Origin of the sequence: Mycobacterium sp. H4Y, from assembly GCF_000364405.1 — a bacterium.
GTDB lineage: Bacteria > Actinomycetota > Actinomycetes > Mycobacteriales > Mycobacteriaceae > Mycobacterium > Mycobacterium intracellulare.
This window is the reverse complement of the sequence record NZ_AKIG01000001.1, coordinates 692,060-749,730: the sequence shown is the minus strand read 5'-3', so window position 1 is coordinate 749,730 and position 57,671 is coordinate 692,060. Positions and strand designations below refer to the sequence as shown.

Annotated in this window: 49 protein-coding genes, 1 tRNA gene and 3 rRNA genes (2 of these 53 running past the window's edge); 19 read left to right on the top strand and 34 right to left on the bottom strand. The window is 67.0% G+C overall.

The features are described 5' to 3' along the window. The 4 genes from W7U_RS03465 to fabG form a co-directional block, all read right to left on the bottom strand. A protein-coding gene (locus W7U_RS03465) for an acyl-CoA dehydrogenase family protein (protein ID WP_008254925.1) crosses the window boundary here: on the bottom strand, positions 1-919 show its 5' portion. The gene continues 275 nt to the left of window position 1, outside the view; the window shows 919 of its 1,194 coding nt (coding positions 1-919); the start codon lies at positions 917-919; its stop codon lies off the left edge, out of view. Positions 920-942: 23 nt separating this feature from the next. Continuing rightward, the gene (locus W7U_RS03460) at positions 943-2,145 is read right to left on the bottom strand and encodes a CoA transferase (RefSeq protein ID WP_008254922.1); all 1,203 of its coding nucleotides are present in this window, start codon (positions 2,143-2,145) and stop codon (positions 943-945) included. Continuing rightward, the gene (locus tag W7U_RS03455; RefSeq protein ID WP_008254920.1) at positions 2,142-3,359 is read right to left on the bottom strand and encodes an acetyl-CoA C-acetyltransferase; all 1,218 of its coding nucleotides are present in this window, start codon (positions 3,357-3,359) and stop codon (positions 2,142-2,144) included. The genes W7U_RS03460 and W7U_RS03455 overlap by 4 nt, the downstream gene beginning before the upstream one ends. Positions 3,360-3,446: 87 nt before the next feature. Beyond that, the gene (fabG, locus tag W7U_RS03450; protein WP_008254916.1) at positions 3,447-4,196 is read right to left on the bottom strand and encodes a 3-oxoacyl-ACP reductase FabG; all 750 of its coding nucleotides are present in this window, start codon (positions 4,194-4,196) and stop codon (positions 3,447-3,449) included. Positions 4,197-4,309: 113 nt separating this feature from the next. Between fabG and W7U_RS03445 the strand changes: the two genes are divergently transcribed. From W7U_RS03445 to W7U_RS03435, 3 genes are read left to right on the top strand one after another with little or no spacing between them, the layout of a single operon-like run. Continuing rightward, positions 4,310-5,503, top strand: coding sequence for an acyl-CoA dehydrogenase family protein (locus W7U_RS03445; RefSeq protein ID WP_008254915.1), 1,194 nt, complete (start codon positions 4,310-4,312; stop codon positions 5,501-5,503). Then, positions 5,503-6,324, top strand: a complete 822-nt coding sequence (locus tag W7U_RS03440) for a mycofactocin-coupled SDR family oxidoreductase (protein ID WP_008254912.1) — start codon at positions 5,503-5,505, stop codon at positions 6,322-6,324. Before W7U_RS03445 ends, W7U_RS03440 begins: the two co-directional genes overlap by 1 nt. 48 nt (positions 6,325-6,372) lie before the next feature. Continuing rightward, positions 6,373-6,801 carry a pyridoxamine 5'-phosphate oxidase family protein gene (locus W7U_RS03435; protein ID WP_008254910.1) on the top strand — a complete coding sequence of 143 codons (429 nt, stop codon included), beginning with the start codon at positions 6,373-6,375 and terminating at the stop codon, positions 6,799-6,801. 4 nt (positions 6,802-6,805) lie between these two features. Here the strand turns inward: W7U_RS03435 and W7U_RS03430 are convergent, their stop codons facing one another. The 3 genes from W7U_RS03430 to W7U_RS03420 all read right to left on the bottom strand — a co-directional run bounded on the left by W7U_RS03430 (position 6,806) and on the right by W7U_RS03420 (position 12,321). Further along, positions 6,806-7,885 carry a phosphotransferase gene (locus W7U_RS03430; RefSeq protein WP_036428650.1) on the bottom strand — a complete coding sequence of 360 codons (1,080 nt, stop codon included), beginning with the start codon at positions 7,883-7,885 and terminating at the stop codon, positions 6,806-6,808. A gap of 87 nt (positions 7,886-7,972) precedes the next feature. After that, on the bottom strand, positions 7,973-9,709 hold the full coding sequence (locus W7U_RS03425; protein WP_008254905.1) for an ABC transporter ATP-binding protein: 1,737 nt from the start codon (positions 9,707-9,709) through the stop codon (positions 7,973-7,975). Continuing rightward, positions 9,706-12,321, bottom strand: coding sequence for an ABC transporter ATP-binding protein/permease (locus tag W7U_RS03420; RefSeq protein ID WP_008254903.1), 2,616 nt, complete (start codon positions 12,319-12,321; stop codon positions 9,706-9,708). The genes W7U_RS03425 and W7U_RS03420 overlap by 4 nt, the downstream gene beginning before the upstream one ends. 271 nt (positions 12,322-12,592) lie before the next feature. Between W7U_RS03420 and W7U_RS03415 the strand changes: the two genes are divergently transcribed. Beyond that, on the top strand, positions 12,593-13,018 hold the full coding sequence (locus W7U_RS03415; RefSeq protein ID WP_008254901.1) for a DCC1-like thiol-disulfide oxidoreductase family protein: 426 nt from the start codon (positions 12,593-12,595) through the stop codon (positions 13,016-13,018). A gap of 7 nt (positions 13,019-13,025) precedes the next feature. On the opposite strand, the gene W7U_RS03410 is transcribed toward W7U_RS03415, so the two are convergent. Together W7U_RS03410 and W7U_RS03405 are read right to left on the bottom strand one after the other, a co-directional pair. Then, positions 13,026-13,355 (bottom strand): hypothetical protein, encoded by a 330-nt coding sequence (locus tag W7U_RS03410; protein ID WP_008254899.1) that lies wholly within the window; start codon positions 13,353-13,355, stop codon positions 13,026-13,028. A gap of 92 nt (positions 13,356-13,447) precedes the next feature. Continuing rightward, positions 13,448-13,531: transfer RNA gene (locus W7U_RS03405), tRNA-Leu, on the bottom strand. Between the two features lie 79 nt (positions 13,532-13,610). On the opposite strand from W7U_RS03405, the gene W7U_RS03400 reads away from it, so the two are divergent. Both W7U_RS03400 and W7U_RS03395 read left to right on the top strand, forming a co-directional pair. Beyond that, the gene (locus W7U_RS03400; RefSeq protein ID WP_008254896.1) at positions 13,611-13,991 is read left to right on the top strand and encodes a hypothetical protein; all 381 of its coding nucleotides are present in this window, start codon (positions 13,611-13,613) and stop codon (positions 13,989-13,991) included. Then, the gene (locus W7U_RS03395; RefSeq protein ID WP_008254894.1) at positions 13,988-14,338 is read left to right on the top strand and encodes a DUF3817 domain-containing protein; all 351 of its coding nucleotides are present in this window, start codon (positions 13,988-13,990) and stop codon (positions 14,336-14,338) included. The genes W7U_RS03400 and W7U_RS03395 overlap by 4 nt, the downstream gene beginning before the upstream one ends. Positions 14,339-14,505: 167 nt before the next feature. Here the strand turns inward: W7U_RS03395 and rdgB are convergent, their stop codons facing one another. The 8 genes from rdgB to clpS all read right to left on the bottom strand — a co-directional run bounded on the left by rdgB (position 14,506) and on the right by clpS (position 20,305). Then, positions 14,506-15,117 (bottom strand): RdgB/HAM1 family non-canonical purine NTP pyrophosphatase, encoded by a 612-nt coding sequence (gene rdgB / locus W7U_RS03390; RefSeq protein ID WP_008254893.1) that lies wholly within the window; start codon positions 15,115-15,117, stop codon positions 14,506-14,508. A gap of 2 nt (positions 15,118-15,119) precedes the next feature. Continuing rightward, positions 15,120-15,899 carry a ribonuclease PH gene (gene rph / locus W7U_RS03385; RefSeq protein WP_008254891.1) on the bottom strand — a complete coding sequence of 260 codons (780 nt, stop codon included), beginning with the start codon at positions 15,897-15,899 and terminating at the stop codon, positions 15,120-15,122. A 22-nt stretch (positions 15,900-15,921) separates the two neighbouring features. Beyond that, positions 15,922-16,704, bottom strand: a complete 783-nt coding sequence (locus W7U_RS03380; RefSeq protein WP_008254889.1) for a cyclic nucleotide-degrading phosphodiesterase — start codon at positions 16,702-16,704, stop codon at positions 15,922-15,924. A gap of 72 nt (positions 16,705-16,776) precedes the next feature. Next, entirely contained in the window at positions 16,777-17,592 is an 816-nt protein-coding gene (gene murI, locus W7U_RS03375) for a glutamate racemase (RefSeq protein WP_008254887.1), read from the bottom strand. After that, complete coding sequence (locus tag W7U_RS03370) at positions 17,589-18,260, bottom strand: rhomboid family intramembrane serine protease (RefSeq protein WP_036428645.1); 672 nt, start codon at positions 18,258-18,260, stop codon at positions 17,589-17,591. Before W7U_RS03370 ends, murI begins: the two co-directional genes overlap by 4 nt. A 60-nt stretch (positions 18,261-18,320) precedes the next feature. Beyond that, complete coding sequence (locus W7U_RS03365; protein WP_008254883.1) at positions 18,321-19,376, bottom strand: P1 family peptidase; 1,056 nt, start codon at positions 19,374-19,376, stop codon at positions 18,321-18,323. A gap of 5 nt (positions 19,377-19,381) precedes the next feature. Continuing rightward, positions 19,382-19,963, bottom strand: coding sequence for a DUF2017 domain-containing protein (locus tag W7U_RS03360; protein ID WP_008254882.1), 582 nt, complete (start codon positions 19,961-19,963; stop codon positions 19,382-19,384). A gap of 24 nt (positions 19,964-19,987) precedes the next feature. Next, complete coding sequence (gene clpS, locus W7U_RS03355) at positions 19,988-20,305, bottom strand: ATP-dependent Clp protease adapter ClpS (RefSeq protein WP_036428642.1); 318 nt, start codon at positions 20,303-20,305, stop codon at positions 19,988-19,990. 66 nt (positions 20,306-20,371) lie between these two features. On the opposite strand from clpS, the gene W7U_RS03350 reads away from it, so the two are divergent. Both W7U_RS03350 and W7U_RS03345 read left to right on the top strand, forming a co-directional pair. Then, positions 20,372-21,679, top strand: coding sequence for a nicotinate phosphoribosyltransferase (locus W7U_RS03350; protein WP_008254879.1), 1,308 nt, complete (start codon positions 20,372-20,374; stop codon positions 21,677-21,679). Next, positions 21,676-23,715, top strand: a complete 2,040-nt coding sequence (locus tag W7U_RS03345; RefSeq protein ID WP_085976843.1) for an ATP-dependent DNA helicase — start codon at positions 21,676-21,678, stop codon at positions 23,713-23,715. The genes W7U_RS03350 and W7U_RS03345 overlap by 4 nt, the downstream gene beginning before the upstream one ends. Before the next feature lie 9 nt (positions 23,716-23,724). Here the strand turns inward: W7U_RS03345 and glgP are convergent, their stop codons facing one another. Next, the gene (gene glgP, locus W7U_RS03340; protein ID WP_008254875.1) at positions 23,725-26,367 is read right to left on the bottom strand and encodes an alpha-glucan family phosphorylase; all 2,643 of its coding nucleotides are present in this window, start codon (positions 26,365-26,367) and stop codon (positions 23,725-23,727) included. A gap of 295 nt (positions 26,368-26,662) precedes the next feature. Here glgP and W7U_RS03335 point away from each other — a divergent pair, with 295 nt between their 5' ends. Together W7U_RS03335 and glgB are read left to right on the top strand one after the other, a co-directional pair. Then, entirely contained in the window at positions 26,663-28,756 is a 2,094-nt protein-coding gene (locus W7U_RS03335; RefSeq protein WP_198763772.1) for an alpha-1,4-glucan--maltose-1-phosphate maltosyltransferase, read from the top strand. Between the two features lie 35 nt (positions 28,757-28,791). Continuing rightward, entirely contained in the window at positions 28,792-30,987 is a 2,196-nt protein-coding gene (gene glgB, locus W7U_RS03330) for a 1,4-alpha-glucan branching protein GlgB (protein WP_008254871.1), read from the top strand. Between the two features lie 89 nt (positions 30,988-31,076). Here glgB and W7U_RS03325 read toward each other — a convergent pair whose 3' ends face one another. Beyond that, positions 31,077-31,991, bottom strand: a complete 915-nt coding sequence (locus W7U_RS03325) for a tetratricopeptide repeat protein (protein WP_008254864.1) — start codon at positions 31,989-31,991, stop codon at positions 31,077-31,079. 181 nt (positions 31,992-32,172) lie between these two features. Continuing rightward, the gene (locus W7U_RS03320; protein ID WP_008254863.1) at positions 32,173-33,366 is read right to left on the bottom strand and encodes an acetyl-CoA C-acetyltransferase; all 1,194 of its coding nucleotides are present in this window, start codon (positions 33,364-33,366) and stop codon (positions 32,173-32,175) included. 89 nt (positions 33,367-33,455) lie between these two features. On the opposite strand from W7U_RS03320, the gene mce reads away from it, so the two are divergent. Beyond that, positions 33,456-33,923 carry a methylmalonyl-CoA epimerase gene (gene mce, locus W7U_RS03315; RefSeq protein WP_008254861.1) on the top strand — a complete coding sequence of 156 codons (468 nt, stop codon included), beginning with the start codon at positions 33,456-33,458 and terminating at the stop codon, positions 33,921-33,923. A 10-nt stretch (positions 33,924-33,933) separates the two neighbouring features. On the opposite strand, the gene W7U_RS25205 is transcribed toward mce, so the two are convergent. Beyond that, complete coding sequence (locus W7U_RS25205; RefSeq protein ID WP_080552542.1) at positions 33,934-34,236, bottom strand: hypothetical protein; 303 nt, start codon at positions 34,234-34,236, stop codon at positions 33,934-33,936. A gap of 22 nt (positions 34,237-34,258) precedes the next feature. Then, positions 34,259-34,927: an endonuclease NucS gene (gene nucS, locus W7U_RS03310; RefSeq protein WP_008254859.1), complete on the bottom strand. Its 669-nt coding sequence runs from the start codon at positions 34,925-34,927 to the stop codon at positions 34,259-34,261. Positions 34,928-34,972: 45 nt separating this feature from the next. Here nucS and W7U_RS03305 point away from each other — a divergent pair, with 45 nt between their 5' ends. Beyond that, positions 34,973-36,598 carry an adenylate/guanylate cyclase domain-containing protein gene (locus tag W7U_RS03305; protein ID WP_036428635.1) on the top strand — a complete coding sequence of 542 codons (1,626 nt, stop codon included), beginning with the start codon at positions 34,973-34,975 and terminating at the stop codon, positions 36,596-36,598. Positions 36,599-36,611: 13 nt separating this feature from the next. On the opposite strand, the gene W7U_RS03300 is transcribed toward W7U_RS03305, so the two are convergent. Next, complete coding sequence (locus tag W7U_RS03300; protein WP_008254855.1) at positions 36,612-37,685, bottom strand: GGDEF domain-containing protein; 1,074 nt, start codon at positions 37,683-37,685, stop codon at positions 36,612-36,614. Positions 37,686-37,887: 202 nt separating this feature from the next. Here W7U_RS03300 and W7U_RS03295 point away from each other — a divergent pair, with 202 nt between their 5' ends. From W7U_RS03295 to W7U_RS03280, 4 genes are all read left to right on the top strand, one after another. Continuing rightward, positions 37,888-39,375, top strand: coding sequence for a DNA-3-methyladenine glycosylase 2 family protein (locus W7U_RS03295; protein ID WP_008254852.1), 1,488 nt, complete (start codon positions 37,888-37,890; stop codon positions 39,373-39,375). Between the two features lie 49 nt (positions 39,376-39,424). After that, a complete protein-coding gene (locus tag W7U_RS03290; RefSeq protein WP_008254850.1) occupies positions 39,425-39,916 on the top strand; it encodes a methylated-DNA--[protein]-cysteine S-methyltransferase in 492 nt (163 codons plus the stop codon). A 61-nt stretch (positions 39,917-39,977) separates the two neighbouring features. Beyond that, a complete protein-coding gene (locus W7U_RS03285; RefSeq protein ID WP_008254847.1) occupies positions 39,978-40,286 on the top strand; it encodes a hypothetical protein in 309 nt (102 codons plus the stop codon). Between the two features lie 22 nt (positions 40,287-40,308). Further along, positions 40,309-41,022: a hypothetical protein gene (locus W7U_RS03280; RefSeq protein ID WP_008254846.1), complete on the top strand. Its 714-nt coding sequence runs from the start codon at positions 40,309-40,311 to the stop codon at positions 41,020-41,022. A gap of 30 nt (positions 41,023-41,052) precedes the next feature. Here the strand turns inward: W7U_RS03280 and W7U_RS03275 are convergent, their stop codons facing one another. Next, on the bottom strand, positions 41,053-42,207 hold the full coding sequence (locus tag W7U_RS03275; protein ID WP_008254843.1) for a PPE family protein: 1,155 nt from the start codon (positions 42,205-42,207) through the stop codon (positions 41,053-41,055). A 366-nt stretch (positions 42,208-42,573) separates the two neighbouring features. Between W7U_RS03275 and W7U_RS03270 the strand changes: the two genes are divergently transcribed. After that, entirely contained in the window at positions 42,574-42,873 is a 300-nt protein-coding gene (locus tag W7U_RS03270) for a PE family protein (RefSeq protein WP_008254840.1), read from the top strand. Positions 42,874-42,885: 12 nt separating this feature from the next. Next, a complete protein-coding gene (locus tag W7U_RS03265; protein WP_008254834.1) occupies positions 42,886-44,061 on the top strand; it encodes a PPE family protein in 1,176 nt (391 codons plus the stop codon). Positions 44,062-44,296: 235 nt separating this feature from the next. Here W7U_RS03265 and rrf read toward each other — a convergent pair. The 4 genes from rrf to murA all read right to left on the bottom strand — a co-directional run bounded on the left by rrf (position 44,297) and on the right by murA (position 51,034). After that, positions 44,297-44,409: ribosomal RNA gene (gene rrf, locus W7U_RS03260) — 5S ribosomal RNA — on the bottom strand. Positions 44,410-44,498: 89 nt separating this feature from the next. Further along, positions 44,499-47,607: ribosomal RNA gene (locus tag W7U_RS03255) — 23S ribosomal RNA — on the bottom strand. Between the two features lie 282 nt (positions 47,608-47,889). Beyond that, positions 47,890-49,420, bottom strand: a 16S ribosomal RNA gene (locus W7U_RS03250). The 16S, 23S and 5S rRNA genes sit together here, the layout of an rRNA operon. 360 nt (positions 49,421-49,780) lie before the next feature. Continuing rightward, positions 49,781-51,034, bottom strand: coding sequence for a UDP-N-acetylglucosamine 1-carboxyvinyltransferase (gene murA / locus W7U_RS03245; protein WP_008254832.1), 1,254 nt, complete (start codon positions 51,032-51,034; stop codon positions 49,781-49,783). Between the two features lie 94 nt (positions 51,035-51,128). Between murA and W7U_RS03240 the strand changes: the two genes are divergently transcribed. Continuing rightward, a complete protein-coding gene (locus W7U_RS03240) occupies positions 51,129-51,713 on the top strand; it encodes a cob(I)yrinic acid a,c-diamide adenosyltransferase (RefSeq protein ID WP_008254830.1) in 585 nt (194 codons plus the stop codon). A 27-nt stretch (positions 51,714-51,740) separates the two neighbouring features. On the opposite strand, the gene W7U_RS03235 is transcribed toward W7U_RS03240, so the two are convergent. The 6 genes from W7U_RS03235 to W7U_RS03210 form a co-directional block, all read right to left on the bottom strand. Beyond that, entirely contained in the window at positions 51,741-52,184 is a 444-nt protein-coding gene (locus W7U_RS03235; RefSeq protein WP_009955321.1) for a DUF2550 domain-containing protein, read from the bottom strand. Positions 52,185-52,190: 6 nt separating this feature from the next. Continuing rightward, complete coding sequence (locus tag W7U_RS03230; protein ID WP_008254826.1) at positions 52,191-52,556, bottom strand: F0F1 ATP synthase subunit epsilon; 366 nt, start codon at positions 52,554-52,556, stop codon at positions 52,191-52,193. A 50-nt stretch (positions 52,557-52,606) separates the two neighbouring features. Then, positions 52,607-54,067 (bottom strand): F0F1 ATP synthase subunit beta, encoded by a 1,461-nt coding sequence (atpD, locus tag W7U_RS03225; protein WP_008254823.1) that lies wholly within the window; start codon positions 54,065-54,067, stop codon positions 52,607-52,609. A 28-nt stretch (positions 54,068-54,095) separates the two neighbouring features. Beyond that, complete coding sequence (locus W7U_RS03220; RefSeq protein WP_008254818.1) at positions 54,096-55,010, bottom strand: F0F1 ATP synthase subunit gamma; 915 nt, start codon at positions 55,008-55,010, stop codon at positions 54,096-54,098. Positions 55,011-55,016: 6 nt separating this feature from the next. Then, positions 55,017-56,672 (bottom strand): F0F1 ATP synthase subunit alpha, encoded by a 1,656-nt coding sequence (gene atpA, locus W7U_RS03215; protein WP_008254816.1) that lies wholly within the window; start codon positions 56,670-56,672, stop codon positions 55,017-55,019. 70 nt (positions 56,673-56,742) lie between these two features. Next, a protein-coding gene (locus tag W7U_RS03210) for a F0F1 ATP synthase subunit B/delta (protein WP_008254814.1) crosses the window boundary here: on the bottom strand, positions 56,743-57,671 show its 3' portion. 412 nt of this gene lie beyond the right edge of the window; 929 of the gene's 1,341 nt are visible here — the last part of the coding sequence; its start codon lies beyond the right edge, outside the window; the stop codon is at positions 56,743-56,745.

Here is a 57,671-nt window from a genome sequence, read left to right as displayed (position 1 = left end):
CGACTTTGGTCGCCATCTCGGCCAGCTGGAACGCGATGGCCTGGTGCTCGGCGATCGGCTTGCCGAAGGTCTCGCGTTGTTGTGCGTAGCGCACCGCGAGTTCGAAAGCGCGAAGCCCGACGCCGCAGGCGCGGGCCGACACGTTGACCCGGCCGACCTCGATGCCGTCCATCATCTGGAAAAAGCCCTGCCCCGTGACCCCGCCGAGGACGTCGTCGGCGCCGGCCTGGTAGCCGTCGAAGATCATCTCGGTGGTTTCGATGCCCTTGTAGCCCAGCTTGTCGATCTTGCCCGGAATGCGCAGGCCCGGAACGACTTCGCCGAAGCCGACCGGCTTCTCGACCAGGAAGGCGGTCAGGTTGCGGTGCGCCTTGTCCGAGCCCTCGTCGGTGCGCACCAGCGTCGCCACCAGTGTCGCGGTGGCGCCGTTGGTCAGCCACATTTTCTGGCCGTCGATCGTGTAGGTGCCGTCGTCGTTGCGTCGGGCCCGGGTCCGGATCGCCGCGACGTCCGAGCCCAGCTCGGGTTCCGACATCGAGAAGGCGCCGCGCGTCTCGCCGGTCGCCATGCGCGACAGGAAGCGTTGCTTCTGCTCGTCGGTGCCGTGCTGGCGCAGCATGTACGCCACGATGAAATGGGTGTTGAGCACCCCGGACACGCTCATCCACCCGCGCGCAAGCTCTTCGACGCACAGGGCGTAGGTCAGCAGCGATTCGCCCAGGCCGCCATATTCCTCGGGGATCATCAGCCCGAACAGACCCATGTCGCGCAGCTGGTCGACGATGGCCTGCGGGTAGGTGTCGGCGCGTTCGAGTTCAACCGCGTTGGGGATGACTTCCTTTTCGACGAATTGCCGGACGGTGGCGATGATTTCGGTCTGGACTTCGGTCAGCCCGAGCGTCTGGGCGAGTTTGGTCATGTGCTGTGTTTCCTTCCGGCTGCTCAGCCCGCGATGGTCTTGGCGTCCGTCAGGCGCTCGACGTCAGCGGTGGTCAGCCCCAGCAACCGCTGAAGGATCTCGGCGGTGTCTTGTCCCAAGGCGGGCGCCGGCGCGCTGGCGGGATGGACCCCGTCGAACGCGGCCGGTAGGCCCGGCGCGAAGTAGTCGCCGAGGCCCGGTTGCCGCAACCGCGAAAACAGCGGATTGTCAGTGACTTTCGGTCCCGCCGCGACCTCGGCGAAGGTGCGGTAGCGTTCGAACAGCACCGTGGTATTCGACAGCGCGGCGGTGACCTCGTCAGCGCTGTGATCGTTGAACCAGGTGGCGAACAACCCGGACAGCACGTCCTGGTACCGGTACCGGTCGCCTTCGGACCCGAAGTCCACCCCGAGCGCCTCCGCGAGTGCCGACACAGCGTCCTGGGTGCCGGTGACCTCGACCAGATCGCGGAAGTGCCGCTTGGTCAGGGCGACGACCATGAACCGGCCGCCGTCGCGACTGGTGAAGTCCTGCCCGTACTGGCCGTAGATGGCGTTGCCCAGCCGTTCGCGTTGCGTCCCGTTGACCTGAGGTTCGGTGAGCAACCCCAGGTTGGCGGCGGTGGCCAGCGCGACGTCCTCCAACGCCAAGCTGATCCGCGTCCCCGCCCCGGACTTGTCGCGGCGATGGACGGCGGTGACGACGGACAGCGCGGCGTACAGTCCGCAGCACACGTCCCAGGCCGGCAGGACGTGATTGATCGGACCGGCATGATCGGCCGGGCCCGTGACAAGTGGATAGCCCAGGCCGGCATTGACCGTGTAATCCACGCCGGTGGAACCGTCACCGCGCCCGAGTAACTGGACGTGGATGACGTCGGCGCGCTTGGCCGCCAGGACGTCGTGACTCAGCCAGGACAGCCCGGCGGCGTTGGTCACGACGATGCCGTCACCCTCGACGATCAGGCGCTGGACCAGTGCCTGGCCGTCTTCGGAGCGCAGATCGATGGTGGCCGAACGCTTTCCCTTGTTCAGGCCCGTCCAATAGATCGACGTACCGTCCGCCGACAGCGGCCAGCGTTGCACGTCGGACGCACCACCGATCGGGTCGACCCGGATCACCTCTGCGCCAAGCTGATTCAGGGTCATGCCGCACAGCGGCGCGGCGACGAAGCTGGACACCTCGACAACGGTGAGGCCGTCCAGAGGCAGCCCGGGGTCGGTCATCTCGATGCGACCCGTTCGAAGACGGCGGCAAGCCCCTGCCCGCCGCCGATGCACATGGTCTCCAGCCCGTAGCGCGCCTGCCGCCGATTGAGCTCGCGCGCCAGCGTGGCCAGCATCCGTCCGCCCGTCGCCCCCACCGGGTGGCCCAGCGAGATTCCCGAACCGTGCACATTGGTCCGCTCATGGTCGGCCGCACCGAAATTCCATTCCCGCATCACCGCAAGCGCTTGCGCGGCAAAGGCTTCGTTGAGCTCGATGAGGTCGATGTCGGACAGCTGCAGGCCCGCCTTGGACAGCGCCACCTGCGTCGCGGGGACCGGCCCGATGCCCATGACGTTGGGCGCCACCCCCGCCACCCCCCAGGACACCAGGCGCACCAACGGCTTCAGGCCGTACGCGTCGGCCCTTTCCGGCGTGGTCACCACGCACATGGACGCAGCGTCGTTCTGCCCGCTGGAGTTGCCGGCCGTGACCGTGGCCCCCGGGTCGTCTTTCAGCAGAACGGGTTTGAGCTTGCCCAGCGACTCCACCGACGTGTCCGCGCGCGGGTGTTCGTCGGTGTCGATGACTTCCTCGCCGCTGCGCGTGGGGACGGCAACCGGAACGATCTCCTCGGCGAGGACGCCGTCTTTCTGCGCGGCCACCGCGCGCTGATGCGACCGCACCGCCAGCTCGTCTTGTTCCTCGCGTGAAATCCCGTACTGGCGGCGCAGATTCTCGGCCGTCTCCAGCATTCCACCCGGCACCGGGTAGTGCCGTCCGCCGGCGGTCGTGCGTCCCCGCGCCAGCCCGTCGTGCACCCGCACGCCGCCGCGAGCCCCGCCCCAGCGCATATCGGTGGAATAGAAGGCGACGTTGCTCATGCTTTCGCAACCCCCGGCGACGACGAGATCGTGGTCGCCATGGCCGACCTGCAGGCACGCCTGGATCACCGCCTGCAGGCCCGACCCGCAACGCCGGTCGACCTGCATGCCCGGAACCGTCACCGGCAGCCCGGAATCCAGCGCCACCACGCGCCCGATCGCCGGCGCATCGCTGTTGGGATAGCAGTGGCCGAGGATGACGTCTTGTACGGCGTCGGCCGCCAGCCCGGTTCGCCCGAGCAGACCCTTCAGGGCGGTGACACCGAGGTCGACGGCGCTGAGCGCCTTGAACATTCCGCCGTAGCGGCCGATCGGCGTCCGCACCGGCTCACAGATGACGGTTTCACGCATTGTGACTCCTGTCTTGATGCCGAGCAGACGCAGAATCGCATTGATGCCGTGCGGATTGTGAGATTCTGCGTCTGCTCGCGCGAGTTCTCACAGGTGTCGGCCGCCGGTGATTTCCATGACGGTGCCGGTCATATACGACGACAGGTCGGAAGCCAGGAACAGTGCCACGCTGGCGACTTCGCTGGGCTCGCCGGCCCGGCCCATCGGCACCTCGGCCACCTTCGAATCCCAAATGCGCTGCGGCATGGCCTCCGTCATCGCCGACCGGATCAAACCGGGCGCGATCGCGTTGACCCGGACGCCCAGATACGCCAGCTCTTTGGCGGCCGCCTTGGTCATGCCGACGATGCCGGCCTTGGCCGCCGAGTAGTTGGTCTGGCCGACCATGCCGACCTTCCCCGACACCGAGGACATGTTGATGATGGCGCCGCGCTTGTTTTCCCGCATGATGGCGGCGGCCAGCCGGGTGCCGTTCCAGGTTCCCTTCAGGTGGACGTTGATGACCTGATCGAACTGCTCCTCGGTCATCTTGCGCATCGTCGCGTCCCGGGTGATCCCGGCGTTGTTGACCATGATGTCCAGGCCGCCGAACCGCTCGACCGCGGTCTGGATCAGCGTCTCGACGTCGGATGACTGCGTGACATCGCAACGGACCGCGATCGCGACGTCGTCACCGCCCAGCTGCTTGGCCACCACCTGGGTTTCCTCGAGATTGACGTCACCGAGCACGACCCGCGCACCCTCGGCGACGAAGCGCTCCGCGATGGCCAGACCGAGTCCTTGCGCTCCGCCGGTGATTACTGCGGTCTGACCTGCCAACAACGCCACCTGGATCACACATCCTTCTCTGTTATCGCCGCCATCGGGCACCCATCAGCCAAATATCATATTTGATATAGGATCCTCCCCTGAACCGGGGTGCCCCGGATCGGGAGAGGAGCGTGGAGCCGATGGCCACCGCCGAAATCGCCGAAGTCTCCGACGAGGACTTCCGCGAGATCCTGGCTCAGACAAGGCAATTCGTGCGCAGCGCGGTGGTCCCCCGCGAGCAGGAGATCCTCGACGACGATCGCGTCCCCGACGACCTGCGCGACGAGGCCAAGCGGATGGGCCTGTTCGGCTACGCGATCCCCCAGGAGTGGGGCGGCCTCGGCCTCAACCTGATGCAAGACGTCGAGTTGGCGATGGAGCTGGGCTACACGTCGCTGGCACTGCGGTCGATGTTCGGCACCAACAACGGCATCGCCGGACAGGTTCTGGTCGGGTTCGGCACCGACGAACAGAAATCGCGCTGGTTGGAGTCCATCGCGTCCGGCGACGTCGTCGCCTCCTTCGCGTTGACCGAACCCGGCGCCGGATCCAACCCCGCCGGCCTGCGCACCAAAGCCGTTCGCGATGGCGACAATTGGGTGATCTCCGGGCAGAAGCGGTTCATCACCAACGCGCCCGTCGCCAACCTTTTCGTGGTGTTCGCCCGCACCCGGCCGGCCGACGACAAGGGACCCGGGATCGCGGTCTTTTTGGTTCCGGCCGATGCCGCCGGCGTGCAGGTGGGCGCCAAGGACGCCAAGATGGGCCAGGAAGGCGCGTGGACCGCCGACGTCGCCTTCGACGACGTCCGGGTGGACGACGCCGCACTGATCGGCGGCAGCGAAGACATCGGGTACCGCGCGGCCATGACCTCGCTGGCCCGCGGCCGGGTGCACATCGCCGCACTCGCCGTGGGTGCCGCCCAACGCGCGCTCGACGAATCCGTCGCGTATGCCGCCACGGCGACGCAGGGCGGGGCGGAGATCGGAAGCTTCCAGTTGGTGCAGGCGATGCTCGCCGACCAGCAGGCCGGTGTGATGGCCGGCCGCGCGCTGGTGCGGGACGCCGCGCGGCTGTGGGTCACCGATCAGGACCGCAGGATCGCGCCGTCGGCGGCCAAGCTGTTCTGCACCGAAATGGCGGGCAATGTCGCGGATCTCGCGGTGCAGATCCACGGCGGCAGCGGCTACATGCGAGGCGTTGCGGTCGAACGCATTTACCGTGACGTGCGCCTGCTGCGGCTCTACGAGGGCACCAGCGAGATTCAGCGTCTGATCATCGGTTCGAATCTGGTCAAGGCGGCCGGGCGGGCCACCACAACGAAGGAGCGTTAATGGCAGGCAAGCTTGCCGGAAAAGTGGCATTGATTACCGGGGCGGCGCGCGGCCAGGGCCGGGCGCACGCGGTACGGATGGCCTCCGAAGGCGCGGACATTATCGCCGTCGACATCGCCGGCAAGCTTCCGTCGTGCGTTCCCTACGACCCGGCGAGCCCGGACGACCTGAGCGAAACCGTGCGCCTGGTCGAAGAGGCGAATAGCCGCATCATCGCCTCGGTGGTGGACACGCGTGACTTCGACGGACTGCGAAGGGTCGTCGCGGACGGTGTCGCCGCGCTGGGGCGCCTGGACATCATCGTCGCCAACGCCGGGGTCGCGGCGCCGCAGGCCTGGGACACCATCACGCCGGAAGACTTCCGCGACGTCATGGACATCAACGTCACGGGCACGTGGAACACCGTGATGGCCGGGGCGGACAAGATCATCGAGGGCGGCCGCGGCGGCTCCATCATCCTGATCAGTTCCGCGGCCGGTATGAAGATGCAGCCGTTCATGATTCACTACACCGCCAGCAAGCACGCCGTCACCGGTCTGGCGCGGGCCTTCGCCGCCGAGTTGGGTAAGCATTCGATCCGGGTCAACAGCGTCCACCCGGGTCCGGTGAACACCCCGATGGGTTCGGGCGACATGGTCACGGCGGTGGGCAAGACGATGGAAACCAACCCGCAGTTGTCGCACGTCCTCACGCCGTTCCTGCCCGACTGGATTGCCGAACCCGAGGAGATCGCCGACACCGTGTGCTGGCTGGCCAGCGACGAGTCCCGCAAGGTCACCGCCGCGCAGATCCCGGTCGATCAGGGCTCGACGCAGTATTGACCTCAGCGCGGCGGGAATAGATCGCCGACGTCCGCGCTTTCAGGCCACATGAAAGCCTTCACCGAGACCGAACGCCAAGAGTTCCTGGCCGCCAAGCACGTCGGCGTCCTGTCCGTCGCGGCCACCGACGGCCGCCCGCCGGCCAGCGTCCCGATCTGGTACGACTACACGCCGGGCGGCAACGTCCGGATCATGACCGGCGCGTCCAGCCGCAAGGCGCGGCTCATCGAGCGGGCCGGGGTGGTGACGCTCGTCGTCCAGCGCGAGGAGCCGCCGTACCAGTACGTGGTGGTCGAGGGCAGGGTCGTCGAAGCCACGAAGCCGGCCCCGGCCGACTTGCAGGAAGCCATCGCCATTCGCTACCTCGGCGAGGAAGGCGGGCGCGCGTTCGTCCGCAGCATGGAGGGCGTCGAGGAGGTGCTGTTCACCATCCGGCCCGACCGCTGGCTGAGCGCCGACTTCACCGGCGATCTATAAGGTCTCAGCCGACTAGCTCCAGCGTGCCCAGCTCGCGGATCGCCTGGCAGCCGCGGCTGAGCATAGCCAGCACCATGTCGTCGCCGCGTTCGGTCGCGGCGGCGAACGCGAACCCCAGCGCCGAGATCAGCGGCGCCTGCAGCACCCCGAGCCGGTAATCGCGCCAACATGTTTCGCGATCGTAGTCGCTGACACCGCCGGCCTGCAGCGCCCGATGGTAGTCGGCGACCAGCGCCTCCTCGATGCCGGCGCGCAGCTGCGAATTGAGGCTGGTTGCTGTGAAGTACGCGAGATCCCGGGTCGGCAGGCCCACCCCGAGCGTCTGCCAGTCGACCACGCTGACCCTCGTCCGGTCCGGGTCGAACAGCAGGTTGTCCAGCCGGTAATCGCCGTGCAGCAGGGCGAACCGGTCGTACTCGGACAACAGCCACGGTGTGATCACACCCATTGCCGCGCTGAAGGTGTCGCGGTCTTCTGCGCTCATCCGATCGCCCAGCTTCTCCAGCGTGATATCGGCGCTCATCTTCGCCACTTCGCCCATGCCGGCCGCGCCGGCCTCATCCGGGCGCCCGAACGCGATGCCGGGGAAATCGAGCCAGGCGGGGTCGCACCAGGTCGGCGCGTGCAGGCCGGCCAGGGCGTTAACCGCCAGGCGCGCTTCGGCTTCACCGCAACCGATGAGCTGATCGCCCTGCACCGCCGGCGCCTGATCCGCGAGCAGCAGGGCGAAATCCATTGCGTCATCGGTGATCTCGGAGTAGAAGCACCGCGGGGTCGGCACCTGCACCCGGTCCACCACCGAGGAGTAGAACGCGCATTCGCTGCGGTAGCCGATCACCACCCGGTCGCGCACGGTGTCGTCCTGGGCGGGCAGCTTGATCACGAAGGTCTGCGGAAGGTCACCGGGATCCGTCGCGTAGCGGGCGCTCACCCGGTAGGTCGCCCCGGTCTGTCCCGTGCCGATCGCGACCACGTCCACCTCGGCGACCTCGACGGGCGCGCCGCGGCCACTGAGCGCGGCCGACAGCCATGCCGGGGTCACGTCGCCGGGGTAACGCGGTATCGACGACAGCACAGCACTCATTCCCAGCACGCCTCCTGCCCGCGGACAGCTCGATCCGACTGACCAACTGTAAGGCATACCGCAAGAGTTGCGGTCAACAGTGGTGATCTAATCGGCCAGAATGCGCCATTCGGCGGCCTCGTGCTGCTGGCGCCAGAATTCGTCGAAACGACCCCCGGCAGCGAGTAATTCGTCGACCGTGCCATCCTCGACCACCTGGCCGCTGTCGAGAAACAGGACGCGGTCGGCGTGGCTGATGCTCGCCAACCGGTGCGCGACGATCACCTGGGTGCGCGATTGCGGGTCGGCGGTCAGCGCGTCGACCACGGCGGCCTCGTTCTCGGTGTCCAGAGCGCTGGTCGCCTCGTCTACCAGCAGTATCGGCGCGGGTTTGAGCAACGCGCGGGCGATGCTGACCCGCTGGCGTTCACCGCCCGAGAGCGCCGAACCGGCCTCGCCGACGACGCTGTCGGCGCCGTCGGGCAGCCGTGCGACGAGCTCGTCGACGCGGGCGAGCGCCACCGCGCGCGCGAACCGGTCGTCGTCGGCGCCGGGGTCCCCGGCGAAAACGTTGTCGCGGATGGACCCGTGGAACAGGTAGGGATGCTGGAACACGACGCTGCTCGCCGCCCGCCGGTCTTCCGCGTCCAGCGTCGCCGCGTCGACACCATCGATCAGCACCCGGCCGCGCGTGGGCTCGTGCAACCCCGCGATCAGCGCCAGGATGGTGCTCTTGCCCGACCCGGACGGTCCGACGATCGCCGTCGTGCTTCCCGGCTCCAATGAGAAACTCACCCCGTCGAGCACCGGCGCGCCGGCACTGTCGTACCCGAACGTCACGTCGTCGAACTCGATACGCGGGGCCGTGGCGCCCGGCAGCGTCGCGGCGCCCGCGTTCATCAGCGGCGCGGTGAGCACCGAGCGAATGTTGTCGAGCGTGGCGCGGGTGCTCTCCAGCGCCGGCGCCAACTCGCTGATCGTGGTGAACGGCTCGAGGTAGCGCACGATGACGACGATCAGTGCGATGGCCTCGGCCACCGACAGCGTTCCGTTCACCGTCAGCGCGGTGGTCGCCCCGGCCAGCAGGATCAGGGCCAGCTGGCTGGCCAGGCTGAACAGCAGCTGACCCGGCACCTGCATGGAGAGCAGCCGCATGGTCGCGCCGTGTTGGGCGGCCAGCGCGTCGCCGACCATGCTCCGGGCCGGTTCGACGCGCCGCGCGGCGCGCAATGCCTGCTGGGTCCGGGCGAACTCGATGATCCGCTCGGTGAGCGCGCTATTGGCCTCCGCCGCAGTGGAATCGGCGCGACGCGCCAGGCGCGCCGACGCCCACAGCGCGCCCAGCATCAGCGGCAGCCCGCCCAGCGCGGCCAGGCCGAGTTGCCAGGAGACCGGCAGCAGGACGACCGCGATGGCGGCCGGCAGCAGCACGGCCGAGATCAACGGTGTGAGCAGGTTGACGACGAGGCCGACGAGTTCGGGGCCCGTCGCCGCGATCGCCTGCCGGGCCGTCGCGGTGTGCTCGGCGGTGAACCAATCCAGCCGCACACCGGGCAGTCGGTCGGCCACGTCATGCTGGCTGTGGTCCAGCACCGCGAAGCCCAGGTTGAAGCCGATGCGCGCCGTCGCGGTGTCGATCACCCAGCCGAGCGCGGTGGCGGCGGTCAGCCACCCCAGCCACATCATCGCGCGGTGTGGGGCCTCACTGAACAACGCGCCCACCAGGGGAACCAGCAGCACGGTGGCCACCGCCCGCACCACCACGGAGATCAACGCCAGCACCGTGTAGGCGACGACCCGGGTGCGCCGATCCGCCGGCACCAGGCTCAACCACGTGCGGATCATCGGGCACCCTCCCCGGCCACGCCGGCGGCCACCTCATCGCGCCGGCCGCCCTCCCACAGGCTCCGATACCGGCCGTCGGCGGCCAGCAACTCGTCGTGGGTGCCGCGCTCGACGACACGGCCGTGGTCGAGCACGACGATCTGGTGGGCCCGGGTGATGGTGTGCAGCCGGTGCGCGATCACGAGCACGGTGCGGTCCTGTGTCAACCGGTTGAGCGCTTGCTGCACAAGGTATTCCGACTCCGGATCGGCGAACGCGGTGGCCTCGTCGAGGATGAGAACGCCGGTGTCGGCCAGGATCGCGCGGGCGATGGTGAGGCGCTGGCGCTCCCCGCCGGACAGGCCGCTCCCGGCGCCCAGCATGGTGTCGTAGCCGTCCGACAGCCGCATGATCCGGTCGTGGATCTGCGCCTCGCGCGCCGCCTGTTCGATCTGCGCCGGGGTGGCATCGGGAGCGGCCAGCGCGATGTTTTCCGCCACGGTGCCGTGCACCAACTGCGTCTCCTGCAGCACGAATCCGACCTGGGCGTACAGCTCGTCGGCGGTCATCGACCGAATATCTTGTCCCCCAACGCGTATCGAGCCCTGATCGACATCGTGGAACCGTGCGAGCAACGCGGCCAGCGTCGACTTGCCGGATCCCGACGGCCCCACCAGCGCGGTGACCGTGCCGGGGCGCAGGGTCAGCGACACGTCGTGGATCACGGGAACGCCCGGACGGTAGCCGAAACTGACGTGGTCGAACACCACCGCCTTCGTCGGCTCCCCCTGGACTTGGCCGTGATCGCGCACGGCGAGTTCGGCTTCGTCGAGCGTGTTCTGCAGGCGCCGGGCGGCCAACATGCCGGCGCGGATGCCGCCGAGGCCGTAGGCGATCCCGAGCAGGCGTGCGCCGAAGGTGGTTCCCAGCAACAAGAATGGCAACAGGTTGACCGGATCCATCCGCCCCCCGACCACCAGCAGGGTGCCGGTGGTCGCGATGAGCCACAGGAACGTCGACGGCCGGGTGACCAGATCCATGAAGGTCTTCTTGCCGGCCAGTGGCCGCTGCCAGGCGACCAGGAAGCCGACGTATTCGTCCAGGCGGCGCCGGAAACTCGACGCGGCGGCACCACCGAAGACGCGGATCACCGGCTGGCCCTCCAGGTAGGCGCCGGCCTCGCCGCTCATCGTCTCCGCCCAGCGCTGCGACTGCGGAATGCGCGGGCCCGATTGAATCGTCAGGGACGAGGTCAGCACCAGGTAGACCAGGACGGGCGCGAACAACACCAGCGCCACCCGCCAGTCGACCACGAACAGATAGACGAGCACCGCCACCGGCGCGACGGCCGCGGCCACCGCGTCCGGGATGGCATGGGTGACCAGGTAGTGCAGGGACAGCGTGTCGTCCTGGAGCAGTTGCTTGATGGAACCCGATCCGCGTGCGGTGAACCAGCCCAGCGGCAGCCGAGACAGCTTGCGCAACAATCCCGTACGCAAATCGCGGGCGAATCGCGCGTCGACGACGTGGAGCCAGAGGGTGAGGGCGGCGCCCAGCAACGCCCCCAGGCCCAGCAGCGACACCGCGGCGATGCCGACGTTCCACAGCCGGGACGCGGGCGCCCCGGACACCAGCAGGCGGGCGAGTTCGACCAGCAGCACGAACGGCGCCAGCTGCACCAGCGTGATGACCGCCTGCAACAGGCCCGACAGGATCAGCGCCGAGCGCAGCGGCGCGAGCAATCGGCCCGCGGCCTGGGCGCGCCAGTTTCCGCGCGACACCGGGGCGGGCGCCGTCTCGGGAACCAGCTGAGCCGACTCCAGTTGCGCCGCAACCTCTTCCGGGGCGACGGTGGGCGCCACGCTTTCGGAGCCCTCGGGCTCGTCACCGCGGCGGGTGCCCATCGCCCGCCCGGCGCTCCAGTACGCCTGGGCGTGCACCTCGGATTTGGGAAAGCCGAACTCGTCGCGCAGGCGGGTCCGCACCTGCTTGAGCGTCGTGGCCTCCGGCGTCGCCCACGCATACCAGTCGGACCAATCTCGGCTCTCGATCGCCGCCGCAAGCGATTTCTCGTCGCGGCGGGCGACCCAGTGCAGCCGAAGCCGCGGATGCTGTGCGATCGGGATCAGCGTGTCGTTGTCGTCGTGCTGTTCGAGGTACATCTCGATCGGGACGTCGTCCGGGACGACGCCGATGATCCCGTTCATCCCCGGGATGGACGCCGAATCGCCGATGAGCAGATATCCGGCCGGCGGCTCGTCGGGCATGTCGAACCGCGACGAACCCATCAGCGCCATGACGGCGATGGTGGCGCCGGGCTGCACGGTACGCGCCCACTGCGACGCCGGACCGGCCGGATCGTGCAGCACGATGTCGACCGCGAAGCGCCCGGCCGCGACGTCGGCTTCCGAGATCGTGTACGCGCGCTGAAACTCTGTCTTCGATCCGTCCGGATCCGGGAACCAGAACCGCAACCATGCGGCCGGTTCGGCGTCCACGTCTTCGAACAGCGTCGGCGACGTCATGCGCACGCGCACGAAGTGCGGTGCGATCCGGACGGTTTCGATGACCGTCGCGGTGTGATCGCGCGCGCCGAAGCTGCGCAACATCACACCTTGGAATCCGCGTGCCATTAGCGGTCCTTTCTCGCGGCGCTCCGCGCCGGCACGGAGCTGACGATCGGGCGAGGTCACCGCCACGAGGCCACGGATCGGTGCGGCCGGCGAGGGCCGCACAAACTGTGAATTCGACACCTGCCACGATCCCGCGCGGGCGGCACCCCGCCGCGGATCACCGGCCACCCGGTCACGACTTGGTACGTTACCCCCACAAACTAAGGGTTGCCTTACCATAGGTCAACCTCGGTGCCGCTCACCTGCCGCGGCGGTCAGTAACCTGGGAGACATGAGCGGTGAGTCGGCGGCGCCCGTCCTGCTGTACGACGGTGTCTGCGGGGTGTGCAACCGGGCGGTGCGCACGATCCTTCGCTTCGACCCCGCAGGTCCGCTGCGCTTTGCGGCCCTGCAGAGCGTCTTCGCCAAGGCGATCATCGAGCGGCACCCGGAGATCGGGAACGTCGACTCGGTGGTGTTCGTCGACGACCCCGGACAGCCCTCGGAACGCGTGGCCGTCCGCTCAGCCGCCGCATTGCGCGTCGCGGATTATCTCGGCGGGCCGTGGAAGGCGCTCGCGGTCGCCCGTCTCGTTCCGACCCCCGTGCGCGACTGGCTCTACGACAGGTTCGCCGCCATCCGCTATCGGGTCTTCGGCAAGTACGACAGCTGTCCGCTGCCGTCTCCGGAGGTTCGCGCCCGCTTCGTAGAGGACTGAGAACGCGTCAGTCCGTGGCGGCGCCGGCCGCCAGGTCCGCCTCGGATTCCCTGCGCTTGAGCTCGGCCAGCTTGCGGTCCTCGGCCGCGGCTTCGCGGTGCTTGAGCGCGGATTCGCGGTGCACGTCGCGGTGTGGCACCCCTTGTCGGACGACCCAGTCTTGGCTTTTGGCGACTCGCTCATGCTGGATCGCGGATTCCTCGAAGCTTCGTGCCGCGGACAGCCCCGCGCGAGCCGCGCGCTCGCGCGCCATGGCCACTCTGCGTTCGGCGAGTTCGACATCTTGTGCGGTGAAAGCGTTTTCGCCGGGTGGTGCCGGCTCGCGTCCGGTGGGCATGGCGTCTCCCTTGTGTCCTGTGAGTTCGATGTACCCCGCCGGACGGGTTTGACGCTTAGCCCGCTGAAGATTTCATTTCGAATGTTGACCAGTGCGGGCGGAGGGACTCGAACCCTCAAGCTCTTTCGAGCAATGGCACCTAAAACCATCGCGTCTGCCAATTTCGCCACGCCCGCGCGCCCGGCAATCGTATCGCCTGCGATATGTCCAACTTGTCCGCGACGGGGGCGCATTGACGCGCGGTACGGTCAAGGGGTGTCCACTACACACCGTCGCAGACCCGCGCTGATCGCTTTGGTGATCATCGCGGCGTGCGGCTGCCTGGCCTTGGGCTGGTGGCAGTGGACCAGGTTCCAATCGGTCTCCGGCTCGTTTCAGAACCTCGGCTATGCGTTGCAGTGGCCGCTGTTCGCGTGGTTCTGCGTGTACGCCTACCGCAAATTCGTGCGCTACGAAGAGGAGCCACCCCCGCCGCGCAGCACCGAGGCCGTGACGGAGATCCCCGCCGGTCTGCTGCCCGACCGACCCGCTCCCCCGCCGCAGGCACCCGATGACCCGGCGCTGCGGGAGTACAACAAATACTTGGCCGAGCTGGCCGCGCAGGACGCCGAAAAACAAAAGAGGACAACCGCATGACCACACCGGAGACCCCGGGCGGTGCAGTGCCCGCCGTGCCCGTCGACAAGATCCGCACCGCCTTGCTCGGCTACCGGATCATGGCCTGGACGACGGGTCTGTGGCTCATCGCGCTGTGCTACGAGATCGTCTCGCACCTGGCGTTCGACCACGAGATCCGGTGGATCGAAGTGGTCCACGGCTGGGTGTATTTCGTCTACGTGTTGACCGCGTTCAACCTGGCGATCAAGGTGCGCTGGCCGATCGGCAAGACGGTCGGTGTGCTGTTGTCCGGGACGATCCCGCTGTTGGGGATCATCGTCGAGCACTTCCAAACCCGGGACGTCAAAGCCCGATTCAGCTTGTAGGTCACATAGGCCACACCCGTCCCTGCCGGGGAAGGGACCCGCAATGCCCACCTCCTAGCGACAACGCGCGCGCACGACGGGTTGTCGCTAGGAGGTGGGCATTTCACCTGTCACCCCGCGCCGCGACGGATGTGACCCCTGTTGCCAATGCCCCGCACGCCGGGGCTTCACCCCCCGGACCGGGCCAGCGTTTCAAGCGACGGCAACAGCAGTTGCAGCGCGCGACCGCGATGCGAGACCGCGTCTTTCTCGCTCGGGCTGAGCTCGGCCGCCGTGCGCTCGCACCCGTCGGGCACGAACACGGGGTCATACCCGAATCCACCATCGCCGCGCGGTTCCCGGGCGATGTTGCCGGGCCATTCGCCCCGGACGACGACCTCGCCCGCCCCCGACACCAGCGCGCAGGCGGACACGAACGCCGCGCCGCGCCGTTCGTCGGGCACGTCGCGCATTTGCGCCAGCAGCAGGGCGGTGTTGCCGGCGTCGTCGCCGTGGTTGCCCGACCAGCGCGCCGACAGCACCCCCGGCATGCCGTTGAGCGCGGCCACCTCCAGTCCGGAATCGTCTGCCACGCTTGGCAACCCGCTCGCGGTGAACGCGTCGCGCGCCTTGGCCAACGCGTTCTCCTCGAAGATCGCGCCAGTCTCCGGCGCTTCCTCGAACGGGGCGACGTCGTCGAGCGACACCAACGTCAAGCCCGTCAGACCGGCGGCGTCGAGCACTCGGCGCAGCTCGGCCAGCTTCTTGGGGTTGCGGCTGGCGACCAGCAGCCGGCGCACGGTCAGCTGCCGAACGCCTTCGGCGCCGGAGCCCCCTCGGGGAGCTCACCGGGGTATGGCTGCGCCAATGCCTCGCGCTGGGCGGCGAACAACTTGTCGCAGGCGGCCAGCGCCACGTCGAGCAGCTTGTCCAGCGTCGAACGCGGGAAGGTCGCGCCCTCACCGGTTCCCTGAACCTCGACGAGGGTGCCGGTGTCGGTGGCGACGACGTTCATGTCTACCTCGGCGCGGGCGTCCTCCTCATAGGGCAGGTCCACCCGGACCCTGCCGTCGACCACTCCGACGCTGACCGCCGCGATGGCGCACGACAACGGGCGCGGATCCGACAGCTTGCCCGCCGCCCCGAGATACGTCACCGCATCGGCGAGCGCCACGAATGCGCCCGTGATGGCCGCGGTGCGGGTTCCCCCATCGGCCTGCAAAACGTCACAATCGACGGCAATTGTGTTCTCCCCCAACGCCGCCAGGTCGATGCACGCCCGCAGCGAGCGTCCGATCAGCCGGCTGATCTCCTGGGTGCGCCCCGACAGCCGCCCCTTCACCGATTCGCGGTCGGAGCGCGTGTGGGTCGCCGACGGCAACATCGCGTACTCCGCCGTCAGCCACCCCAGACCCGAACCCTTGCGCCAGCGCGGCACACCCTCGGTCACGCTGGCGGTGCACATGACCTTGGTGTGGCCGAATTCGATCAGCACCGAACCGGCGGGGTGGTCAGTGAAACCGCGGGTGATGACGACGGGCCGGAGCTCGTCGTCAAGGCGGCCGTCTTCTCGTCTCGTCACGACGCAACCCTAACGTGGAGTGTCAGACCCTCTCGGAGCGGCGGATATCGAACGTCTCACCGCACACCACCGCATGCACGGGACCATCGAACTCGGCCTTGGCCTCACTGATCACGTCCTCCCGTGAGGTCCACGGCGGGATGTGCGTCAGCAGCAATTCGTGAACGCCGGCCTCGGCCGCGGCCCGGCCGGCCTCGGTCCCCGACAGATGCAGCGCGGGCGGCCGGTCCGCCGAATGCGTCCAGGACGCCTCGCAGAGAAAAACGTCGGCGCCGCGGGCCAGCTCGACGAGCTGATCGCAGACTCCGGTGTCACCGCTGTAGACAAACGACGCGCCGGAGGAATCGGTGATCCGCAAGCCGTAGGACTCGGTCGGGTGGGCCACCACCCGCGGCGTCACCGTCAGCTCGCCGATCGTCACCGGCTCGCCGTCGACCCAGTGACGAACGTCGAAGATGTCCGAGCAGTCGTCGATCTCGCCGCCGTAGGGTGAGGACGCCGCGCCCAGCCGCGACCAGGTGTCGCCGGGGCCGTACAGCAACGCCTTACCGAGCGGGCGCGTCGGGTGATAGCGCCGCCATACGAACAGTCCGGGCAAATCCAGACAGTGGTCGGCGTGTAAGTGCGACAACAGCACGTGCACGGAACCGGGGTCGGCATAGCGCTGCAGTGCGCCGAGAACACCCCCGCCGAAGTCGATGACCAATGGCGGAGTGTCCGGTGCCCGGAGCAGATAACCCGACGCAGGCGAATCCGGACCCACCACGCTGCCCGAGCAGCCGAGCACGGTTATTCGCACGGACACTACTGTGCCATGCCCGACAGGGCCATGACGAAAACATGGCCGCTTTGGTGTGACGAGAATCTCGCCCGGTCGTCAATCAACGCGCACCTGATGAACGGGCTGAACTCCGGACACGGCGGGACCGAGGAATCGCGCCGCCAATCTGGTGAATGCGTCGGGGTCGCCGGTGGCTTCGAAGACGCGAGTCGCGGGCGGCGCATCATGCGGGCGAAGCAGGTCTCGCTCGGTGAGCACCCGGAGCACCTCTTTGGCGGTCTCCTCCGCGCTGGACACCAGCGTCACGTGCTCACCCATGGCCAGTTGAATGAGTCCCGACAACAACGGGTAGTGCGTGCATCCGAGCACCAGCGTGTCCACCTGCGCGCGCTGCAGCGGCTCCAGGTAGCCCTCGGCCAGCCCGAGCACCTGACGCCCGCTCGTCACGCCGCGCTCGACGAAGTCGACGAACCGCGGGCAGGCCACCGCGGTGATCTCGGTGTCGCGGGCGGCCGCGAACGCGTCCTGGTAGGCGTGCGAGTTGATGGTCGCCTGGGTGCCGATGACGCCGATGCGTCCGTTGCGGGTGGTCGCGACCGCGCGGCGCACCGCGGGCAGGATCACCTCGACGACGGGCACGTCGTAGCGTTCGCGGGCGTCGCGCAGGCAGGCTGCGGATGCCGTGTTGCAGGCGATGACCAACGCCTTGACGCCGCGGCCCACGAGGTCGTCGGCGATGGCCAACGCGTGCGCCCGAACGTCGGGGATGGTCAGCGGGCCGTACGGCCCGTGGCCGGTGTCGCCGACGTAGATGATGTCCTCGTCGGGCAGCTGATCGATGATCGCCCGCGCGACGGTGAGCCCCCCGACGCCGGAGTCGAAGACCCCGACGGGCGCTAGTGGTCCGCTCATGTCTTCCGGCGCGGCGACGCGGTGCCGGCCGTCCTTTTCGTCCGGGCCTTGCGTTCCGGGGCTGACAACCGATAGGCGGCCACGACGCCGGCGATCGCCCCGCACAGATGCGCTTGCCAGGACACGCCCCCGCAGAGTCCGAGCACCGGCATGGCGCCGAGCAGGACGCCGCCGTAGGCGAACATCACGACCAGCCCGATGACGATGTTGGACACCCGGCGCACGAAGATCCCGAACACCAGCAAGAAGGCCAGCCAGCCGAAAATCAGGCCGGAAGCCCCGATGTGGTCGGTGGGGCCGCAGCTGCTGCCGACGTCGCCGATGAGCCAGGTGCCCAAACCACCGAGGATCCACACGATTGCGGTCGCCCACACGAACCGGGACAGCCCCGCCAGCGTCATGAGGAAACCCAGCACGAGCAGCGGCACCGTGTTGGCCATCAGGTGCTCCCAGCTCGCGTGCAAGAGCGGGGAGAAGACGATGCCCCACAGGCCGTCGAGCTCCAGCGGCCGGATGCCGTTGGCGTCCAGCGAGTGCCGGGTCATCTGGTCGATCAGCTCGACGAAGTAGAGCAACACGACGAAGGTGAGGATCGTGGCGGCGCCCACCATCGGCGTGGACCGCTTCTTCTCCTGGGCGGCGGGTGCCCTCGGAGCGGTCTTACCCATAGCTGCCCTTCCAGCGCGTTTCCGGCATCGTCCAGGCTACCGGCGCGGCGGGCGGATTCCTCATCGGCCGAGTGCGCCGGGCAGCACGTCGCGGTAGCTCGGTATCCCGGCGATCGTTTCGGCGGCCAGCACCCCGCCCAGCACCGCTCGCGCCAGGCAATCGGCCGCCGCGATGCCGACCTCGGTGACCAGGCGCGTCTCGGGGGAGAACGCGGCCGGCACCGGTTTTGAACTGGGCGACGGGGGGTCGACCTCGACCGCCCCGGTGGCCAGGACGAACACCGCGTCCCCGTCGACCGGCGTGTGGGCCGGCCGGATGCTGCGGGCCAGGCCGTCGTGGGCCGAGATGGCCACCCGACGGCACGCCGCCGGGCTCAGGGCGGCGTCGGTGGCCACCACCGCGATGACGGTGTTGAGGGGCTCCTCCAGCGGGTCCGACGGGGACGGCAGCCGGGCGAAGGCGTCGATCTGCTCGGGCGGCGGCGGAGAGAGTCCGAACTGGTGGGCCAAGTCGGCCATCCACGGCAACCCGGTCGCCCGGTCGGCGACCTCGCCCGCGGCGTTCACCACGGCCAGCGCGCCGACGGTCACACCGCTCGGCAGCCCCGTCGAGGCGGTCCCGACGCCGCCCTTGAGCGCCCCGGCCCGGGCCCCCACCCCGGCGCCGACGTTGCCCACGCCCATCGCCGCACCTTCTTGCACGGCGGCGGCGCAGGCCAGGTAGCCGAACTCGTCCGTCGGGCGGCACTGCCAGCCGCCGACCGGCAGATCGAAGATCACCGCTGCCGGCACGATGGGCACCACGCCCCCACCCATCGCCACGCCGCGTTCCTGTTCTTCCAGCCAGCGCATGACGCCGTCGGCGGCCGCCAGGCCGTAGGCGCTGCCCCCGGCGAGCAGCACCGCGTCCACGAACCGCACCGTGTTGGCGGGGTCGAGCAGATCGGTCTCGCGCGTCCCGGGGGCCCCGCCGCGGCAATCGACCGCGCCGACGGTCCCCGGGGGCGGGAGCACCACGGTGACGCCGCAGGCCCAGCCCGCGCCCAACGAGGCGTCGGGGTCCAATCGGTGGTAGTGGCCGACGCGGATCCCAGCGACGTCGGTGATCGCGCCCATCGCGGTCACCGGGACCCCATCAGCACCAACACCAGGTACTCCTGCAGGACCGTCAGCCACTGGTAGACGTCGAAGTGCACGGCCAGCGGATGATCGGCCGGCAGCCGCTCGGGGCCCTCGGGTCCGACCTCGAGCATGACTCCCAACGTCAGCCGGATGTCGTTGACCGCCCCGATCCAACAGTTCGCGTCTTCCTCGCTCAGCTCGAACCGGCCGCCGTCCTCGGGGACCGTGCTCAGCAACCGCTGTGCCGCAACGCGTTTGGCGTCGACGATGCCCGGCTCGTGCAGGCTGCGCAGCGCGGCGTTCAGGCTGTCCGCGGAATCTGCAGGCGCGGTGTCCTGGTCGTCGCTTCGGTAGAAGTCCGGCAGCAGCCGGCGCAGGGTGGGGTCTTTGGGCGGTTCGGCGTTGCCGGTCTTGATGCCGGTGATTTCTTCGAGTTCGTCTGCCGGCGAAGAGGATTCACGCTCGTCGAGTAAACCGATCATCGCGGTGGCCAGGTTCATCAGCAGTGCCGCCTCATGGGACGCCAGGGCCGACCGGAAACGGGGACCGTCCGCGGTCTCGACGCGCTTCCATTTGCGCACAGGGAATCGCCAGCGCCTCGATCGTCAGCGGTCCTGCTGCAGCGTCGCCCACAAACCGGCGGCGTGCAGCTTGGACACATCGGCTTCCATGGACTCCCGGCTACCGGCGGACACCACGGCCTTTCCTTCGTTGTGCACCTGCAGCATCAGTTTGGTGGCATGCGGCTCGCTGTAGCCGAACAACTTCTGGAACACGTATGTCACGTACGTCATCAAGTTGACCGGGTCATCCCAGACGATCGTGACCCAGGGACTCGCCGTGACCTCGACCGGCGCGGACTCGCGTTGTCCTGTAGTGCCCGGCCTCGATTTCGGCTCAGTGGGCGCTGACATAACAACCATGGCCTACACGATACCGAGGGATGCACGACGTTTCCGAGCCCGCGGGGCAGCCGATACCGTTATGGAATGAACGACTCGGTCGTCACCGGGCTGCTGACCGACAAGTACGAGTTGACGATGCTGGCGGCGGCGCTGCGGGACGGCAGCGCCAATCGCCGCACCACCTTCGAGCTTTTTGCACGCCGTCTTCCCGAGGGACGCCGTTACGGCGTGGTCGCCGGAACCGGCCGGCTGCTCGAGGCGCTGCCGCAGTTCACCTTCGATGACGAGGCCTGCCGGTCACTCGGGCAATTCCTCGATCCAGATACGTTGCGGTACTTGCGCGATTTTCGGTTCGGCGGCGATATCGACGGCTACGCCGAGGGCGAGCTGTACTTCCCCGGATCCCCGGTGCTGTCGGTGAGCGGGACGTTCGCCGAGTGTGTGGTGCTCGAAACGCTGGCGCTGTCGATTTTCAATCACGACACCGCGGTCGCGTCGGCCGCCGCGCGGATGGTGAGTGCGGCCAGGGGACGACCGCTGATCGAGATGGGGTCACGGCGAACCCACGAACAGGCGGCGGTCGCCGCGGCCCGCGCCGCCTACATCGCCGGCTTCGCCGCGTCCTCCAATCTGGAGGCTGAGCGCTGCTACGGAATACCGGCCGAGGGCACCTCCGCGCACGCGTTCACCATGCTGCACGCGCGCGCCGACACCCTCGCGGAGTCGACCGAATTGGCGGCCTTTCGGGCGCAGGTCGAGGCGCTCGGCGTCGACACCACCCTGCTGGTGGACACCTACGACGTGACGGCCGGCGTGGCCAACGCGGTGGCCGCCGCCGGCACCGGGCTCGGTGCCGTGCGCATCGACTCCGGCGAGCTGGGCGTGCTGGCCCGCCAGGTGCGCCAGCAGCTCGATGACCTGGGCGCCACGCGGACCCGCATCGTGGTCTCCGGTGACCTCGACGAGTTCTCCATCGCCGCATTGGCAGCCGAGCCGGTGGACAGTTACGGCGTCGGCACGTCGCTGGTGACCGGCTCGGGCGCACCCACCGCAAACATGGTGTACAAGCTCGTCGAAGTGGACGGCCTGCCGGTGCAGAAGCGCAGCAGCCACAAGGAATCCCACGGCGGACACAAAGAGGCACTGCGCACCGCGCGCAGCTCCGGCACCATCACCGAGGAGATCCTGTATCCGGCCGGCCGTCAGCCCGACGTCGATGAACCGGCCCGGGTGTTGACAGTCCCGCTGGTCCGCGGCGGGGAGCTGGTGTCCAAACCGAACCTCGCCGCGGCGCGCGAGCTGGTAGCTTCCGGGCTGCGCAGTCTGCCGTGGGAGGGGCTGAACCTGTCGCACGGCGAACCCGCGGTCACGACGACGCAGATCCGCGCCTGAGCAAGGGAGTGACCACGTCCGACGTGTCCGTGCACGAGCTGCTGGCCACCGCCGTGGCCGCGCTCGGCGGCAGTGAACGCAGCGGCCAACAGGAGATGGCCGCTGCGGTGGCGCGGGCCTTCGCCACCGACGAACACCTCGTCGTACAGGCCGGCACCGGCACCGGCAAGTCGCTCGCCTATCTGGTGCCCGCGATCGTGCACGCCCTGGACGACGACTCCCCCGTCGTCGTGTCGACGGCCACCATCGCGCTGCAACGCCAGCTCGTCGATCGCGATCTGCCCCGGCTCATCGATGCGCTGGCCGACGCGCTGCCGCGCCGCCCGCAGTTCGCGCTGCTCAAAGGCCGACGAAACTATCTGTGTCTCAACAAGATTCACAACGGCGGGGCGGCCGACGGTGACGACGTCGACGGGCGGCCGCAAGAGGAACTCTTCAACCCCATGGCGGTCAGCGCCCTGGGCCGCGACGTGCAACGGCTCACCGAGTGGGCGTCGACCACCGAATCCGGTGACCGCGACGATTTGAAGCCGGGCGTGCCCGACCGGTCCTGGTCTCAGGTCAGCGTTTCCGCGCGGGAATGCCTCGGGGTGGCCCGCTGCCCGTTCGGCACCGAGTGCTTCTCCGAGCGGGCCAGGGGCCTGGCCGGCCGTGCCGACGTCGTGGTCACCAACCACGCGCTGCTGGCCATCGACGCGGTCGCCGAATCCGCGGTGCTGCCCGAGCACGCGCTGCTGGTGGTCGACGAGGCGCACGAGTTGGTGGACCGGGTGACGTCCGTGGCCACCGCGGAGTTGACGTCGGCCGCGCTCGGGGTCGCCTCGCGGCGGATCAGCCGGTTGGTGAGCCCGGAACTGGTCCAGCGCCTCGACGCGACCACCGCCAACTTCGCGGCGGCGATCCACGACGGCACGCCGGGGCGCATCGACCGCCTCGACGAGGACCTGGCGACGTACCTGACCGCGCTGCGCGACGTCGCCACCGCGGCGCGCTCGGCGATCGACACCACGAACGACGCCAAGGCGGCGGCGGCCCGCGCCGAAGCGGTCGCCGCGCTCAGCGAGATTTCGGAGACGGCGTCGCGAGTGCTCGCCTCGTTCGGGCCGGCCATCCCCGACCGCACCGACGTGGTGTGGCTGGAACACGAGGAGAACCGGGGTGCACCGCGCCCGGTGTTGCGGGTGGCCCCGCTCTCGGTCGCCGGGCTACTGCGCCAACGCGTGTTCTCGCGTTCGACCGTGGTGTTGACGTCGGCGACGCTGACGATCGGCGGCTCCTTCGACGCCATGGCCGCGGCGTGGGGCCTGACCGCTCCCACGAGCGACGACGGCGGCGACGCACGATGGCGCGGCCTCGACGTCGGCTCGCCGTTTCAGCACGCCAAGGCCGGCATCCTGTACGTGGCCGCGCACCTGCCGCCGCCCGGGCGCGACGGCGTCGGCTCGGCCGAGCAGCTGACCGAGATCGCCGAGCTCATCACCGCCGCCGACGGGCGCACCCTGGGCCTGTTCTCGTCGATGCGGGCGGCCCGCGCGGCCGCCGAGGCCATGCGCGAACGGCTGTCGACACCGGTGTTGTGCCAGGGCGACGACAGCACGTCGGCGCTGGTCGAGCGGTTCAGCGCCGACCCGCTAACCTCGCTGTTCGGCACCCTGTCGCTGTGGCAGGGCGTCGACGTGCCCGGGCCGTCGCTGTCGCTGGTGCTGATCGACCGCATCCCGTTCCCCCGCCCCGACGACCCCCTGCTGGGGGCGCGCCAGCGGGCGGTCGCGGCGCGCGGCGGCAACGGCTTCATGGCCGTCGCGGCCAGCCACGCGGCGCTGCTGCTGGCGCAGGGCTCCGGCCGGCTGTTGCGCCGCGTGACCGATCGCGGGGTGGTCGCGGTGCTCGACTCGCGCATGGTCACCGCCGGCTACGGCGGCTACCTGCGGGCCTCGCTGCCGCCGTTCTGGCAGACCACCAACGGGGCGCAGGTGCGCGAGGCGCTGCAGCGGCTGCGGACAGCGGAGGACTCGCAAGAAGGCCTGTCCGCCTGAGGGTTCCGGCTAGCGGGCCAGGGTGACCAGACCGAGCTCGTTGCTGGCGGCCAGCATCGGATGGCGGGGCAGCACGCGCACGGTGTATCCCACCGATCCCGCCAGCGGCAGCGGGGTGGTCGTCGAGAACACCTGGTTGCCGCCCTCGGCGGTGCCGGTGTACGACATCTCGACGGTGATCGGCTCCAGCAGCGCATCGCCGGCGTCGACGCGGCCGACCACCGCCTGGACCGTGACCTCGTCGGGCGCCAGCCCGGCCAGCTGCACGGTGGCGGTCAGGGTCAGCTTCGAGCCGAGCACCGGGCTGTCCGGCAGGCCGGTGCTGTCGACGTCGGTGATCACGATCTTCGGCCAGGCCTCGTAGGCGCGCCGGCGATAGGCGGCCAGCTCGCGGGCGGCGCCGAACTCGCCGCCGCCGCCGGCGGGCGCGAGGGTCTTGCGCAGCGATTGCGCCGCGGGCGTGTAGTACTGCTCGACGTAGTCGCGCACCATGCGGGAAGCCAGGACCTTCGGGCCGAGCGTCTGCAGGGTGTGGCGCACCATTTCGATCCAGCGCGGCGGTACCCCGTGCTGGTCACGCTCGTAGAACTTCGGTGCCACGGCTTCTTCCAGCAGCCGATACAGCGCGCTGGATTCCAGGTCGTCGCGGCGCTCCGCGTCGGCCACGCCGTCGGCAGACGGTATCTCCCAACCGTTTTCGCCGTCGTACCATTCATCCCACCAGCCATCGCGGATGGACAGGTTCAGCCCGCCGTTGAGTGCGCTCTTCATTCCCGAGGTGCCGCAGGCCTCCAACGGGCGCAGCGGGTTGTTCAACCAGACGTCGCAGCCCCAGTAGAGCAGCCGGGCCATGGACATGTCGTAGTCGGGCAAGAACGCGATGCGGTGGCGCACCTGCGGCCGGTCGGCAAAACGCACCACCTGCTGGATCAACGCCTTGCCGCCGTCGTCCGCCGGGTGCGACTTACCGGCGACGATCAGCTGGATCGGCCGTTCGCTGTCCAGAAGCAGCTGCTCCAGCCGATCCGGATCGTGCAGCATCAGCGTCAACCGCTTGTACGTCGGCACCCGCCGGGCGAACCCGATGGTCAGCACTTCCGGATCGAAGGCTGTTGCTATCCAACCCAATTCGGCGTCCGAGGCGCCGCGTTCCAACCACGAGCGCCGCAGCCGGCGCCGCACGTCGTCGACCAGCAGAGACCTCAGTTGCGAACGAATCCACCACAGGTGACCCGCATCGACCTGCTGCAGGCGCAACCACACGCCCGGGTCGCTGAACGAATCCGACCCGGCCAGCTCGTAGCCCAGCTGCAGCCACTGCGGCGCCGCCCAGGTTCGCGCGTGCACCCCGTTGGTGATCGACCCGATCGGCACCTCGCCGGGGTCGAATCCGGGCCACAGCTCGTTGAACATCGCCCGGCTCACCCGGCCGTGCAGCGACGAGACCCCGTTGGCCCGCTGGGCCAGGCGCAGACCCATGTGCGCCATGTTGAATTTCGTCGGGTCGTCCTCGGCGCCGAGCGCCAGGATGCGCGCCGTCGGGACCCCCGGCAGCAACACGGGCGCGCTCGTCGCGTCGGCCGCCGCGCCGTCGGCGCCGGATTCCGATTCGTCGGCAAGATGGTCGTCGAAGTACAGCCGCACCATGTCGATGGGGAAACGGTCGATGCCGGCGGGCACCGGGGTGTGGGTGGTGAACACGGTGCTCGAGCGCACGACCGCCAGCGCGGTGTCGAAGTCCAACGCGGAGCCCGTCATCAGCTCGCGAATGCGTTCCGCGCCCAGGAACCCGGCGTGCCCCTCGTTCATGTGGAACACCTCGGGCGCGGGCAGGCCGTGGATGGCGGTGTAGGCGCGGATCGCCCGCACGCCGCCGATGCCGGCCAGGATCTCCTGCCTCATCCGGTGTTCCTGATCGCCCCCGTACAGGCGGTCGGTGACACCCCGCAGATCGTGCTCGTTCTCGGGGACGTCGGAATCGAGCAGGAGCAGCGGGACCCTGCCCACCTGCGCGACCCAGATCCGGGCGTGCAACTGCGCGGAGTCCGGCAGCATCAGCTCAACCAGGGCGGGGTCGCCGGTGGCATCGGTCAGCAACCGCAACGGCAGCCCCTGCGGGTCCAGCGACGGGTAGTTCTCGTGCTGCCACCCGTCGGCGGTCAGCGACTGCCGGAAGTAGCCGGACCGGTAGTAGAGCCCCACCGCGACCAACGGCACACCCAGATCGGATGCAGACTTCAGGTGGTCACCGGCGAGGATGCCCAAGCCGCCGGAGTAGTTGGGCAGCACCTCGGCGATGCCGAACTCCATCGAGAAGTAGGCGATGGCGGCCGGCATCTCGGCGCCGTGGTCCTGCTGTTGCTGGTACCACAGCGGGCGGTTGAGGTAATCGTTCAATTCGGCGGTCAGCTCGTCGAGCCGGCGAAGGAAGGTCTCGTCGATCGCCAATTCGTCGAGTCGCGCCGGCTTGACCGCCCCCAGCAACGCCACCGGATCGCAGCCGCATCGCTGCCACAGGTCCGGGTCGATGCTCGCGAAAAGGTCCTGGGTCGGCGTGTCCCATGACCATCGCAAGTTGGTCGAGAGCTGGTCCAGCGCGGTCAAACGCTCGGGAAGGTGAGCACGGACGGTAAACCGGCGGAGGGCTTTCACGCGTCCCTACCTTACTGAGGATTCCGGCCCGCGCACGGCGGCGCGAAAGACCGCTTTTCGTTCGCTTTCCGTGGCGGGGTGTGACCGAAGACTAGGGTGGGTATCGGTTAGTTATCGGGGTCGCAACGATGCTTCCCCGCACAGAAAGTTCCCCACGACAGGAAGTTTCCCGACGAGCGGCGTTCCGCGCGGAGCACACCCCGGACTGGCCGCACACAATCTGGATCGCTCCCGGTGACGATGCGGCCCGCGGCGCGGGGCGCGGAGGAAGCGGGAAAATCGGAACGGAGTGGTGGTGCCCGGTCGTGTCGAGATCGATAACGTCCAGCCGGTCGTTTCCTGTGGCGCGTTTCCCGCGAAAGCCGTGGTCGGCGAGGTCGTGCCGGTCAGCGCCGCGGTGTGGCGGGAAGGCCACGAGGCCGTGGCCGCAACCCTGGTCGTGCGCTACCTCGGGCCGGGCTATCCGCAAGTCACCGAGACCCGGCGGGTCAAAGCGGTTCAGGCTCCGGCAAAGCCGGTGACCGATCGCGACGGCAAGGTCGACCAGCAAAAGGTTAAGCCGCTGGCGCTGCCGATGACGATGGGTCTGGAACCCTATGTGTTCCACGGCCAATTCACCCCCGACCAGGTGGGGCTGTGGACCTTCCGCGTCGAGGGGTGGGGCGACCCGATCCACACCTGGCGGCACGGGCTGGTCGCCAAACTGGACGCCGGTCAGGGCGAGAAGGAACTGTCCAACGATCTTCTGGTAGGCGCCGGGTTGTTCGAACGCGCCGCGAGCGAGGTGCCGCGCGCCCGGCGCGAACCGCTGCTGGCCGCCGCCGCCGCGCTGCGCACCCCCGGGGACCCGGTCACCCGAACGGCGCTGGCGCTGGGGCCGGAGATCGAGGAAATCCTGGCGGACCACCCGCTTCGCGACTTCGTCACGCGCGGCGAGCAGTACAGCGTCTGGGTGGACCGGCCGTTGGCCCGGTTCGGCTCCTGGTATGAGATGTTTCCCCGCTCGACCGGCGGATGGGACGCCGACGGCAACCCCGTGCACGGCACATTCGCCACCGCAACCGCCGCGCTCGGGCGCATCGCGGCGATGGGGTTCGACGTCGTCTACCTGCCGCCGATCCATCCGATCGGCAAGGTACATCGCAAGGGGCGCAACAACTCCCCCACCGCCGCTCCGACAGATGTGGGTTCTCCCTGGGCGATCGGCAGCGACGAGGGCGGCCACGACGCCGTCCACCCGGATTTGGGCACCATCGAGGACTTCGACGCGTTCGTCGCCGCGACACGCGAATTGGGCATGGAGGTGGCGCTGGATCTGGCGCTGCAATGCGCGCCGGACCATCCCTGGGCGCGTAACCACCGCAACTGGTTCACCGAATTGCCCGACGGCACCATCGCCTACGCGGAGAACCCGCCCAAGAAGTACCAGGACATCTATCCGATCAACTTCGACAACGACCCGGCCGGCCTCTACGACGAGGTGCTGCGCGTGGTCCGGCACTGGATGGACCACGGCGTCAAGGTTTTTCGCGTCGACAACCCGCACACCAAGCCGCCGGACTTCTGGGCGTGGTTGATCGCCGCGGTCAAGGCCATCGACCCCGACGTGCTGTTTCTCTCCGAGGCCTTCACGCCGCCGGCCCGCCAGTACGGGCTGGCCAAACTGGGCTTCACGCAGTCGTACAGCTACTTCACCTGGCGCACGGCGAAGTGGGAGCTGACCGAATTCGGTAACGAGATCGCCGCTTTGGCCGACTTCCGCCGGCCCAACCTGTTCGTCAACACCCCCGACATCCTGCACGCCATCTTGCAGCACAACGGGCCCGGGATGTTCGCCATCCGTGCGGTGCTGGCCGCGACGATGGGACCGGCCTGGGGCGTGTATTCGGGATACGAGCTGTTCGAGCATCGCGCGGTGCGCGAAGGCAGCGAGGAGTACCTGGACTCCGAGAAGTACGAGTTGCGGCCTCGCGATTTCGCGGGTGCGCTCGCCGAGGGACGCTCGCTTGAGCCATTCATCACGCAGCTCAACGCGATTCGCCGACTCCACCCCGCCCTCGAGCAGCTGCGCACCATCCATTTCCACAGCGTGGACAACGACGCGCTGCTCGCCTACAGCAAGTTCGACCCGGCCACCGGCGACTGCGTGTTGGTGGTGGTGACGCTCAACGCCTTCGGCCCCGAGGAAGCGACCCTGTTTTTGGATATGGCCGCACTGGGTATGGAGCCCTACGAGCGCTTTTGGGTGCGCGACGAGATCACCGGCCAGGAATTCCAATGGGGACAAGCCAATTACGTTCGCATCGATCCCGGGCAGGCGGTCGCGCACATCATCAACATGCCGCGCGTACCGCATGACGCTCGAATGACGCTGCTGCGCAGGCATTGACACCAGACATGAAACGGACCGGAGGCGAAAGGGACATGAGCCAAGCCGACCAACTCGCTCGGACGCACCTGGCGCCCGACCCCGCCGACCTGTCGCGCCTGGTCGCCGGCACGCACCACAACCCGCACGGCGTGCTGGGGGCCCACGAATACGGCGACCACACCGTCATTCGGGCGTACCGGCCCCACGCGGTCGAGGTCGTCGCGATCGTCGGCGACGACCGATTCCCGATGCAGCACGTCGAGTCCGGGCTGTTCGCCGTGGCGCTGCCGTTCACCAACCTGATCGACTATCGGCTCCAGATCACCTACGAGGGCGCCGACCCCTACGTCGTCGCCGACGCCTACCGTTTCCTGCCCACCCTCGGCGAGGTCGACCTTCATCTGTTCGCCGAAGGGCGCCACGAGCGCCTCTGGGAAGTCCTTGGCGCGCATCCTCGCTCGTTCACCACGGCCGACGGCGTGGTCAACGGGGTGTCGTTCGCGGTGTGGGCGCCCAACGCCAAGGGCGTCAGCCTGGTCGGCGAGTTCAACGGCTGGACCGGCAACGACGCCCCGATGCGGGTGTTGGGCTCCTCGGGCGTGTGGGAGCTGTTCTGGCCCGGCTTCCCGCTGGAGGGGCTGTACAAGTTTCGCGTTCATGGCGCCGACGGAGTGGTCACCGAACGCGCCGACCCCATGGCCTTCGCCACCGAGGTGCCGCCGCACACGGCCTCCCGGGTGACGCGCAGCAAGTACACCTGGGAAGACGCGGACTGGATGACGCAGCGCGCCGGGCGCAACCCGGTGTTCGAGCCGATGAGCACCTACGAGGTTCACCTGGGTTCATGGCGACCCGGGCTCAACTACCGCCAGTTGGCCCGCGAGCTGACGGATTACGTTGTGGAGCACGGATTCACCCACGTCGAGCTGCTCCCGGTCGCCGAACATCCCTTCGCCGGATCCTGGGGATACCAGGTGACGTCGTACTACGCCCCGACGTCCCGGTTCGGCACCCCGGACGAATTCCGGGCCCTGGTCGACGCCCTGCACCAGGCCGGTATCGGCGTGCTGGTGGACTGGGTGCCGGCACACTTCCCGAAGGACGCGTGGGCGCTGGCCCGCTTCGACGGCACCCCGCTTTACGAACATTCCGACCCGCAACGCGGTGAGCAACTCGACTGGGGCACCTACGTTTTCGACTTCGGTCGCCGTGAGGTACGCAACTTCCTGGTGGCCAACGCCTTGTTCTGGCTCGAAGAATTTCACATCGATGGACTACGTGTGGACGCGGTCGCGTCGATGCTGTACCTGGATTACTCCCGCCCCGAAGGCGGCTGGACGCCGAACATCTACGGCGGGCGGGAGAACTTGGAGGCGGTCCAGTTCCTGCAGGAGATGAACGCCACGGCGCACAAGAGCGCCCCGGGCATCGTCACCATCGCCGAGGAGTCGACCTCCTGGCCCGGGGTCACCCGGCCGACAAACCTTGGCGGCCTGGGCTTTTCAATGAAGTGGAACATGGGCTGGATGCATGACACGCTCGACTACATCAGCCGCGATCCGATCTATCGGAGCTATCACCACCACGAGATGACGTTCTCGATGCTTTATGCGTTCAGCGAGAACTACGTGCTGCCGATCAGCCATGACGAGGTGGTCCACGGCAAGGGAACGCTATGGGGACGCATGCCGGGCAACAATCACGTCAAGGCCGCCGGCCTGCGCAGCCTGCTCGCCTACCAGTGGGCGCACCCGGGCAAGCAATTGCTGTTCATGGGCCAGGAATTCGGCCAGCGCGCCGAGTGGTCCGAAGAGCGCGGTCTGGATTGGTGGCAGCTCGACGAGCAGGGATTCTCCAACGGCGTCCTGCGCATGGTGCGCGACATCAACGACATCTACCGCAGCCACCCGGCGCTGTGGAGCCAAGACACCGTGCCCGACGGCTACTCCTGGATCGACGCCAACGACTCGGGCAACAACGTCTTGAGCTTCCTGCGTTACGGCAAGGACGGCTCGGTGATGGCGTGCGTGTTCAATTTCGCCGGTGCCGAGCACGGCGGCTACCGGCTGGGCCTGCCGTCGGCGGGGCGGTGGCGCGAGGTGCTCAACACCGACGCCACCGTCTACAACGGTTCGGGGGTCGGGAACATGGGCGGTGTCGATGCCACCGAAGACCCGTGGCACGGGCGCCCGGCCTCGGCGGTGCTGGTGTTGCCGCCCACGTCGGCGCTGTGGCTGGAACCGGAGTAGGGCCCCTGAACCCATCGCCGAACGTGGACTAGTTGCGCGATTTCGGCGCTGTTGGCGCCAACAACTCGACCTTCGTAGCCGATTTCGCGTCAGTACAGCGCGTTGGCGAGGTTGCGTCGCCCGACGACGACCTCGGGATCGGCCGGGTCGAACAGTTCGAACAGCTCCACCAGGCGGGTGCGCACCAACGCGCGATCATCGCCGGATGTGCTGCGCACCAAGGCGATCAGTCGCTCGAACGCGGCGGCGACCTCTTGGTTGAGGATCTGCACGTCGGCGGCCGCGAGGGCGGCTTCGATGTCGGTCGGCGCCGCGTCGGCGACCGCGACGGCGTCCGGGCGCTGGGCGGTCGCGCGCGTCAGGAACTCGATCTGGCGGATCGCGCCCTTGGCCTCCGCGCTGGCCGGGTTGGCATCCAGGATCGACTGATAGGACGCCTTGGCGGCCTCAAAGTCACCGTCCTCCAGCTGCTGGCGCGCCGCGGCCAGCTCGGGGTCGACGACGTCGGGTTCCGCGGAACCCGTTGCGCCCCTAAGCTTCCCGGCGGTCGCGGAGAGGATTTGGTCCAGCCAGCCGCGCAGTTGCTCGGCCGGCTGCACGCCTTGGAAACTCGAGATCGGCTGCCCGGCCGCCAAGGCCACCACGGTGGGGACGGCGTCGACGCCGAAGATCTGGGCGACCCTGGGCGCGACATCGACATTGACGGAGGTCAGCGACCATTTGCCGTTGTCCTGGCCGGACAGCCCGGACAGCGTGTCGAGGAGCTGGACGCACGCGTCGCTGCGCGGCGACCACAGCAACACGACGACCGGCACTTCCTCGGACCGCAGCAGAACCTCGGCCTCGAAGTTGGCCTCGGTGACCGCGGTGATGCCACCCCCCTCGGTGGTCGGGGGCGTGGGCCCTCCCGGAGCGGCGCCGGGCGACTGGGCGCGCTGCTTGAGACCGGACAGATCGACAGCACCGGTCAGTGCGGGGCCGATGGAAGGTCGCGGACGCGTCACGCCGTCAAGTTTGTCATGCGCGCGGGCTACCGATCCACCCGGTGGCGGCGCCGCTCGGGCACGGCCGGGACGGGGCCGAAAATCCCCTCAAAAAGGGGCGTGATCGGCCCGTATGACGAAGATCACAAAATTCTTGCCGCCGCACGGCGCCAGCAACGTCGCGGGGAGCGTCGATCCCTGGCTAACCCGCCCGCAGAACCAGGGCGTCGCCCTGCCCTCCGGCCCCGCAGAGCGCCGCGACGGCGTATCCGGACCCCCGCCGCGCCAATTCCAGGGCCGCATGCAGCGTGATGCGCGCCCCCGACATGCCGATCGGATGCCCGACCGCGATCGCGCCGCCGTTGACGTTGACGATGTCGGGATTCACGCCGAGTTCGCGGGTCGAGGCCAGCGCGACCGCGGCAAACGCCTCGTTGATCTCCACGACATCGAGCTGGTCGACGGAGATGCCCTCGCGGCTGATGGCCTTCTTGATCGCGTTGGCCGGCTGCGACTGCAGGGTGGAGTCCGGACCGGCCACCACCCCGTGCGCGCCGATCTCGGCCAGCCAGCTCAGCCCCAGCTCCTGCGCTTTGGCCTTGCTCATCACCACCACCGCGGCGGCGCCATCGGAGATCTGGGAGGCCGAACCGGCGGTGATGGTGCCATCGCGGCGAAACGCCGGCTTGAGGCCGGCCAGCGACTCGGCCGTGGTGTTGGCGCGGATGCCTTCGTCCTCGGTGAACTGCAGCGGATCACCCTTGCGTTGCGGGATGTTGACCGGCACCACCTCGTCGGTGAAGACGCCGTCCTTCCACGCCGCGGCCGCCTTCTGATGCGACCCGGCAGCGAACTCGTCCTGCTCCTGGCGGGTGAACTTGTCGACGTCGTTGCGCTGTTCGGTGAGCGCGCCCATGGGCTGGTCGGTGAACACGTCATGCAGGCCGTCGTAGGCCATGTGGTCGAGGACCGTGACGTCGCCGTACTTGTAGCCCGAGCGGCTGTCCATCAGCAGGTGCGGCGCCTTGGACATGGACTCCTGGCCGCCGGCGACCACCACGTCGAACTCCCCGGCGCGAATGAGCTGGTCGGCCAGCGCGATGGAGTCGATTCCGGACAGGCACATCTTGTTGATGGTCAGCGCCGGAACGTCCCAGCCGATGCCGGCGGCCACGGCCGCCTGGCGTGCGGGCATCTGGCCCGCCCCGGCCGTCAACACCTGGCCCATGATCACGTAGTCGACCAGCGAACCCGGCTCTTGAACATTTGGGAAGGCCTTCTCCAGCGCGCCGGCGATCGCGATGGCGCCCAGATCGCTGCCCGAGAAATCCTTCAGCGAACCCATCAGCTTGCCGATGGGTGTGCGCGCTCCAGCAACGATCACCGACGTCGTCATGACTCTCTCCTAAGGCCTGCTGGGCGCTCCCCCGACGGCCGATTCGGACTCCCGGAGAAGCGCAATCTTTGCCGCCAGGTTACCGTTATGTGATGACGACCGATCAAGTTGACGCCCGTCAGATCCTGGCCACCTCACTGGTGACGGCGATCGATCACGTCGGCATCGCAGTCGCCGACCTGGACTCCGCCATCGACTGGTACCACGACCACCTCGGCATGATCCTGGTGCACGAGGAAGTCAACGAGGAGCAGGGAATCCGCGAAGCCATGCTGGCGGTGCGGGGCGCCCCGGCGGGCACCGCGCAGATCCAGTTGATGGCCCCGATCGACGAGTCCTCGACGATCGCGAAGTTCCTCGACAAGCGCGGGCCGGGCATTCAGCAGATGGCCGTTCGGGTCAGCGACCTCGACGCCATGGTCGAGCGGCTCCGCGAGCAAGGCGTGCGGTTGATCTACGACGCGCCCCGGCGCGGCACGGCAAACTCCCGGATCAACTTCATCCACCCCAAGGACGGCGGCGGAGTGCTGATCGAGCTCGTCGAACCGGCCGCCTGAAAGCCGGTAGTCAAGACCACTTCCTGGTGGGACCGCGGGTGGCGCGGTGCGCCCAGCACGGCGTGTGCCAATGCCGGCGGTCCTCGACGTGACCCGCGCCTGTCCCGGACACCGAATCGATCGGCCACACCACCAAATGAGCTGAGCCGGAGCGGATTTCGTGATCACAGCCCGGGCAGCGATAGGTCTTGACCGCTCGGGCCGCTGCAACGGGACGGACCTCGTACTCGTGTCCGTCGGGCCCGACCTCCACCCGGCGCAACAGCGGCGCCGACGGCCGCTGCCTGCGTGGCGGTGGGCGGCGCCGAGGCATGCGATCAGTCTAGTGACGGGCTTCAGAACAGCCGGTACTCGTCGTTGTCCATGCCCCGCATCTTGTCGTAATCCAATGTCACACAACGGATCCCGCGATCGACGGCCAGGGTGCGCGCCTGCGGCTTGATCTGCTGCGCCGCGAAGACCCCTTGCACCGGCGCCAGCAGGCTGTCCCGGTTGAGCAGCTCGAGGTAGCGGGTGAGCTGCTCGACGCCGTCGATCTCGCCGCGCCGCTTGATCTCCACCGCCACCGAGCCGCCGCGTTCGTCGCGGCACAGCAGATCGACGGGGCCGATGGCGGTCATGTACTCGCGACGCACCAGCGTGTACCCCTCGCCGAGCAGCTGGACGTGCTCGGCGAGCAGCGCCTGCAGGTGCGCTTCGACGCCGTCCTTGACCAGCCCCGGGTCCACGCCGAGATCGTGGCTGGAGTCGTGTTCGATCTCCTCGACGGTGATGCGCAGTTGTTCGCCCGCCTTGTTTTCGACAACCCACACCGGGGGGTCACCGGCCTGCTCGCTCAGCCAGCACGGCGGGCTCATCCAATTCAGCGGTTTGTAGGCGCGGTCGTCGGCGTGCACACTGACCGATCCGTCGGCCTTGAACAGCAACAGCCTGCGCGCGGAGGGCAGGTGCGCGGTGAGCCGGCCGACGTAGTCCACGGTGCATTGAGCGATCACTAGACGCACCCGACTCACCTTAGAGCGTGGCCGACAAATTAGGCTGACGCCACCATGTCGGCCAACACGTCCTTGGCACAACGAATAGGCCGGGTGCTCGAGCGCGTCACCCGTCAGAGCGGCCGTCTGCCAGAGACGCCGGCGTACGGCTCCCTGCTGCTCGGTCGGGTGTCGGAAAGCCAGGGCCGCCGCCGGGTGCGCATCCAGATCATCATGACGGTGCTGGTGCTGGGCGCGAACCTGATCGGCATCGCCGTCGCGCTGTTTTTGGTGACGGTCGCCATCCCGGTGCCGAGCGTGTTCGACGACGCGCCGGCGTGGATCACGTTCGGTGCCTCCCCGGCCTACATCGTGGCGGCCTCGGCGTGGGGCACGTACTGGATCACCCGCCGGACCGTGATCGCCCTGCGCTGGGCGATTGAAGAGCGCGAGCCGACTCCAGAGGACGAGCGCAACACCTTTGTCGCGCCGTGGCGCATCGCCCTCGTCGACCTCGTCTTGTGGGGCGTCGGGACGATACTGCTGACGACGCTGTACGGCATGGTCAACACGCTCTTCATTCCGCGATTCCTGCTCGTCGTGAGCTTTGGCGGGGTGGTGGTCGCCACCGCTAGTTACCTGCTCGCGGAGTTCGCGCTGCGGCCCGTCGCCGCCCAGGCGCTCGAGGCCGGGCCACCGCCACGACGGTTCGCGGCGGGCATCATGGGCCGCACGATGGTCGTCTGGTTCCTCGGTTCGGCCGTGCCCGTCATCGGGATCATGATGCTCGCTCTGTTCGAGCTCGTGCTGCGCAATCTGACCCAGACGCAGTTCGCGGTGGCCGTGTTCATCGTGTCGATGGCCCCGTTGATCTTCGGGTGCGTCCTGATGTGGATCCTGGCCTGGCTCACCGCGACACCGGTGCGGGTGGTCCGTGCGGCCCTGGCGCGCGTCGAGCGCGGCGATCTGCGGGGGGACCTCGTGGTGTTCGACGGTACCGAACTCGGTGAGCTGCAACGCGGCTTCAACACGATGGTCGACGGCCTGCGGGAGCGGGAACGCGTCCGCGACCTCTTCGGCCGCCACGTCGGGCGTGAGGTGGCGCTGGCCGCGGAACGCGAACGGCCGAAGCTGGGCGGCGAAGAACGCCACGTCGCGGTCGTCTTCATCGACATCGTCGGGTCGACGCAGCTGGTGACGAGCCAGCCGCCGGCCGAAGTCGTTGCGGTGCTGAACCGTTTCTTCGCGATCGTCGTCGAGGAGGTCGACCGCTACTGCGGGCTGGTCAACAAATTCGAAGGCGACGCGACGCTGGCCATCTTCGGCGCGCCCAACCGCCTGGACAGTCCCGAAGATGCGGCGCTGGCCGCCGCGCGGTGTATCGCCGAGCGCCTGGCGGACGAGATGTCCGACCTCGAGGCCGGGATCGGCGTGGCCGCGGGCCAGGTCGTCGCCGGAAATGTCGGCGCCAAAGAACGATTCGAATACACCGTCATCGGGGAGCCGGTCAACGAGGCGGCGCGGCTGTGCGAGCTCGCCAAGTCACACACCAACCGTCTGCTCGCGACGGCCGACGCCATCGAGGGCGCAAGCGAAAACGAGCGGGCCCGTTGGTCATTGGGCGAAACGGTCACCCTGCGCGGGCACGAGCGCCCCACCCGGTTGGCGTCGCTCGTCGACGCCCCTTCATCCGCTCAGTAGGGCTTCGGCGGGCTCAGACCGCCACCTGGCGGTGGCGACTCTGGTTGCCGCCGCACCGTTTGGCTTCATACATCGCGGTGTCGGCCTGGGCGACCAATTGGTGGAACGCGTGCTCGGCATAGTCCGAGACGACGCTGCGCAACGCGAGGGTGGCGATTCCGACGCTGGCGGTCACCGATGCGTTCATCGCGGCTATCGCGTCACAGAGCTGTCGGCCCCACTCCGGCAGCTGGTCCGCGGTGACAATGTCGGCGACCAGGAACTCCTCCCCGCCGACGCGGCCGACGATCGCGGTCTCTCCGCAGGCGGTCGTCAGGGTGCCGGCCACCTCGATGAGCGCCTCATCGCCGGCGGCGTGCCCGCGGGTGTCGTTGAGCTCTTTGAAGCGGTCCAGATCGACCATGGCCACCGCCAAGAACATGTGATGCGCGCCCGCGAGCATCCGGCCGACTATCTCCCTGTCGCAGGCTCGCCGGTTCAGCAGGCCGGTCAGCGGATCGCGGTTGGCACGCGAGAGATCAACCCACAGGGCGCGCACCACGACCTGGATGGCGAGCGGAACGACCACGTTGAGTTCCAGAACCAGGAAGTAGCCGGTGAAGGCCAACACTGCTTGCCCCTCGGCGGCCAGACGCACCGCCTGCCAGGCCCCGATCGCGCTGGCCACGCCGAGGTTCAGCGCCATGAGCCTGGTGGTGTGGAAGAACGCGATGTAGCCGCCGGTCACCGAGAGCGCCGAGCAGGACATCAGCCCGACGAGCGGCTGGGGCTGCCACAGACAGCCGCCGCCAATGGATACGCAGCCGGTCATGATGTAGAAGATCGACTGGCGCCGGGTGGGCCATCCGCTCAACCACAGCACCGCCATGCCCAGTCCGATCACGGCGGACACGACCGAAACCGTCAGCGCCACATGGGGATACAACGGCTCGGGACCCCAGTACACATTGACGGGCACCAGCACCAACGAGGACGCCACGACAGCCAACACCCTGCGGGTGTTGGTGCTCAGCCCGTGCGCTTGCAAATAACCTGTCAGCCAATCGAAGTGGTCGTCCTGCCCCCACCACGTCGCCAGCCGCTTCATCGGTTCGCCTTTCCCCGAACTCACTCACCCCGTCGGGTCACGCCGTCAGAGCCGGCGAGTTGGGTCACAGTAAATACCATCGCGTGCGGGAAGTACCTCGAATCGACAAGAAAGCCGCTCCGACGTGAGGCCAACCGACACCGCCCACCACGATGTCGCTTTCCCGCTAGTTTTGTCGGTGCCCGGGTGTAAGTCTGGAAGCGTGCACGACGATTTCGACCGCTGCTACCGCGCCGTCCAGTCCAAGGACGCCCGGTTCGACGGCTGGTTCGTCACCGCGGTGCTGACCACCCGGATCTACTGCCGGCCCAGCTGCCCCGTGCGGCCGCCGTTCGCCCGCAACGTGCGGTTCTACCCCACCGCGGCGGCCGCCCAGCGGGCCGGCTTTCGGGCCTGCAAACGGTGCCGTCCCGATGCCTCTCCGGGTTCCCCCGAATGGAACGTGCGCGGTGACGTGGTGGCGCGCACGATGCGGCTGATCGCCGACGGCACCGTGGACCGCGACGGTGTGGGTGGTCTGGCCGCCCACCTCGGTTACACCACTCGCCAGCTCGAACGGCTCCTGCAGGCCGAGGTCGGCGCCGGCCCGCTGGCACTGGCCCGGGCGCAGCGCGCCCAGACCGCCCGCGTGTTGATCGAGACGACGGACCTGCCGTTCGGCGACGTCGCATTCGCCGCGGGCTTTTCCAGCATCCGTCAGTTCAACGACACCGTGCGATCGGTGTTCGAAGGCACACCGAGCGCCCTGCGCCGGCGCGCGGCCGCCCGTACCGCGTCCGAGGCCAATTCGCCTGGCACCGTGTGCCTTCGGCTCCCGGTGCGCACACCCTTCGCCTACGAGGGCGTCTTCGGCCATCTCGCGGCCGGCGCCGTTCCCGGTTGCGAGGAGGTCCGCGATGGCGGGTACCGACGCAGCTTGCGCCTTCCGTTCGGCAACGCCATCGTGACCCTGACGCCCGCCGTCGACCATGTCCGTTGCGTCCTCGTGCTCGACGATTTCCGCGATCTGACCACGGCGATCGCCCGCTGCCGGCGGCTGCTGGACCTCGACGCGGACCCGGAGGCGGTCGACGAAGCGCTGGGCGCGGACGCCGGTCTGCGACCCGTCGTGGCCAAGGCGCCCGGGCAGCGCATTCCGCGCACCGTCGACGAAGCCGAACTCGCGGTGCGCGCAGTGCTCGGGCAGCAGGTGTCGACCAGGGCCGCGAGCACCCATGCCGGCCGGCTGGTCGCCGCGTACGGACGGCCGGTCAACGACGCCGAGGGAACGTTGACCCACACCTTCCCCTCGGTCGAGGAGCTCGCCGAGATCGATCCCGTCCATCTGGCGGTGCCCAAGGCCCGCCGCCGCACGCTGAGCGCATTGGTTGCCGGCCTCGCCGACGGCAGCATCGTGCTGGACACCGGATGCGACTGGGACAGTGCCCGCAGACAGTTGCTCGCGCTGCCCGGGGTGGGCCCCTGGACCGCGGAAGTGATCGCGATGCGCGGCCTTGGCGACCCCGACGCCTTCCCCGCCAGCGACCTCGGGCTGCGCCTGGCCGCCAAACAGCTGGGATTGCCGTCCGACGAACGCTCCCTCGTGGAACGCGGCGCCCGTTGGCGCCCCTGGCGTTCCTATGCCACCCAATATCTTTGGACCACTCTCGAGCATCCCGTAAACCATTGGCCGCCACAGGAGGTCGCATGATCCGCGCCGGCGACGATGCAGAGCGAAGCGATGAGGAGGAGTGGCGCACATGATCGAGTACCGCACCATCGACAGCCCCATCGGATTGCTCACCCTGGCCGGTCGCGGCTCCGTATTGACGAACCTACGGATGGTCGACCAGACCTATGAGCCGAGCCGCGCCGGCTGGTCGCCGAACCCGCGGGCGTTCGGCGCCGCCGTCGAGCAGCTGGCCGCCTATTTCGCCGGCGAGCGCACCGACTTCGATTTCGAGTTCGACCTGCACGGCTCCGAGTTCCAGCGGCGCGTGTGGAAGGCGTTGCTGACGATTCCCTATGGGGAGACGAGGTCATACGGATGGATCGCCGAGCAGATCGGCGCTCCGGGGTCCGCGCGCGCCGTGGGATTGGCCAACGGGCACAATCCGATCGCGATCGTGGTGCCCTGCCACCGGGTGATCGGCTCGAACGGCAGCCTCACCGGCTACGGCGGCGGCCTGCAGCGCAAGCGCGCCCTGCTGGATCTGGAAAAGACCCACAGTTGCGCAACGCTGTTCGACTGACCGCCGGCGGTGGTCGCGTTTCTTTTGCGAGGTCCGTCGTACGACGCTATCGTCCATATTTGTGGACGACAGTGCGAAGGATCCGGCGGTGGTGCTGCCGTATCTGGTCGGTAGACCCCTGGCGGCCACCGAGGTCTACGAAGCGTTCGGCTACCGCAAGTCCGCGTACTACAAGGCGGCTCGCGAGGGCAGGCTGATCACCGCCGACAACCTGATCAGGGCGGCCAAGTATTTGGGGTTGAACCCGGTCGACCTGCAGGTCCGCTACGGTCTGATCGACCCCGACTCGGTCACCGAGTACCTGGAGTCCCAGACCGGCCCGCCCAGGCTGCGCGACCTTCGCCCCGATCCCAACAGTCCGCCCGTCTGAGCGGCACTGCCGGACCGTTTGGATGATCAAAACCGCACTCATCGTCGTCACCTTGGCCGCCCTTCTGTGCAGCCTGTGGATCCGGCGTTACACCTGGCGCTCCCGATGGGAGGCCGGCGCCACCCGCAACATCGCACTGCATGGCTGCGCGGTGCTGCTGATGTCGCACTGGGCCGCGGCCGCGCTCGGACCCCCGCTACACCGCGTCTTCGGGCTGTGGAACGTGCAACACCTGCTCGGACACATCTGCTGGATCTTCGCGGTGACGGCGATCATCCGCCATGGGCTCATCCGCCTGGTCGACGAAGCCCACGAGAGCGAGCTGTTGCGCAAGCACGTCACGCGCCCGCTACGCATCGCGGTTCCGCTGCTGGTGGTTCTGTTCGTCATCGCCGACGAGGGCCATCACCTCGACTTCTTCGCGGCCCCCGCCGACTTCTGGCTGCTGGCTTACTGGCTGGTCCTGGGCGCCCTGATGATCTACCTGCTCTCCTACGCCGGGCGAGTGCTGCTGATCCTGCGGACGGATCCCCGCTCAACGACGACCGTCGACCTCTACCTGATCTCGGCGGGATTCGGGGTGGCGGCGAGCGTGATTCAAATCGGCACCGCCTGGGCGGGCACGGACATCGCCTTGCCCGTCTGGTTGTGCGCCTGCCTGAGCGCCATCGGCTTCGCCTACGGATCCGCGCGATCGTGGCAGGCCAAGGTGGCCTGGTTCACGTCCGGCAAGTAGGCCATCCCGCGCCTTCGGCGACCTGAGCGTTTATCCGCCCACCACGTGCCGCGCTACCACCATCGGGCGGAACCCGTACCGCTGCCCGACGATCTTGCCCCCGGCCCCCCGGCCCGTGCCCGACAGCGGGATGCCGCGGAGCAACCCGCTTCCCTTGGCTTCGGCGCCGGCGCCGACGGTGCTCACCGCCGGCGCGGCTGTGTCCGCGCTTGCCGCCGGAGCCGCGGCGGCCCAACTCTGCGGCACCGACAAGTGACCCACCGTGGCCGCCCTGCCCAGACCCGCCGACACGGGCGAGGACGCACCCGAGGACACCGGGCCACCGCCGAGCGTTCCACCCACACCGCGCAAGCTTGCCGCGGCCGTCGCGCCTTTGCCGTCACCGGCGGCCGGCATCACGCCTTCCCAGATCTTCATCATGTGCTCCCAGTCGCCCGCGTGGTTGTAGGCCATACCAAGGTGGTTGGTATACAACGAGGTCAACTTTTTCCAGGACTCCGATGCCGACGATTCGGATGCCCCTGACGAGCCTTCCACCACTGCGCTGGAGACCAACGTTGGGTTTGCTAACCCCGAGGTGGAGGCACCGGGTTGCGTGCTTGTTTCGGCCGCCGTGTCGGCGGCATGGGCGACCGCGGCCGCTTGACCGCCCTCCCCCGCCGGGTTGGTGGTGGAGGGCGGCTGGTCGAACGGGGGCAACGCCGAGGCGCCGGCCGACGCCGCGGCATAGCCATACATCGCGGCCGCGTCCTGGGCCCACATCTCGGCGTAGTGGGCCTCGGTGGCCGCGATCGCGGGCAGGTTCTGGCCGAAGAAGTTCGTCGCGATCAGCATCATCAATTGGGCGCGGTTGGCCGCGATCACCGGTGGCGGAACCGTCATCGCGAACGCCGCCTCGTAGGCCCCCGCGGCGGCCTTCGCCTGGACCGCCGTCTGTTCGGCCTGTGCGGCGGTCGCGGTGAGCCACGCCACGTAGGGGGCCGAGGCGGCGGCCATCGTCGCCGACGCCGGGCCCAGCCACGCGCCGGTGAGTTCGGCGATCAACGAACCGTAGGAGGCTGCGGTGGTGTACAGCTCGATGGCCAACCCGTCCCAGGCCGCGGCGGCCGCCAGCATCGGCCCCGAACCCGCACCGACGTACATCCGCCCGGAGTTGACCTCCGGCGGAAGCGCCCCGTAATCCACTAAGTGGTCCCCTCGTCTTGTCGGCGACGGCTGTCGCACGCGCGCCGACGCCCCCCGAAACTGTGGTCAGATACTTGTGCGCGGGTACCGTCCAGCGCAGCCGCCGGCGTCGGCCGTCGAATCACGAACGCGATGCCGATCCTCGGGCACGGCGGTCATCTCTTATGAGTGGACGTTTGTACACATATGTGATCGTAAGAACATATATGTACATATGAGTTCACAGATAAGAACTGAATCTAGCTGAAGATGAACACTTGTCTTTAGCAATACACTATTGGGCGCGCAGCCCTTAACCTCGCGGTGGAGCGGCTTTCAGCGGCCGTTCAGCACCGTTGAATCGGAACCAGCGAGGAGAGAATCACCGTGTCGTTCGTGACCACCCAGCCCGAAGCGTTAACCGCCGCAGCCCAGAACTTGGCTGCCATCGGCTCGGCGCTGGCCGCACAGAATGCAGCGGCATCGGCGCCGACGATGGGAGTGGTACCCGCGGCAACCGACGAGGTCTCCGTGCTGGTTGCCGCGCAGTTCGCCACGCACGCCCAGATGTATCAGACCGTCTGCGCCCAGGCCACGGTGATTCACGACAGCTTCGTGAGAATGCTGCACTTCGGCGCCGGCTCATATGCGGCAACCGAAGCCATCAACGCCGCCGCGTCCAGCTGAGGCGGGTGCGACGTGCTGGATTTCGGAGCGTTACCCCCGGAGATCCATTCGGAGCGCATGTATTCCGGCCCGGGCTCGGCCTCGATGATGGCCGCGGCGTGGGCCTGGAATCTGCTGGCCGCGGAGTTGGATTCCGCGGCCAACGACTACGACAGGATCATCACGCAACTGGTGAGCGAAGAGTGGATGGGCCCGGCCTCGGCCCAGATGGCCGAGGCCGCCAAACCCTATGTGGCGTGGATGCGCACCACCTCCGTACAGGCCGAACAGGCCGCCGTTTCGGCCAGGGCCGCGGCGGGCGCCTACGAAGCGGCGTTTGCCGCCACGGTTCCCCCACCGCTGATCGAAGCCAACCGCGCCCAACTCGTCCAGGCGGTGTCGACCAATGTCCTGGGCCAAAACACGCCGCTGATCGTCCAGCTCGAGACGCAATACGCCGAAATGTGGGCGCAAGACGCTACGGCGATGTACGGCTACGCGGGTCAGGCCGCGCCGGTCACCCAGGTGACACCGTTCACCCGGCCGGCGGAGACCACCAATCCGGCCGGCGAGGCCATGCAGGCAGCCTCCGTCGCTCAGGCGGCCGGCACCTCGGCCGGGGCGGAGTCGGCACAGTCACAGTTGCTGTCCTCGGTACCGCCCACACTGCAGGCACTGTCGTCGCCCGCGGCGGCGAACACGGAACTGCCGCCGATCACCGACGTGCTGGAACAGAACCCCGTGTTCGACATGTGGGCCGAATACGCCAGCCCTGCCCAGAACACCCTCGCGATGATGTATCGCGTTACCGGGATGTCGACCCACTTCCTATCGCTCTCAAAGGGTTTGGCTCCCGCAGCCAAGGCCGCCAGTGAGGGAGCGAAGGCCGCCGCGAGCCTGCCCGCCGTGGGCGCATCGCTGCGCGGGCTGGCCGGTGGCGGCGGCGCCATATCGGCGACTTTGGCTTCTGCGGCGCCGGTCGGCGGCCTCTCCGTGCCCCCCGCCTGGACCTCCGCGGCGGGCCCGGCGGTCGCCTCCGGAGCCTCGTCGATTCCGGTCAGCCGCTTCATCACCACTCCCGAGACATCGGGACCCGGAAACCTATTGGGCGGTATGCCGCTGGCTGGTGTCGGCGGGGGTTCGACCGGCGCCGGCCCGCGCTACGGGATCCGCCCGACGGTGATGGCCCGCCCGCCGTTTGCCGGCTAGCCGAGCAACAACGTCCCGAGCAATCGGGTCGAGATCCGGCTCAGCGCACCGCCGTTGGCATCGCGGAGGGCGCTGCACCCCCGGCTCCACCGTGGCCCGTCGACCGCGCGTACCGCGTCGCCGGCTTACGGACACGGGACGCTGCGATCCCGCATGCCGGTGTAAATCCCTGTGCGCCAGTGGTTTTGGCTACGAATGCAAAAACACCCCCGTTGCCGGGGGTGTTTTTGTGTATGTTCGGCGGTGTCCTACTTTTCCACCCGTATGGGCAGTATCATCGGCGCTGACAGGCTTAGCTTCCGGGTTCGGAATGGGACCGGGCGTTTCCCTGTCGCTGTGGCCGCCGTAACTCTATTTAAATTTGTTTGGTGGGGGGTGCGGTGTTCAAGCTTCCAGCGGCAAAATGCCGCCGAAATGGACTGTGGTTGCGATTGTGTGTTGGTAAGTTTTCGGCCGGTTAGTGCCAGTTCCCTGCACTCATTGCTGAGCTTCCAGGTCTGGCCTATCGAACCCGTGGTCTGCGGGGGGCCTTATCCCTCTAAAAGGGTGAGAAACCTGATCTTGGAGAAGGTTTCCCGCTTAGATGCTTTCAGCGGTTATCCTGTCCGAACGTGGCTATCCAGCCGTGCTCCTGGTGGAACAACTGGTATACCAGAGGTTCGTCCGTCCCGGTCCTCTCGTACTAGGGACAGGTTTCCTCAAGTTTCTGACGCGCGCGGCGGATAGAGACCGAACTGTCTCACGACGTTCTAAACCCAGCTCGCGTGCCGCTTTAATGGGCGAACAGCCCAACCCTTGGGACCTGCTCCAGCCCCAGGATGCGACGAGCCGACATCGAGGTGCCAAACCATCCCGTCGATATGGACTCTTGGGGAAGATCAGCCTGTTATCCCCGGGGTACCTTTTATCCGTTGAGCGACACCCCTTCCACTCGGGGGTGCCGGATCACTAGTCCCGACTTTCGTCCCTGCTTGACTTGTAAGTCTCGCAGTCAAGCTCCCTTGTGCACTTACACTCGTCACCTGATTGCCGTCCAGGTTGAGGGAACCTTTGGGCGCCTCCGTTACATTTTAGGAGGCAACCGCCCCAGTTAAACTACCCGCCAGGCACTGTCCGTGAACCCGGTAAGGGTTCGACGTTAGGTGTCCAATACGATCAGAGTGGTATTTCAACAACGACTCCATACAAACTGGCGTCTGTATTTCACAGTCTCCCACCTATCCTACACAAACCGTACCGAACACCAATACCAAGTTGTAGTGAAGGTCCCGGGGTCTTTTCGTCCTGCCGCGCGTAACGAGCATCTTTACTCGTAGTGCAATTTCGCCGAGTCTATGGTTGAGACAGTTGGGAAGTCGTTACGCCATTCGTGCAGGTCGGAACTTACCCGACAAGGAATTTCGCTACCTTAGGATGGTTATAGTTACCACCGCCGTTTACTGGGGCTTAAATTCTCCGCTTCACCTTACGGTTAACGGGTCCTCTTAACCTTCCAGCACCGGGCAGGCGTCAGTCCGTATACATCGTCTTGCGACTTCGCACGGACCTGTGTTTTTAGTAAACAGTCGCTACCCACTGGTTTCTGCGGCCGGATCCCGCTCCCACCGCAAGGGTGTTCACGGTATTCCGGCCCCCCTTCTCCCGAAGTTACGGGGGCATTTTGCCGAGTTCCTTAACCATAGTTATCTCGTACGCCTTGGTATTCTCTACCTGACCACCTGTGTTGGTTTGGGGTACGGGCCGTGTATGTGCTCGCTAGAGGCTTTTCTTGGCAGCAGAGGATCACCGAATTCACCTCAATCGGCTATGCATCACCTCTCAGGATTAATGAGCGACGGATTTGCCTATCGCTCTCCCTACAGGCTTGCCCCAGTATTACCACTGACTGGTACGGCTACCTTCCTGCGTCACCCCATCGCTTGACTACTACCAGCGAAGGTCCCACGCAGCCCCGAAACTCCATGCCCCCGAAGGGGAATGGTCGATCCGGTTTTGGGTGGTTAGTACCGCTGATTCATCAGGGACGCCCATACACGGGTACGGGAATATCAACCCGTTGTCCATCGACTACGCCTGTCGGCCTCGCCTTAGGTCCCGACTCACCCTGGGCGGACTGGCCTGGCCCAGGAACCCTTGGTCTTACGGCGGGCAAGGTTCTCACTTGCCTTATCGCTACTCATGCCTGCATTCTCACTCCCCCACCCTCCACCACCGGTCACCCGGAGGCTTCGCTGAATGAGGGACGCTCCCCTACCCACATCCACGTAAACGTGAATGTGCCGCGGCTTCGGCGGTGTGCTTGAGCCCCGCTACATTATCGGCGCATAATCACTTGACCAGTGAGCTATTACGCACTCTTTCAAGGGTGGCTGCTTCTAAGCCAACCTCCTGGTTGTCTCTGCGACTACACATCCTTTTCCACTTAGCACACGCTTAGGGGCCTTAGCCGGCGATCTGGGCTGTTTCCCTTTCGACGTACGGAGCTTATCCCCCGCCGTCTCACTGCCACGCTTTACACCACGGCATTCGGAGTTTGGCTGACGTCAGTAACCTAGTAGGGCCCATCGGCCATCCAGTAGCTCTACCTCCGTGGTGAACCACGCAACGCTGCACCTAAATGCATTTCGGGGAGAACCAGCTATCACGGAGTTTGATTGGCCTTTCACCCCTACCCACAGCTCATCCCCTCAGTCTTCAACCTAAGTGGGTTCGGGCCTCCACGCGGTCTTACCCGCGCTTCACCCTGGCCATGGGTAGATCACTCCGCTTCGGGTCCAGAACACGCCACTACACCCCAAAGGGGATGCGCCCTATTCAGACTCGCTTTCGCTGCGGCTACCCCGCACGGGTTAACCTCGCGACGTGTCCCTGACTCGCAGGCTCATTCTTCAAAAGGCACGCCATCACCCCACAAGGAGGCTCTGACGGATTGTAGGCACACGGTTTCAGGTACTATTTCACTCCCCTCCCGGGGTACTTTTCACCATTCCCTCACGGTACTAATCCGCTATCGGTCATCGAGAAGTATTTAGGCTTACCGGGTGGTCCCGGCAGATTCACAGCAGATTCCACGGGCCCGCTGCTACTCGGGAATTGATACAAGGTAGGTGACGGGTTTTCGCGTACCGGGCTCTCACCGTCTACGGCAGACCATCCCAGGCCACTTCCGCTAACCACGACACTTTCTGACTACCCCTCAGCCAGGTAGAGCTGAGATGTATCCTCCCACAACCCCGCACACACAACCCCTACCCGGTATCACATGCGTGCGGTTTAGCCTGTTCCGCGTTCGCTCGCCACTACTTACGGAATCACAATTGTTTTCTTCTCCTACGGGTACTGAGATGTTTCACTTCCCCGCGTTCCCTCCCGCACCCTATATATTCAGATGCGGGTAACACGACATCACTCGTGCTGGGTTTCCCCATTCGGAAATCCTCGGATCAATGCTCGGTTGACAGCTCCCCGAGGCATATCGCAGCCTCCCACGTCCTTCATCGGCTCTCGATGCCAAGGCATCCACCATGCGCCCTTAAACACTTACTTACACACAAAAACCAAAGAAGAAATTACACATTTCGACGAACGCATCAGCCCTAAGGACTATGCGCTCATCTAGATGCTCGCAACCACTATCCAATACTCAAACACCACACCCCACCACCAAGATGGAGGGACTCCACACGGATCGACCGAGTGTTGTCTCAGGGCCCAATAGTGTGTCTGGCAATCATTTGCTGTTGTGCACCCGGCCCCCGTCCACTACAGACGGGAACCCCTCACGGCTCGCACCCCACCAATTGGAGTGCTTTTCGTGGTGCTCCTTAGAAAGGAGGTGATCCAGCCGCACCTTCCGGTACGGCTACCTTGTTACGACTTCGTCCCAATCGCCGATCCCACCTTCGACAGCTCCCTCCCAAGGGTTAGGCCACTGGCTTCGGGTGTTACCGACTTTCATGACGTGACGGGCGGTGTGTACAAGGCCCGGGAACGTATTCACCGCAGCGTTGCTGATCTGCGATTACTAGCGACTCCGACTTCATGGGGTCGAGTTGCAGACCCCAATCCGAACTGAGACCGGCTTTAAAAGGATTCGCTTAACCTTGCGGCATCGCAGCCCTTTGTACCGGCCATTGTAGCATGTGTGAAGCCCTGGACATAAGGGGCATGATGACTTGACGTCATCCCCACCTTCCTCCGAGTTGACCCCGGCAGTCTCTCACGAGTCCCCGGCATTACCCGCTGGCAACATGAGACAAGGGTTGCGCTCGTTGCGGGACTTAACCCAACATCTCACGACACGAGCTGACGACAGCCATGCACCACCTGCACACAGGCCACAAGGGAACGCCTATCTCTAGACGCGTCCTGTGCATGTCAAACCCAGGTAAGGTTCTTCGCGTTGCATCGAATTAATCCACATGCTCCGCCGCTTGTGCGGGCCCCCGTCAATTCCTTTGAGTTTTAGCCTTGCGGCCGTACTCCCCAGGCGGGGTACTTAATGCGTTAGCTACGGCACGGATCCCAAGGAAGGAAACCCACACCTAGTACCCACCGTTTACGGCGTGGACTACCAGGGTATCTAATCCTGTTCGCTCCCCACGCTTTCGCTCCTCAGCGTCAGTTACTGCCCAGAGACCCGCCTTCGCCACCGGTGTTCCTCCTGATATCTGCGCATTCCACCGCTACACCAGGAATTCCAGTCTCCCCTGCAGTACTCTAGTCTGCCCGTATCGCCCGCACGCTCACAGTTAAGCCGTGAGATTTCACGAACAACGCGACAAACCACCTACGAGCTCTTTACGCCCAGTAATTCCGGACAACGCTCGCACCCTACGTATTACCGCGGCTGCTGGCACGTAGTTGGCCGGTGCTTCTTCTCCACCTACCGTCAATCCGAGAAAACCCGGACCTTCGTCGATGGTGAAAGAGGTTTACAACCCGAAGGCCGTCATCCCCCACGCGGCGTCGCTGCATCAGGCTTGCGCCCATTGTGCAATATTCCCCACTGCTGCCTCCCGTAGGAGTCTGGGCCGTATCTCAGTCCCAGTGTGGCCGGACACCCTCTCAGGCCGGCTACCCGTCGTCGCCTTGGTAGGCCATCACCCCACCAACAAGCTGATAGGCCGCGGGCCCATCCCACACCGCAAAAGCTTTCCACCTAAAGACATGCGCCTAAAGGTCCTATCCGGTATTAGACCCAGTTTCCCAGGCTTATCCCGAAGTGCAGGGCAGATTGCCCACGTGTTACTCACCCGTTCGCCACTCGAGTACCCCCGAAGGGGCCTTTCCGTTCGACTTGCATGTGTTAAGCACGCCGCCAGCGTTCGTCCTGAGCCAGGATCAAACTCTCCAAACAAAAACTCCTCGCGCAGCGAGGTGAATTTCAAATCAGAGATACCTGACAAGACACCAAATAACTGGCATCAAAAATTGCCATACCCACACACGGGGAGTGCTAGGTATGGCCAAAAAACAACAACAAATAAAAAGACCAAACACACTATTGAGTTCTCAAACAACACTTGTTTCGCCCGTTTTGGGGCAACCCTGCCAGCTTAATACAAGTCCGGCAGTGGAGTCAACTCCCAGTTTTGGTCTTCCAGAGACCGAGTCGGGAGCAGCCGTGCCAGGCTAGTACCAATCCAGCGAGGGAGTCAAGGCCCCGCTCTCGTCCACCTTCGCGTCGGTGATCGCGCTTGTGGGGCACTGACTTTGGTTACTCTACCCGCTCGATCTCCGCTCCCAAAATCGCCAGGTTTTCCACGAACAACGGGTAGCCGCGATCGATGTGAAAGACGTCGTGAACCTCGGTGTCGCCGTCGGCGACGAGCCCCGCCAACACCAGGCCGGCGCCGGCCCGGATGTCCGAACACCACACCGGCGCGCTCGACAATTGCGGCAGCCCACGCACGACGGCGTGGTGCCCGTCGGTGCGGGCGTCGGCGCCCAGCCGGATCATTTCCTCGACGAAACGAAAGCGTGCCTCGAATACGTTCTCGGTGATCATCGACGTGCCATCGGCGATCGACGCCAGCGCGATCGCCATGGGCTGCAGGTCGGTGGGAAACCCGGGAAACGGCAGGGTCGCGACATTGACGGCCTTCGGGCGCTCGTACTGGGCCACCCGGAAGCTGCTTTCCGTTTGGGTGACGGTGGCGCCGGCGTCGTGCAGCTTGTGCAGCACCACCTGCAGGTGCGCCGGGTCGACGCCGGTGACCGAGATGTCTCCGCGGGTCATCGCGGCGGCGATGCCCCACGTGGCGGCGACGATGCGATCCCCGATGACGCGGTGTTCGGTCGGGTGCAGCCGCGGGACGCCGGTGATGGTCATCGTCGGCGAACCGGCGCCTTCGACCTGCGCGCCCATCTGGTTCAACATCGTGCAGAGGTCGACGACGTCGGGTTCGCGCGCGGCGTTGTGGATCGTGGTCACACCTTCGGCCACGACCGCCGCCATCAGGATGTTCTCGGTGGCCCCCACCGACGGAAACTCCAACTGAATCTCCGCGCCGCGCAACGTATCAGCCTGCGCCACGACGCATCCGTGTTCGATGTTGCATTGCGCGCCCAGCTGGCGCAGGCCGGCCTGGTGCATGTCCAGCGGCCGCGAGCCGATCGCGTCTCCGCCGGGAAGGGCGACGCGGGCCCGCTTACACCGACCGACCAGGGGGCCCAGTACGCACACCGAAGCCCGGAACTGGCGCACCGCCGCGAAGTCGGCATCGTATTTCGGCTCGTCGGGCGAGGTGATCCGGGCGACGTCACCGTCGAGTTCGACGGTTGCCCCGAGGCCGCGCAGCACCTCGGCCATCAGCGGCACGTCGAGGATGTCGGGGCAATTGGTGATGGTGCTGGTGCCCTCGGCCAACAACGCCGCGGCCATCAGCTTGAGCACGCTGTTCTTTGCGCCTCCCACCGCGACTTCGCCGGACAACCGGTTGCCGCCGGTCACCACGAATCGCTCAGCCACCCGGGTCAGTCTAGTGAAGCGGTATCGGCTTGTCAGTCGGCCGGCGATCGAGCCAAGTCCCGGCCCCTACACGCGCCGCAGTACCGTTTTGCTCATGGCAGTGCACCTGACCCGCATCTACACGCGGACCGGCGACGACGGCACCACGGGATTGAGTGACTTCTCCCGGGTCCCGAAAACCGACCCCCGCCTGGTGGCCTACGCCGACTGCGATGAGGCCAACTCGGCGATCGGCGTCGCCGTCGCCGTCGGTCAGCCCGACGACGAGCTCAAGGCCGTGTTACGCCAGATCCAAAATGACCTCTTCGACGCCGGCGCGGACCTGTCCACCCCGGTGGTGGAAAACCCCGAGTACCCGCCCTTGCGGGTCACCCAGCCCTACATCGATCGGCTCGAAAAATGGTGCGACACATACAACGAGTCGTTGCCGAAGCTGAATTCCTTTATATTGCCGGGTGGTTCGCCACTGTCGGCGCAGTTGCACGTCGCCCGCACCGTGGTGCGCCGCGCGGAACGTTCGGCCTGGACCGCGATCAACGCCGCGCCGCAGCAGGTCAACGTCCTGCCCGCGCGGTACCTGAACCGCCTTTCGGACCTACTGTTCATCCTGTCGCGCGTGGCCAATCCCGATGGCGATGTGCTCTGGAAGCCGGGCGGTGGGGAAGCCGTCACGAGTTAGCCGAAGCGGCAAGGTGTTTGGTGTGGCCTAGATGCTGCGCCGGCGGGAACGCGGCGACGGGCGCGACTCCAGCCACGACAGGAACGCGGTCAGCGCACCCTTGTCGAAGGCGATCTCGTAGCCAGACCTGCGGTCCTGGGTCGTGTCGCGCAGTTCGATGACGACGATCTCGTCGGTCATGATGTCGAATTCGTCGCCACGCGGCGCGCGCCGGGCCACGATCTCAACGCCTCGCCGGCTCAGCCGCCGGTCCGGCCACAGTCGCAGGCTGGAGAGCCGGTAGAACGCGGCTTCGCCGCCGCGGTAACGGATTACACCATGCCGCCAGCCGTGACCGCCCACCGCGGGAACGTCGCGCATGATCCCCGCCGTGCCGCCCTGGCGCAGCTTCCACAGCCGATAACTCAACGCAACGACGGCGGCCGCCAGCACGACGACGAGCACGACCATGGCGGTCATGGGCGCGCTCATCGGCGCTTAGTCGATCGCGCCGACGGCGCGCAATCTGGCGCGCCCCCTGGCGGCGATACGCGGATCGTCCGACTCAGAAGCCTCTCTCGCGGCGCTCTCGTCGATCTCCGACTCGAACTCGGCGGATTCGGCCAGGATGGTCACCGTCTCCTCGGTGACCGACAAGAATCCGCCATCCACCGCGACCCGGAGATCGTCGTCGCCCTCTCGTTCGACGCGCACCATTGCGTCGTCGACCAATTGCGCGACCAACGGGATGTGCCGCGGCATGATGCCGATCTCACCGACGGTGGTGCGGGTGAACAGAAACGTTGCCGCACCCGACCAGATCTTTCGGTCGACGGCGACGATCTCAACGTTCAATTCGGCCATGCCACAGACCCCTTCGATAGCGTGCGAGCCCGTTTCGGCCCGGGTGCAAGTTAGAGCTTGGCGCCAAGGCTCTCTGCCTTCTTGGCCAGGTCGTCCAGACCGCCGATCAAGAAGAAGGCCTGCTCGGGCACGTGGTCGAACTCGCCCTTGGTCACGCGGTCGAACGCCTCGATGGTCTCCTTCAGCGGAACCGTCGAACCCGGCTGACCGGTGAACTGCTCGGCCGCCATCATGTTCTGCGACAGGAACCTCTCGATGCGCCGCGCCCGCTGCACCAGCTGCTTGTCCTCTTCGGACAGCTCGTCGATACCGAGGATCGCGATGATGTCCTGAAGGTCCTTGTACCGCTGCAGGATTCGGATGACTTCCTGGGCCACGCGGTAGTGCTCGTCACCGACGACGCTCGGGTCGAGGATGGTCGAGCTAGAGGCCAGCGGGTCCACCGCGGGGAAGATGCCCTTGGAGAACACCGAACGCGACAGCTCGGTGGTGGCATCCAGGTGCGCGAAGGTCGTCGCCGGCGCCGGGTCGGTGTAGTCGTCGGCGGGCACGTAGACCGCCTGCATGGACGTAATCGACTTGCCTCGCGTCGAGGTGATGCGCTCCTGCAGTTCGCCCATCTCGTCGGCCAGCGTGGGCTGGTAGCCGACCGCCGAGGGCATACGACCGAGCAGCGTCGACACCTCCGAACCGGCCTGGGTGAACCGGAAGATGTTGTCGATGAACAACAACACGTCCTGGCCGGCCTCGTCACGGAACCACTCGGCCATGGTCAGCGCGGAAAGCGCCACTCGCATACGGGTACCGGGCGGCTCGTCCATCTGACCGAACACCAGCGCGGTGTCCTTGAGCACGTCGGCCTCTTGCAGTTCGACCCAGAGGTCGTTGCCCTCGCGGGTGCGCTCCCCCACCCCGGCGAACACCGACGTACCACCGAAGTTACGGGCGATGCGGTTGATCATCTCCTGGATGAGCACCGTCTTGCCGACACCCGCACCACCGAACAGCGCGATCTTGCCACCACGCACGTACGGGGTGAGCAGGTCGACGACCTTGAGGCCGGTTTCGAGCATCTCGGTGCGAGGCTCGAGCTCTTCGAACGGCGGCGGCTTGCGGTGAATCGACCAGTGCTCGAGGTCTTCTCCGTAGCCCGGCTTGTCGAGGCAGTGCCCCAGGGCGTTGAAGACGTGGCCCTTGACCTCCTGGCCGACGGGCACCGAGATGGAACGACCCGTGTCGGTCACCTCGACCCCACGCACCAGGCCGTCGGTGGGCTGCAGCGAGATGGTGCGCACCAGGTTGTCCCCGAGGTGCTGGGCGACCTCGAGCGTGAGGGTCTTCGCCAGTTCCTCGAACGTGATCTCCGCGTTGAGCGCGTTGAACAGTTCCGGCACGGAACCGCGGGGGAACTCGACGTCGACGACGGGCCCGGTGACCCGTACCACCCGGCCGCTGGTGTCGCTCTTGGCCGACTTCGTGGACTTCTCGTCGGTTGCTGTCGTAGCAGGCATAATTTCTTTCGCTTCCTAGTGGTGCTACCTAGCGGGCGTCGGCGAGCGCGTTTGCGCCACCGACGATTTCGCTAATCTCCTGGGTGATCTGGGCCTGCCGCTCGCGGTTCGCCATCAGCGTCAGGGCCTTGATGAGGTCGTCTGCGTTGTCGGTGGCCGACTTCATCGCGCGTTGGCGCGAGGCCAGCTCCGATGCCGCCGATTCGAGCAGCGCCTCGTAAACACGGGTGGTCAGGTACCGCGGCAACAGCGACTCGAAAAGCGTTGTCGCATCCGGCTCGAACGAATACAACGTTCGCACTTCGGGCGGTTCCTCGACATATTCGACCACCATGGGGGCGATCCGGTGTGCGACCGCCGCCTGCGACAACATCGACTTGAACTCGCTGTAGACGATGTGCAACTCGTCGACGCCCTCGACGTCGGACTGGCCTTCGTCCTCGTCGCCGGTGCCCAGCATGAACGCGTTGACCAGCGTCTCGCCGATCTCGGCGGCGTTCTCGTACTGCGGCTGCTCGGAGAAGCCGGTCCAGGAGCCGCTGATGTCCCAGTTGCGGAACTTGTAGTAATTCAGCGCTTTACGGCCGACGGCGTACAGCACCGGCGTCTTGCCTTGTTCCCGCAGCAAGGAGAAGAGCTCCTCGGCGCGGCGGAAGATGCTCGCGTTGTAGGCACCGCACAGACCTCGGTCCGACGTCACCACCAGCACGCCCGCCCGCTTCGGTTCGGGCCGCTCGACGAGCAACGGGTGGTCGAGGGCGGCCTCGGCGGCCAGCGTGGTGAGCATCGCGGTGATCTGGAAGGCGTACGGTCTGGCGGCGTCCAGCCGCGCCTGAGCGCGACCGATCCGCGACGTCGCGATCAGCTCCTGGGCCTTGGTGATCTTTTTGATCGACCCGGCCGAGCGGATGCGTCCGCGCAATTCACGAAGTGTGGCAGCCATAGGTTGCTACTTCTTTGCCTTCTTCTTGGGTGCGGGCTTGGTGACCTTCACCGATTCCTTTTCGAGCTCGCCCTCATCGAGCGCCTCGACGTGCTCGTCGGGCACCACCGATCCACCACCGGTGGCGGCGAAGCCCTTCTTGAAGTTGTTGATGACCTTCTCGAGTTCTTCGGCCGCCTCGTCGGAGAGCTTCTGGGTGTCGCGGATCCCCGACAGGAGTTTCTCTTCGGAGGCCCGGATGTGGTCCAGCAATTCGGTTTCGAAGCGCCGGACGTCCTCAACGGGCACCGAGTCCAGGTGGCCACCGGTGCCGAGGAAGATCGAGATCACCTGCTCCTCGACGGGCATGGGCTGGTACTGGGGCTGCTTGAGCAGCTCCACCAGCCGCGCGCCACGGTCCAGCTGGGCCTTCGACGTCGCGTCGAGGTCGGAGGCGAAGGCCGCGAACGATTCCAATTCGCGGAATTGCGAGAGGTCCAAACGCAGCGAGCCCGCCACTTCCTTCATCGCCTTGATCTGGGCGGCGCCGCCCACGCGGGACACCGAGACACCGACGTTGATGGCCGGCCGCACACCCTGGTTGAACAGGTCGGACTCGAGGAAGCACTGCCCGTCGGTGATCGAGATGACGTTGGTGGGGATGTAGGCCGAAATGTCGTTGGCCTTGGTCTCGATGATCGGCAGACCGGTCAGCGAGCCGCCACCGAGTTCGTCGGAAAGCTTGGCGCAACGCTCCAAAAGCCTTGAGTGCAGGTAGAACACGTCACCCGGGTAGGCCTCGCGGCCGGGCGGGCGGCGCAGCAGCAGCGAGATCGCGCGGTATGCCTCGGCCTGCTTGCTCAGGTCGTCGAAGACGATCAGCACGTGCTTGCCGTCGTACATCCAGTGCTGGGCGATCGCCGAACCGGTGTAGGGCGCAAGCCATTTGAACCCGGCCGAGTCGGACGCCGGCGCCGCGACGATGGTGGTGTAGTCCATCGCACCACCCTCTTCGAGCGCGCGCCGGACCGAGGCGATCGTGGTGCCCTTCTGGCCGATGGCCACGTAGACGCAGCGCACCTGCTTGCGCTCGTCGCCGGACTCCCAGTTCTGCCGTTGGTTGAGGATGGTGTCGACGCAGACGGCGGTCTTGCCGGTCTTGCGGTCGCCGATGATCAGCTGGCGCTGGCCGCGGCCGATCGGCGTCATCGCGTCGATGGCCTTGATCCCGGTCTGCAGGGGCTCTTTCACGCTTTGCCGCTGAACCACCGAGGGCGCCTGGATCTCCAGGGCGCGCCGGACGTCGGTTTCGATGTCGCCCTGACCGTCGATCGGCTGGCCCAGCGGGTTGACCACGCGGCCCAGGAACGCGTCGCCGACGGGGACCGAGAGGACCTCGCCGGTGCGCTTGACCTGCTGGCCCTCTTCGATCTTCTCGAAGTCACCCAGGATCACCGCGCCGACGTTGTGCTCGTCGAGGTTGAGCGCGACGCCGAGCACGCCGCCGGGGAACTCGAGAAGTTCCTGGGTCATCACGGACGGCAGGCCTTCGACGTGGGCGATGCCGTCACCGGCGTCGACGACGGTACCGACCTCTTCGCGGGCGGTGTCGGAGGTGAAAGAGCCTACGTACTCCTCGATGGCGCTCTGAATGTCACCAGCGGAGATTGTCAACTCGGCCATGGCTTTTCGTCTTCCTACTTGATCTTCGTAACGCGTGCGTCGGGATGGATTTGTGGTTGGTCTGGGGTGGTCAGTCGGGCAACTGCGCCTCGGCCGCGGTCAGCCGGGACGCGAGCGTTCCGTCGATCACTTCGTCGGCCACCGAGATGAGCAGCCCGCCCAGCAGTTCGCTGTCGATCTGCAGCTGCACCGCCACCGGGTGACCATAGATGCGGCTGAGCACCTCGGTCAGGCGGGTGCGCTGGGCGTCGCTCAGGTCGGCCGCGGCGCTGACCTGCGCGACGACTTCGCCGCGGCGCGCCACCGCGACCTCTGCGAGGAACTGGATGGCCTCCTCGGCCGGCTGGCCCCTGAGCAACTCGACCGTCTGGGTCAGCAGCGCGGCCGCGATCGGATGAACCTTGGTGCTCGCGCTGTCGAGCACCTTGCGCAGCAACGCAACTCGGCCTTCCACCGGAACGGCGTAGTCGCCCAACAAGATCGCCAGTCGTGGTTGCGCGTCCAGGATGCGCGAGAACCGGAACAGTTGTTCCTCGATCTCGTCGACCTTGTCCTCACGTTCGGCGACTTCGAGCAGCGCCTGCCGCGAGACATGCTCGAGGGCGTCGATGAGGTCGGAACTGGCCGACCAGCGCTCCGATACGGCCGAGCGCAGAACGTCGAGGGTAGCGTCGCCGACCTGGCCGGCGAGCAACCGCTCGATCAACCGGGTCCTGGGTTCCGCGTCCTCGGCGGGCACGGTGAGGTACCGGGTGACAACGATTTCGCGGTCCAGCATCTGCGCCACGGAGACGAGTTCGCCGGACAGGGTGGAAAGTCCCTTGTTGTCAAGGTCTTTGGTGATGGTGCTGAACCACTCCGAGAGGTTGGTCAGCGCGACACGGCTCGACGAGCGCATCTTGGTCATCAGCGGATACTGGACATCCGCCGAGGCGGGCGCCATCGCGTCGAGGTCGTCGAGGAATCGATCCACGGTGGCCGATTGCTGTGCGGAGTCGG

Coding starts and splice junctions, on each gene's coding strand:
- W7U_RS03460 (WP_008254922.1), bottom strand. CDS start 2,145: ATGACCGACCCCGGGCTGCCTCTGGACGGCCTCACCGTTGTCGAGGTG.
- W7U_RS03455 (WP_008254920.1), bottom strand. CDS start 3,359: ATGCGTGAAACCGTCATCTGTGAGCCGGTGCGGACGCCGATCGGCCGC.
- W7U_RS03445 (WP_008254915.1), top strand. CDS start 4,310: ATGGCCACCGCCGAAATCGCCGAAGTCTCCGACGAGGACTTCCGCGAG.
- W7U_RS03440 (WP_008254912.1), top strand. CDS start 5,503: ATGGCAGGCAAGCTTGCCGGAAAAGTGGCATTGATTACCGGGGCGGCG.
- W7U_RS03435 (WP_008254910.1), top strand. CDS start 6,373: ATGAAAGCCTTCACCGAGACCGAACGCCAAGAGTTCCTGGCCGCCAAG.
- W7U_RS03430 (WP_036428650.1), bottom strand. CDS start 7,885: ATGAGTGCTGTGCTGTCGTCGATACCGCGTTACCCCGGCGACGTGACC.
- W7U_RS03425 (WP_008254905.1), bottom strand. CDS start 9,709: ATGATCCGCACGTGGTTGAGCCTGGTGCCGGCGGATCGGCGCACCCGG.
- W7U_RS03420 (WP_008254903.1), bottom strand. CDS start 12,321: ATGGCACGCGGATTCCAAGGTGTGATGTTGCGCAGCTTCGGCGCGCGC.
- W7U_RS03415 (WP_008254901.1), top strand. CDS start 12,593: ATGAGCGGTGAGTCGGCGGCGCCCGTCCTGCTGTACGACGGTGTCTGC.
- W7U_RS03410 (WP_008254899.1), bottom strand. CDS start 13,355: ATGCCCACCGGACGCGAGCCGGCACCACCCGGCGAAAACGCTTTCACC.
- W7U_RS03395 (WP_008254894.1), top strand. CDS start 13,988: ATGACCACACCGGAGACCCCGGGCGGTGCAGTGCCCGCCGTGCCCGTC.
- murI (WP_008254887.1), bottom strand. CDS start 17,592: ATGAGCGGACCACTAGCGCCCGTCGGGGTCTTCGACTCCGGCGTCGGG.
- W7U_RS03370 (WP_036428645.1), bottom strand. CDS start 18,260: ATGGGTAAGACCGCTCCGAGGGCACCCGCCGCCCAGGAGAAGAAGCGG.
- W7U_RS03365 (WP_008254883.1), bottom strand. CDS start 19,376: ATGGGCGCGATCACCGACGTCGCTGGGATCCGCGTCGGCCACTACCAC.
- clpS (WP_036428642.1), bottom strand. CDS start 20,305: ATGGTTGTTATGTCAGCGCCCACTGAGCCGAAATCGAGGCCGGGCACT.
- W7U_RS03350 (WP_008254879.1), top strand. CDS start 20,372: ATGAACGACTCGGTCGTCACCGGGCTGCTGACCGACAAGTACGAGTTG.
- glgB (WP_008254871.1), top strand. CDS start 28,792: ATGAGCCAAGCCGACCAACTCGCTCGGACGCACCTGGCGCCCGACCCC.
- W7U_RS03320 (WP_008254863.1), bottom strand. CDS start 33,366: ATGACGACGTCGGTGATCGTTGCTGGAGCGCGCACACCCATCGGCAAG.
- W7U_RS25205 (WP_080552542.1), bottom strand. CDS start 34,236: ATGCCTCGGCGCCGCCCACCGCCACGCAGGCAGCGGCCGTCGGCGCCG.
- W7U_RS03305 (WP_036428635.1), top strand. CDS start 34,973: ATGTCGGCCAACACGTCCTTGGCACAACGAATAGGCCGGGTGCTCGAG.
- W7U_RS03300 (WP_008254855.1), bottom strand. CDS start 37,685: ATGAAGCGGCTGGCGACGTGGTGGGGGCAGGACGACCACTTCGATTGG.
- W7U_RS03290 (WP_008254850.1), top strand. CDS start 39,425: ATGATCGAGTACCGCACCATCGACAGCCCCATCGGATTGCTCACCCTG.
- W7U_RS03280 (WP_008254846.1), top strand. CDS start 40,309: ATGATCAAAACCGCACTCATCGTCGTCACCTTGGCCGCCCTTCTGTGC.
- W7U_RS03240 (WP_008254830.1), top strand. CDS start 51,129: ATGGCAGTGCACCTGACCCGCATCTACACGCGGACCGGCGACGACGGC.
- W7U_RS03235 (WP_009955321.1), bottom strand. CDS start 52,184: ATGAGCGCGCCCATGACCGCCATGGTCGTGCTCGTCGTCGTGCTGGCG.
- W7U_RS03230 (WP_008254826.1), bottom strand. CDS start 52,556: ATGGCCGAATTGAACGTTGAGATCGTCGCCGTCGACCGAAAGATCTGG.
- atpD (WP_008254823.1), bottom strand. CDS start 54,067: ATGCCTGCTACGACAGCAACCGACGAGAAGTCCACGAAGTCGGCCAAG.
- W7U_RS03220 (WP_008254818.1), bottom strand. CDS start 55,010: ATGGCTGCCACACTTCGTGAATTGCGCGGACGCATCCGCTCGGCCGGG.
- atpA (WP_008254816.1), bottom strand. CDS start 56,672: ATGGCCGAGTTGACAATCTCCGCTGGTGACATTCAGAGCGCCATCGAG.